This is a genomic window from Methylobacterium sp. 142-1Y (assembly GCF_057747795.1).
On the sequence record NZ_CM173224.1, the window covers coordinates 1,421,471 to 1,475,131 of the forward strand.

Here is a 53,661-nt window from a genome sequence, read left to right on the forward strand (position 1 = left end):
TGCCGGCATGGCTAACGGCGGCCTCGCGACACGTCCGGTCGTCACTCGCCTGTTCGCAACCCGCGCAAGGGTCTTCAATTTTTCTGAGTATCCTGCTCAAGCGATTTGATCTTTTCGACAAGGGCGGCCTCCGCCTAGAATCCCCGCCACGCCAAGCCGCCTCCCTCCGGCTCCCAGAACAACGATCGGGACACAATGCCGACCGACATCGAGATCGCCCGCGCGGCCACCCTCCAGCCGATCACCGCGATTGCGGAGCGCCTCGGCATCCCGGACGACGCCCTGCACCCCTACGGCCGGCACATCGCCAAGATCGACCACGGCCATATCCGGAGCCTGGAAGCGAAGCCCGAGGGCAAGCTGATCCTGGTGACGGCGATCAGCCCGACCCCGGCCGGCGAGGGCAAGACCACCACCACGGTCGGCCTCGGCGACGCACTCAACCGCACCGGCCGCAAGACGGTGATCTGCCTGCGCGAGCCCTCCCTCGGGCCGTGTTTCGGCATGAAGGGCGGGGCGGCCGGCGGCGGCAAGGCCCAGGTGGTGCCGATGGAGGCGATCAACCTCCACTTCACCGGCGACTTCCACGCCATCACCTCGGCCCACAGCCTCGCGGCGGCCCTGATCGACAACCACATCTACTGGGGCAACAAGCTCGACATCGACCTGCGCCGGGTGGCGTTCCGGCGCGTGCTCGACATGAACGACCGGGCCTTGCGCACCATCACCCAGAGCCTCGGGGGCGTGGCCAACGGCTATCCGCGCGAGGACGGCTTCGACATCACGGTGGCCTCGGAGGTGATGGCGGTGTTCTGCCTCGCCCGCGACCTCGCCGACCTGGAGGCGCGCCTCGGCCGGATCGTGGTGGCGGAGACCCGCGACCGCAAGCCCGTGACGCTCGCCGACCTCAAGGCCACCGGTGCCATGACGGTGCTGCTCAAGGACGCGCTGCAGCCCAACCTCGTCCAGACCCTGGAGGGCAGCCCGGCGCTGATCCATGGCGGGCCGTTTGCCAACATCGCGCATGGCTGCAACTCGGTGATCGCGACCCGGGCGGGCCTCCGGCTCGGCGACTACGTGGTGACGGAAGCCGGCTTCGGCGCCGATCTCGGGGCGGAAAAGTTCTTCGACATCAAGTGCCGGCAGGCGGGCCTGAACCCGTCCGCGGTGGTGATCGTCGCCACCGTGCGCGCCCTCAAGATGCATGGCGGCGTCGCCAAGGGCGATCTCGGCCGCGAGGACGTCGCGGCCCTGGAGCGGGGCTTTGCCAACCTCGCCCGCCACGTCGAGAACGTGCGCCGCTTCGGCGCGCCGGTGGTGGTGGCGGTGAACCACTTCCACGCCGACACGGAGGCCGAGCACGCCACCCTCAAGGCGCTCTGCCGCGACCGCCTCGACGTCGAGGCGATCACCTGCCGGCACTGGGCCGAGGGCGGGGCGGGCGCCGAGGGCCTGGCCCACGCGGTCGCGAGCCTCGCCGATGCGGGTCCTGCCGCGACGCCGCATTTCGTCTACCCGGACGCGATGCCGCTCGAGGACAAGATCCGCACCATCGCGAAGACGCTCTACGGCGCCGCCGACATCCAGGTGGAATCGAAGGCGGCGGCGAAGCTCGCGGCCTTCGCGCAGGGCGGCCACGGCCACCTTCCGGTCTGCATGGCCAAGACCCAGTACTCGTTCTCCACCGACCCGGCCCTGATCGGCGCGCCGAGCGGCCACGTGGTGGCGGTGCGCGACGTGCGCCTCTCGGCAGGCGCCGGCTTCGTCGTGGCGATCTGCGGGGAGATCATGACCATGCCGGGCCTGCCCAAGGTGCCGGCGGCGGAAGGGATCTATCTCGACGCCGAGGGTCGGATCGAGGGGCTGTTCTAATACCAACGGTCGCTGGAAACGACCTTTGGTTCCGTTCTCGAATTCTCGCCAAGCCTTTGGCTTGGTGTCGAAAATTCGAGATGGGTCAATGGCCCCGTCGATCTCGGGCTTGCCCGAGATCGAATCGATGCGTCAGCATCTTGGGCCATTGGTATAACGCCCCTCGCGCCGTCCGGCCGGCTCAGACCTCGGCCCGCAGGGGCCGGCTGAGCAGGTCGGCGATCGCCGCGTCGAGGCTGAGCGCGCCGGAGAGCAGACCGGCCACCGCCTCGGCCACCGGCATCTCGACGCCGCGCCGGCGGGCGAGCGCCACCAGCGCCTGGGCGGTCAGCGCCCCCTCGGCAAGCTTGCCGCCGGAGGCCTCCTCGAGGCTCGCGCCCCGCCCGAGACGCTCGCCGAAGGCGAAGTTGCGCGATTGGGACGAGGCGGCGCTGAGCACGAGGTCGCCGAGGCCGGACAGCCCCATCAGCGTCTCGGGGCAGGCGTCCCAGGCGCGGGCAAAACGCATCAGCTCGGCGAAACTGCGGGCGACCAGCGCCGCCCGGGCGCTTTCCCCGAGGCCCCGGCCGATCGCCGCCCCGCAGGCGATGGCGAGCACGTTCTTGGCCGCCCCGCCGATCTCGACCCCGCGCGGGTCGCTGCCGTGATAGACCCGGAAGGTCGGCCCGGACAGGGCGGCGGCGAGCCGCGCCGCCAGCGCGCCGTCGCGGCTCGCCAGCGTCACGGCGGTGGGCAACCCGCGGGCGACATCCGCCGCGAAGCTCGGGCCCGACAGGACCGCGAGGGCCGCGCCCGGCGCGGCCTCGGCGGCGACGTCGGTCAGGAAGGCGTCGGTCCCGCGCTCGATGCCCTTGGCGCACAGGACCAGGGCGGCGTCCGGCCGCAGCTGCGGGCGCAAGGTGATCAGCACGCTCCGCAGCGTCTGGGCCGGCGTCACCACCAGCAAAGCCTCGGCCTCGCCGAGGTCCGCGGCGGACGCGGTGGGGCGCACCCCCGGATGCAGGCTCACGCCGGGGAGGTGACGGGCATTCTCGCGGGTGCGCGCCATGTCGGCGGCGCTTCCCGCATCGCGCATCCACAGCACCACCGGCCGCTCGGCCGCGGCCGCCGCCGCGTTGGCGAGCGCCGTGCCCCAGGCCCCGCCGCCCAGGACCGCGATCGGGCCGATGCCGGTCATGATGCGCAACCGAGGGCGAGAGCGTCGCATCCGGAGGCTGCCGGATCGGCGATCGGCCCCATCCCACCCGCGACCTGATCCTGAGGTGCTGCCGCGCGCGGCAGCCTCGAAGGGGGGCTCCAGATGTCTCTGGCGTCCCTGGAGCCCTCCTTCGAGGCTCCCTGACGGTCGCACCTCAGGACGAGGTCGCGGGTGGGGGCAAGTCCGTGGCGCGCCGGTCGATGCAATCGGTCGAGCCAGCCTCGTGTGATCAACGGTGGGAGCACGGGATTATGTCCATGGAAGCTGTCGTCGCGTCGCGAGGTTCCGGCAGGCGCAGCTGACGCCGACGCAGCGTCATCGTCTCACGAGACCGGTCTCTGTCGTTACCCGCCGCGACGGCATCGATGAAATCCTGGTCGTCCTGCGCCTGGCCACTCGCCGCAACGGCCTCCGCGTGCTGCTGCGCGTCGCGCCGGAAGGTCGGGGCGCGCATGTCGGGCACGAGGACCCCGATGCGGCGCCGACCCGGGCCGGGATTCGCCCGGCGGGGCGGTCTCGACGGTGTCGGCTGGGACATGGTGCGCCTTCCGGATTCCCCGATCCTGCGTCCCGACGGATGGGCAAACGGCGTTTCGCGAGGTGACGAAAACCGGACGTCCGACGGTGGCGCAAGCGGATTCTATTCTAGGCCAGCGCCGCCCGCCCCGCCACCGGCGAGGAAATCCGTCGCCGCCAGCCGATACAGCCGGTGCGGCCGCAACGGATGGCCCTCGGGCAGTCCCGGATGGTCGAACCCGCCGACCTCGCTCATGCCGAGGCGCTGCATCACCCGGAGCGAGGGCACGTTCACCTCGGCCGTATAGGCCACGACCTCGTTCAGCGCGCAGCGCGAGAACACGTCGGCGAGCGCCAGGCGGGCGCCGCGCACGGCGAAGCCCCGGCCCCAGGCCGGCCAGGCGAGGCGCCAGCCGATCTCGACCAGGCCGATTTCCTGCCCGATCAGGGGCCCGAGGGGCAGTGGGCGAGCCGGGCGCCAGCAGCCGACGAAGCCGCAGAACCCCTCCGGCGCCTCGATGACCCAGGGGCCGAACCCGTCCTCGTCGAAGCGCCGGGCCAGCGCCCTCGCCTCGACCTGGCTCTCGCGCACGGTCTTCGGAGCGGGGAAGAACCGCATCACCTCCGGGTCGGCGCAGAGCGCCGCGAAGGGCTCGTCGTCGGAGAGCCGCCAGCGCCGCAGGGAAAAATCCTCGCCTTGCAGGCTCTCGGGCGGCGGCGGCGCCCGCCGCTTGCGCCGCCACAGCAGCGAACGATGATTGAGCGCGGCGAGGTCCTGCCGGCCCTCCAGTACGGCCTCGCCCAGGCTCAGGGCCAGGCCCAGGCGCTCGGGCGGCATGTTGGCCCAGGCGGGCGGGGCCACGCTCTCGCGCCAGGGCCCGCCGCAGGCATTGTCGAGCAGGATGCGGGCGAAGCAGTGATTCTGCGAGACCGGCCAGTCCGGATGCGCGGCGGCGGCGGCGGGCAGGCGCTCGTCGACCAGTTCCCGCCAGCGGCGCTGCTGCGCCTCGGCCTCCGCGGCACTCATCCGGCGGCTTGGGCCGGCGCGACATCCTTGGCTTGCGCGAAGGGCCAGCGCGGCCGGGCCGGCGCGGTGATGTCGTCGGTGAGCCCGAGCCGCAGGCGCTCGATGCCGGCCCAGGCGATCATCGCGCCGTTGTCGCCGCAGAGCGGCAGGGGAGGGGCGACCAGCGGCAGCCCGGCCTCGCCGGCCTGGCGGGCCAGCGCCCGCCGCAGGGCGCCGTTGGCCGCCACGCCCCCGGCGGCCACGAGCGCGGTCGGGTGGCCGGCGACGGGGCCGAAATCGCGCAGGGCCACCCGCACCCGGTCGACCACCACGTCGACGACCGCCGCCTGGAAGCCGGCGCAGAGATCGGCCACGTCCTGGTTGGTGAGAGGGGCGATGCGCTCGGCCTCGATCCGCAAGGCCGTCTTGAGGCCGGACAGGGAAAAATTCGGCTCGCGCCGGCCGAGCATCGGCCGCGGCAGGGCGAAGCGCTCGGGGTTGCCGCCCTCGGCGGCGCGCTCGACCTCCGGCCCGCCCGGATAGGCGAGGCCCAGGAGCTTCGCCACCTTGTCGAAGGCCTCGCCGATCGCGTCGTCGATGGTGCCGCCGAGGCGCACGTATTCCCCGACGCCCTTGACGGCGACGAGCTGGGTGTGGCCGCCGGAGGCGAGCAGCAGCAGGTACGGAAAGGCGAGGCCGTCGGTGAGACGGGCGGTCAGCGCATGGGCCTCGAGGTGGTTGACCGCCACGAGGGGCTTTCGCGCCACCAGCGCCAGGGTCTTGCCGGTGACGAGGCCGACCAGCACACCGCCGATCAGGCCCGGCCCCGCCGCGACCGCGATGCCGTCGAGATCGGAGAGCCGCATCCCGGCATTGTCGAGCGCCCGGGCGACCAGCCGGTCCAGCACCTCGACATGGGCGCGCGCCGCGATCTCCGGCACCACCCCGCCATAGGCGGCGTGCTCGGCGATCTGGCTCAGCACTTCGTTGGAGCGGATCGCGCCGCGCCCGTCCTCCTCCACCGTCACGATCGCGGCCGCGGTCTCGTCGCAGGTGGTTTCGATCCCGAGGACGTTCATGGTGGGGGCATGGTCTCGCGAGGGGGCTGGCACGCCGCGCGGCGGCCGGTATGGTGCCCTTCAGATAACCCGCCGGGCATGGCCGGCAAAGGGGTCGGATGCATGGGGTGGGGCGCTTTGGAGCGGGACTCCCGGGGGCGTGACGCGTGACGCGGGCGACGGAATGCCGGACCGCCCTCAGGGTCTGGGTCGCGCGGCCGCTGCCGGCCGGCGCACGCACGGCCGAGCGCGTCGCGGCTCTGGGCCACCGCCCGCTCCTCGCCCCGGTCCTCGATCTGGCGCTCAGCGGCGCGCCGGCGCCGGACGGTCCGTTCGACGCCCTGGTCCTCACGAGCGCGAGCGCGGTACCGGCGCTCGCCGGCTCCCCGCTCGCCGCGCTGCCGGCCTATTGCGTCGGGGCCCGCACGGCCTGTGCCGCCCGCGCGGCGGGCCTCGGGCCCGTCCACGAGGCCGGGGGCGACGCCCGCGCCCTCGCCGACCTGATCGGCGCCGCCCTGCCGCGCGGCGCGCGCCTCCTCCATGCCGCCGGGCGCGAGCGCAAGGACGAGCCGGGCGACACGCTCGCCGCCCGCGGCTACCGGCTCACGGTCTGGGTCGCCTACGCGGCCCGGCCCCTGCCGGCCCTGCCGGAGCCGGTAGCCGAGGCCCTGGAGGCGGGCGCCCTCGACGCGGCGCTCCACTATTCCCGGCGCAGCGCCGCGACGGCCCTCGGCCTCGCCCGGGCCGCGGGGCGGGAGGACGCCTTTTGCCACCTGGCGCATCATTGCCTGTCGGCCGACGTGGCCGCGCCCCTGGTCGCGGCCGGGATCCTGTCCCATGTCGTCGCGGCACGGCCGGACGAGGAGGCTCTGTTGGCGGGCTTGCTCTCGGCCGGTCCGGCGCCCATTCGACAGGACAATGACGCAGAGGTGTCGCCGGCCCTTCGCCCGGGCCGGGAGCGATGCTAAGGGACGATCAATCGTTGCGCGGCCCGGGCGGGATCCTGCCCCGCGGTCGTGCCCACGCCGAGCCGATCAGGCCGCCTTCCGGCGCGCCCCGGCCCGGAGCCACAGGTGAGGATCTTCGGCCGTGACCCCATCCGACAAGGACCAGAAGGATTCGCGCAACCGTCCGGGCGGGCGCGGCGGCAACCCGGCGGATGGGCCGATCATCGACCTGAAGGCGACCCGCATCGCGGACGCGCCCAAGGAGGCGTCCAAGACGGAGCCGGGCAGGACTGAACCGGGCAAGACTGAACCGGGCAAGTCCGAGCCGGCGAAGCCGTTCGATGCGGCCAAGGATGCGGCCAAGTCCGACGGGGTGAAATCCGACGGGGTGAAGCCCGGCGTGACGGCTCCCGCGACCGCGAAGCCCGGCGAGCCGCCGAAGGCGGCCGAGGCTCCGAAGCCCGGCGCGACCGGCGCGACCGGCGCGGCTTCGATGTCGGGCGCCTCGGCCTCGAAGCCGGGGGCGACCGGCGCAACGTCCGGCCCGGTCTCGACCCCGGGTGCCTCCGGTGCCACGGCATCGAAGCCGGCCGGCGGCGCGACCGGAGGCGCCGCGACGCCAGTCGGCGCGACGGGGGCCGCGTCCGCGAAGCCCGGCGAATCCAAGCCCGGCGCGCCGTCCTCCGCGACGGCCTCGGCCGTCTCCCCGACCGGAGGCGCCCCGAAATCTCCGACCGGCACGGTGGTCACGGGCCCGGGCAGCGGCCCGCTCAAGGTCGGCGATGCCAAGCCGGCTGACGGGAAACCCATTGCACCCGTGACCGGCGCGACCGGCGGCAAGCCTCCGGAGCCGAAATCCCCCACCGCCGGCACCGGCGCGACGACCGGCGCCGCCTCGGCGGGCTCGGGGCCCAACCCGGTCGGCGCCACCGGCGCGAAGCCCTCGACCGTGCCGCCCGCGACGGTGCCCAAGACGGGTCCCCAGGCGACCGGCCCCGGCGTGACCTCTCCGAAGGATGCCCCGAAGCCCGAGGCCGCCAGGACCACGAGTGCCATCCCGGCGAGTGCCGTCCCGGCCGCGGCAGCGCCGCAAGGCCGCTCCGGTGCCGGCTTCGGCTCGGTTCTGGCAGCCTCGCTCCTGGGCGGCGTGGTCGGCGCGGGCCTGCTCTACGGCGTGACCACCTACGGCCCGGCCTACGGCATCAACCTGCGGAAGCCCGGCACGCCGCAGGCCGACGGTGCCGGCACGGTGCCGCTGGAGCAGCGCCTGGCCGATCTCGCGCCGCGCGACAGCGTCCAGGCCCTCGATCGCCGCATCGCCTCGCTCGAGTCCACGGTGCGTCCGTTGCCCGACGCGGTGCGGGCGGCCGATGCCGCCGCCAAGGCGGCGAGCCAGCGGGCCGACGAGGCCCTGCGCAAGGCGGAGGCCGCGCCCGCCCCGGCGGCCGGACAGGCGGCGCCGGTGGCTCAGGGGGCAACCCCGACGCCGAGCGCCGGCATCGATCCGGTGCGTCTCCAGGGCCTTGAGAAGCAGGTCGCCGAGCTCCAGGGCCGCTCGGGCGGGACCGATGCCGGCCTGCGCCAGCGGGTCGACGGCCTCGCCCAGGCGGTGACGGCGCTCCAGGGCCGCGGCGACGGCGCCGACCTGCGCGGCCGCCTCGACGGGCTCGACAAGGGGCTGAAGGCGCTGCAGGCCGATCTCGGCACCCGCGCGGCGGCCGAGGAGCAGGCCGACAAGGCGCTCGGCCAGCGCCTCGACGAGCTGCGACAGGCCCTCGACACCCGGGCCAAGGCGGCGGACCAGCGCTTCGACGCGCTCCAGCAATCCGCCGACGCCCGCACCAAGACCGTCGACCAGCGCCTCGCCGACCTCGCCAAGGCGGTCGAGGGCCGGGCCGAGGCGAGCAGCGTCCAGGCGGCGCTCCGGGTGGTGGCCTCCGACCGGATCGCCAGCGCGCTCAATACCGGCGCGCCCTACGCCGATGCCCTGGCGACCCTGAAGCAGCTCGATCCCGGCCAGGCCGGGGCGCTGGCGCCGCTGGAGCCCTTCGCGCAAAGTGGGGCGCCGACCGCGGCCTCGCTCGCCCAGAGCTTCCAGCCGGTCGCCGCCAAGCTGAACGCGGCGGCGCTCGCCGCCCGGCAGAAGGCGGTGGCCGAGCGCGGCAGCATCGCCGACCGGCTGACCAGCATGGCCGAATCGATCGTCTCGGTGAAGAAGGTCGGATCCGAGGGTGCGGCTCCGGCGCCGAGCAACGCCGCCGACCCGACCGAGGCGGGCGTCGCCAAGATCCAGGATGCGCTGGCCCGCGGCGCGGTGGCGGAGGCGGCGCAGGCCTTCGACGCCCTGCCGGAGGCCGCCCGCAAGGAGGCCGCCGAGTTCGGCCAGCGCCTGAAGGCCCGCGCCGCAGCCGGCGAGGCCGCGCGGGCGCGGCTGGCCGCCTCCTTCGCGGCCATTCAAGGTCCGGCGACCCGCTGACGCTCTCAAAATGCGGCCGCCCGTCCGGGCGGCCGCCGTGATCTCTCGGGGCTCGCTCGACGCCCCCTCGCGCGCCCGCTAGCGGCAGCGCGGCTTTCTGGAGTTGATGGAAAGATGTGGCGCGCACTCGCCTTCCTGGCTCTCCTCGCCCTCGCCGCCTACGGGGCGGTCTGGCTCGCCGACCGGCCCGGCGTGGTCACCGTGACCTGGGGCGGCTACGAACTGGCGACCAGCCTCGCCGCCGCGCTCGTCGGCGTGATGGTGCTGGCGGTGGTGCTGGGCTTCGTCTGGGCCTTCGCCCGGGGCATCCTGAACCTGCCCGAGCGGCTGACCCTGTCGAGCCGGCGCCGGCGCCAGGCCCGGGGCTACAACGCCCTGTCGCGCGGCATGGTGGCGGTGGGGTCCGGTGATCCGATCGCGGCGCGCCGCCATGCCGGCGAGGCCGAGCGCCTGCTCGGCGCCGAACCGCTCGCCCTGCTGCTGACCGCCCAGGCCGCCCAGATCTCCGGCGACCGCGCCGGGGCCGAGCGCGCCTTCCGCCGCATGGTCGACGATCCCGAGACCCGGGTGCTCGGCCTGCGCGGCCTGTTCGTCGAGGCCCGGCGCCAGGACGACGAAGCCTCGGCCCGCGCCTACGCGATCGAGGCCGCCCGCCTCGCCCCGAGCGTGACCTGGGCCAACGAGGCGGTGATGGAGGGCCAGTGCGCCGACCGCGACTGGTCGGGCGCCCTCGACACCGTCTCGCGCCGTGCGGCGCTGGGCCTCTCCGACAAGGCGGCGATGCGCCGCCAGCGCGCCGTGCTGCTGACCGCCAGCGCCCTCGACCTCGAGGCGGGCGATCCCGAGCGCGCCCTGGCGCAAGGACGCGAGGCGGTGAAGCTCGCCCCCGACCTGGTGCCGGCGGCCGCGGTGGCGGGCCGGCTCTTCGCCCGCCGCGGCGACCTCAAGCGCGGCGCGAAGGTGGTCGAGGCCGCCTGGCGCGCCAACCCGCATCCGGACCTCGCCCGGGTCTATCTCGACCTGCGCACCGGTGATTCGAGCCGCGATCGTCTGGCCCGCGCCGAGACCCTGGCCCGCATCTCGTCCTGGCATCCGGAATCGCGCTTCGCCATCGCCCGCGCGGCGCTCGACGCCCGCGAGTTCGGCCGCGCCCGCGACGTGCTGGCGCCGCTGCTCACCGATCAGCCGACCGTGCGCGCCTACGAGCTGATGGCCGAGATCGAGGAGGCCGAGCACGGCGCGGCGTCCGGCAAGGCCCGCGAATGGCAGGCCCGCGCCGCCCGCGCCCCGCGCGATCCGGCCTGGTGCGCCGACGGCCTCGTCACCGACCGCTGGGCGCCGATCTCCCCGGTCAGCGGCCGCCTCGACGCCTTCGTCTGGCAGACCCCGCCGGACCTGCTCGGCCGTGCCCACGGGACCGCGCACGAGCCCGCGCCGGCTGCGGCCGGTGCGCTCAACGGCGCCGAGCCGGCCCCGAAGCCCGGCAACGCCGTCGCCCCTGTGAGCCCGATCCCGGCCGGGGCCGTGACCCCGCCGGTGGTGCCGGTCTCGGCGAAGGTGCCGGAGGTGGTCGGGCCGGGGCGGTAGGCGCGACCATCCTGCCTTGACGGAGCCGATCCGCTGGACGTGCCTGACAGACACCTGATCATCCCGGGGCCGCGCAGCGGAGCCCGGGTTCCATAACCTCAGGTGGGCGACGATCGAGCGGGGCGCATTCGCCTCTGAAGACATACTCTCCAGGTCGATCACCTCCAAGAAACATCCCATTCGCGACCTCATCCTGAGATGCGACCGGAGGGAGCCTCGAAGGAGGGCTCCAAGGATCTCGGAGACTTCTAGATCCCTCCTTCGAGGTCAGTCCATCTTCGATGGACTGACACCTCAGGATGAGGTCGAGGGTAGGAAAGAAGGTTTTTCCGTCCACGGCAGGGTTTAGAAGCGCTGAGCTACCGAATCGCTCACGCCACCGCGACTGCCGCCACAGCCGGTGCCTCCCATTCCGGCCCCCACACCTGCACGACGTGCCCCGGCGAGACCTCCCGGTACGGCCGCTCCGGCGGCACGTAATCGACCGGGCGGATCGGGCTCTTGATCTCGTCGCTGCGCACCGCGTGCAGCTGCCGGCGCCGCCCCGGATCGGGGACGGGCACGGCGGCGATCAGCTTCTTCGTGTACGGATGCTGGGGCGCGCCGAAGATCGCCGCGCGGGGGCCGATCTCGACGATCTCGCCGAGATACATCACGGCGACCCGGTGGCTGACCCGTTCCACCACCGCCATGTCGTGCGAGATGAACAGGTAGGCCAGGCTCAGCGACGCCTGGAGGTCGAGCATCAGGTTCACCACCTGCGCCTTCACCGACACGTCGAGGGCCGAGACCGATTCGTCCGCCACGATCAGCCGGGGTTCGAGCGCCAGCGTGCGGGCGATGCAGATGCGCTGGCGCTGGCCGCCGGAGAATTCGTGCGGGAAGCGGCCGGCCATCTCGGGCTTGAGGCCGACCCGGCGCAGCAGGTCGGCGGCGCGCTCGCGGGCCTCCGATCGTGAGCAGAGACGGTTGATCAGCAGGGGCTCGGCGATGGCCGCGCCGACGCTCATGCGCGGATCGAGGCTGGCGAAGGGATCCTGGAAGATCATCTGCATCCGCCGGCGTGTGGCGCGCAGGGCGGCGGGCGACAGGCCGAGCACGTCCTCGCCGTCGAGGAGCACCGCGCCGGCGACCGGCTCGATCAGCCGCAGCACCGAGCGGCCGGTGGTGGACTTGCCGCAGCCCGACTCGCCGACGAGGGCCAGGGTCTCGCCCGCCCGCACCGCGAAGGAGACGTTCTCGACCGCGTGGACCCGGCCGCGCACCCGCGAGAGCAGGCCGCCGCGGATGTCGAAGCGGGTGGTGAGGCCCTTGACTTCCAGCACCGGGCGCTCGCCCTCCCGCACCGTGTCGGGCAGCGGCGGCGCGGCTTCCGGCTCGCCGGTGGCGCGGTCGACGATCGGGAAGCGGGCCGGGTGCGGCTGGCCCTTCATCGCCCCGAGGGTCGGCACAGCGGCGAGCAGCGCGCGGCTGTAAGGGTGGGCCGGGCGGCGGAAGATCTGTTCGGTCGCCCCCGTCTCGACGGCGCGCCCGTCGACCATCACCACGGTGCGGTCGGCGATCTCGGCCACCACCCCCATGTCGTGGGTGATGAACAGGACCGACATGCCCTCCTCCTCCTGGAGGAGCTTGATGAGGTCGAGGATCTGGGCCTGGATCGTCACGTCCAGCGCCGTGGTCGGCTCGTCGGCGATCAGGAGCTTCGGCCGGCAGGCCAGCGCCATGGCGATCATCACCCGCTGGCGCATGCCGCCGGAGAAGCGGTGCGGGTAATCGTGCACCCGCGAGGCGGCGGCGGGGATCCGCACCTTGTCGAACAGCCGCACGGTCTCGGCCTCGGCCTCGCTGTGCGACATCCCGCGGTGGAGCCGCAGGGCCTCGCCGATCTGGAAGCCGACGGTGAGCACCGGGTTGAGGCTCGTCATCGGCTCCTGGAAGATCATCGCGACGTCGTCGCCGCGGATGCGCCGCATCTCGGCGTCGGGCAGGCGCAGGAGGTCGCGGCCTTCGAGCAGCACCCGGCCGCCGGTCCGGGTCGCGTCGCGCGGGGTGAGCCGCATGATCGACATCGCCGTGACGCTCTTGCCGGAGCCCGATTCGCCGACGAGGGCGACGGTCTCCTTCGGGCCGATGTCGAACGAGACGCCGTGCACCACCGGGCGCCAGGCCTGCTCGGAGCGGAACGCGACGGTGAGGTCCTGGACCGAGAGGATCGGGCGGGAGTGACTTGTAGGCGTCATCGTGGGCTGCCCTGCTCACGCACTCTCCTGCCCGCGACCTCATCCTGAGGTGCGAGCGGAGCGAGCCTCGAAGGAGACATCCAGCGGTCTCCGAGGGATCTGGAGGCCTCCTTCGAGGTCAGCCCATCTCCGATGGGCTGACACCTCAGGATGAGGCCCAGGGTGGGAATCCAGGCGAAGCGTGCCGTCACAACACCCGCCGCGGATCGAGCGCGTCGCGCAGGCCGTCGCCGATGAAGTTGATCGACAGGACGGTCAGGAAGATCGCGGCGCCCGGAAACAGCGCCCAGTGCGGCGCCACGTCGAGGTGGTCCTTGGCGTCGTAGAGGAGCCGGCCCCAGGTCGGGATGTCGGGCGGGAAGCCGAGGCCTAAGAACGACAGGGTCGATTCGGCGATGATCGCCGAAGACACCTCGATCGTCGCCGCGACGATGACCGGGCCGATCGCGTTCGGCAGGATGTGGCGGGTGACGAGGTGCCAGGCGGTCGCGCCCTGCGAGCGCGCGGCTTCCACGAATTCCTTCTCGCGCAAGGACAGGAACTGCGCCCGCACGAGGCGGGCCACCGGCATCCAGCGCAGGCCGCCGATCACCGCGACGATCATCACGAAGACGCCGCCCTCGACGCCGAAGAGCTGCTTCAGCTGATCGCGGAACAGGTAGATGATGAGGAGCAGGAGCGGCAGCTGCGGCAGCGACAGGAACAGGTCGGTCAGCCACATCAGGAACGGGTCGAGGAAGCGCCGCGACATGCCGGCGAGCGCGCCGACCACCACGCCGACGACGGTCGCCACCACCATGGCGGCAAAGCCCACCGCCAGCGAGATCCGGCCGCCATAGATCATCCGGGCGAGCAGGTCCTGGCCGAGATCGTCGGTGCCGAGCGGGTGGGCCCAGGACGGACCCTGGAGGGTGGCGGCGAAGTCGATGTCGTCGATCGCCACCGGCCAGACCCAGCCGCCGACGAGGACCGCGAGCACCAGCAGGCCCAGCACCCCGACGCTGACGACCGCGAGGCGGTGGCGGCGGAAGCGCCGCCAGGTGTCCCGCCCCGAGACCGCCGGCGGCGCGGGCGCCGCCTCAGCGGTAGGAGATGCGAGGGTCGAGCCAGCCATAGAGGAGGTCCGCGACGAGGTTGAACAGGACGACGAGGCAGGCGAACACGAAGGTGACGGCCATCACCACCGGCGTGTCGTTGGCGAGCATCGCGTTGATGAGGAGCGAGCCGATCCCGGGGATGCGAAAAATCTGCTCGGTGACGATGGCGCCGCCGAACACCGCCGGGATCTGGAGCGCCACGAGCGTCACGACCGGGATCAGCGCGTTGCGGGCGATGTGGCGGACCGTGACGGTGCCGTCCGACAGGCCCTTGGCCCGGGCGGTGGTGACGTAGTCGAGGCGCGCCACGTCGAGCACCGAGGCGCGGACGTAGCGGGTGTAGGAGGCGGCCTGGAAGAAGCCGAGGACGCAGACCGGCATGATCGCCTGCCGCACATGCTCCCAGGCCCAGCGCCAGCCCGTCGCCGCAATGTCGGCCTGGTAGACGAAGGGCAGCCAGTCGAGCGTGAGGCTGAACAGCAGGATGAACAGCAGGCCGGTGAAGAAGGTCGGTAGCGAGAAGCCGATGAAGGCGAGGGTGTTCGCCACCTGATCGAAGACCGAGTAGGGCCGGATCGCCGCCAGGATGCCGACCGGCACGGCGATGAGGAGCGCCAGGACCTGCGACGAGCCGACGACGAACAGGGTGGTGGGCAGGCGTTGCAGGATCAGTTCGTCGACGTTCACCCGGCTGGCGAAGGAGAAACCCCAGTCGCCCTGGAGCATCGCCGTCAGCCAGTGCAGGTAGCGCACCAGGATCGGGTCATCGAGGCCGAATTTCAGCCGCAGCGCCTCGCGCACCTCGGGCGGCACGTTGGGGTTGGTGGCGAGTTCCCCGAACGGGTCGCCCGGCGCGAGCGCCAGGACGGTGAACAGGATGAGGCTGATCCCGAGCAGGCTCGGGATCGCGATCAGCAGGCGGCGGAGGAGATAGGCTCCCATCTGTGGTCTTTTAAGCCTGCTTGTACCACTCGGCCAGGAAGGTCAGCGAGTTGTCCCAGCCGGTCGCGGGCGCCTGGAGCTTGCCGTTGATCGCCGAGACCTGGGCGCGGTGGAGCAGCGGCAGGACGTAGTCGGCCACGACCAGGTCGTTCATCTTGACGAACAGGGCGGCGCGCTTGACGAGGTCGAGCTCGCCCTGCGCCGCGCGGTAGCAGGCATCGACCTCCGGGTTCTGCATCCGGCAGATGTTGCGGCCCTGCCACTTGTTGGCCTTGGTGGCGGCCTCCCAGGACACGTATTGCAGGGCGAACACCGCCGGATCGGCCTGCGTCATGTTCCAGGTATACATCTCCATGTCGGCGTAGAAATGCGGATAGGTGTCCGGGTTCGCCACGTCCGAGGAGAAGAATACCGAGCCGGGAACCGATTTCAGCTCCATCTCGATGCCGGCCTTCTGGGCCGCCTGCTTGATGATCGCCTGGGTCTTCTGGCGCGGGGCGTTGATCGAGGTCTGGAAGACGAATTTCAGCTTCTTGCCGTCCTTGGCGCGGATGCCGTCGCCACCTTTCTTCCAGCCGGCGTCTTCGAGGATCTGCGCCGCCTTGTCGGGCTCGAAGGCGAAGGAGGTGTTCTTCGAGACGAAGGGCGCCGGGCCGTTGAACACGTTGGCGGTGGCCCGCCCCGTGCGGCCGTAGATGTATTGCTGGATCGCCGCCCGGTTGACGAGCAGGTTCATCGCCTTGCGCACCGCCGGATCCGAGAAGGCCGGGTGCTTGGTCTTGAGCGAGGCGCGCTCGCCGTCGACCTCGACGTTCGGATCGGTGGCGTTCAGCAGCAGGAATTCGAGGTTGCCGCCGTATTCCATGGTGACCCGGCCCTTGCCCTCGGCCTCGAGCCGCTTGAGGATCTCGTCCTCGACCTGCATGTTCCAGGCGTAATCGTACTCGCCGGTCTGCAGCACGGCGCGGGCGGCCGAGACGGCGTCGCCGCCGCCCTTCATCTCGATCGAGTCGAAGAACGGGCGGTTCGGCACGTGGTAATCGGGGTTGCGTACCCCGCGCAGGGTGTCGCCGGGGCGGAACTCGCTGAACTTGTACGGCCCGGTGCCGACCGGGGCGAGGTTGGCCGGCGCGTCGCGGGACTTGTCGCCGATATAATCCGCGAAGATGTGCTTGGGGATGACCATCCCGGCGCTCGACACGAAGGCATCGGCCCAGAACGGCGTCGGCTCCTTGAAGGAGAGCTTCACCGTCAGGTCGTCGACTTTCTCGACCTTGACGTTGATGTAGCTGCCGCTCGTCACCGCGGCGGTGGCCGGGTTGGCGGCGTATTCGGCGGTGAAGACCACGTCGTCGGCGGTGAAGGGCTTGCCGTCGTGCCACTTCACGTTCGGCTTCAGCTTCCAGGTCACCGAGCGGCCGTCGGCCGCCACACCGCCATTCTCCTTGGAGGGGATCTCGGCCGCCAGGATCGGGAAGAGGTTGCCGTCGGCGTCCCAGGCCGCCAGCGGCTCGTAGAAGATGCGCGAGCCTTCCTGGTCCTTGGTGCCGATGGCGAAATGCGGGTTGATGAGCGTCGCGGCCTGCCAGAACAGCAGCTTCAGCGGCCCGCCGCCGCCGGCCTTGGTCGGCTTGTAGGCATCCCGCAAGGCATTCGCCGCGAAGGCGACGCCGTTCTGGGCCAGCATCATCCCGGCCATCGGGGCGGTGAGTCCGAGCGCCAGCATCCGCCGAACGAAACCGCGCCGCGACAGGCTCCCGTCCTTCACCTCGCCGATCATCGTGCGCAGGTCATGCTCGGTCATGGACGCTCACCCTTCTGGCTGGCTCGAGAAACTGACAGGCACCATCGCGCCCGCGCTCCCGGTCCGCAAGCCACTGAAAATCGTTGCCCCGGGGCATTCGGCCTCCGAGCCGTTAGACCCACAGCCATTCCCACAGCCATTCGCAATTCGCGCGCCACATCCGCTCCCGCCGCGCTTGAGCCGGCAGGCTCCGTGCATGAGGCTCGGGTGCAAGGAGGAACCCCCATGGACAACCGCAACGCCGTCTGGCGCCAGGTCGACACCCACAAGGCCCGGCTGATCGCCCTCTCGGACGAGGTCTGGGGCATGCCGGAGGTCTGCTATACGGAAGCGCGCTCGGCCGCGGCGCATGCCGCCGAGCTGCGCCACCAGGGTTTTCGCGTGACGGAAGGCGCCGCCGGCATCCCGACCGCGGTGATCGGCGAGGCGGGGGAGGGCGGTCCGGTGATCGCGTTCCTCGGCGAGTACGACGCGCTGCCGGGCCTGAGCCAGGAGGCGGGCGTCGCCGCGCACAGTCCCGTCGAGACCGGCGGCCACGGCCATGGCTGCGGGCACAACCTGCTCGGGTCGGCGGCGCTCCTCGCCGCCACCGCCCTGAAGGACTGGCTCGCCGAGCAGGGGCTGCCGGGCCGCGTGCGCTATTACGGCTGCCCGGCCGAGGAAGGCGGGGCCGCCAAGGCCTTCATGGTGCGCGAGGGCCTGTTCTCGGATGCGGACGCCGCCGTCACCTGGCACCCGTCGAGCTTCTGGGAGGTCGCGCCGCCGCTCTCGCTCGCCAACACCCGGGCCGATTTCGTGTTCACCGGCCGCGCCGCGCATGCCGCCGCCGCCCCGCATCTCGGGCGCTCGGCCCTCGATGCGGTCGAACTGATGAATGTCGGCGTCAACTACATGCGCGAGCACATGCCGAGCGACGCGCGGGTGCATTACGCCTATCTCGAGACCGGCGGCATCGCCCCCAACGTCGTCCAGGCCCATGCCCGCGTGCGCTACTCGATCCGCGCCCGCGACCTGCCCGGCATGCGCGACCTCGTCGCCCGGGTGCGCAAGATCGCCGAGGGCGCGGCGCTGATGACCGAGACCACCATGGAGATGCGCGTCGTCAGCGCGGTCTCGAACCTCGTCGGGAACACGGCCCTGGAGGAGGCCCTGCACGGGGTGATGGAGGACCTCGGCACGCCCCATTTCGACGAGGCCGACCGCGCCTTCGCTCGTGAGATCCAGGGCACGCTTTCCCCGCAGGACATCGCGGCGGTCTATCGCACCATCGGGCTGCCGGTGACGGAGGCGCCCCTCGCCGACTTCCTGGTGCCGCTCGATGCCCGCCGCAACCCGGCGATCGGCTCGACCGATGTCGGCGACGTGAGCTGGGTGGTGCCGACCGTCCAGGCCCATGCGCCGACGGTGGCGGTGGGCACCCCGTTCCACACCTGGCAGGTGGTGGCGCAGGGCAAGACGCCGGCCGCCCACAAGGCGATGGTGCAGGTGGCCAAAGCCATGGCGGCATTGGGCGCGCGGCTCGCCACCGATGGGGCACTGCGCGAGGCTGCGAAGGCGGATCTCAGGGCCCGGACGGGGGCGGAGGGCTACGTGTCGCCCTTGCCGGCGGAGGTGCAGCCGCCGCTCACGATGTCGGTGGGGTGAGGCTCCCGACCCCTCACCGCCCCGCCACCCGCCGCAAGCCCAGCCGCTCCAGCACCTGGCGGCCGATCAGCGGCGTGTAGTGCAGGTTGTCGAGCCAGGCCGGGGTCGAGCCTTGCGCCGGATCGAACGGGTAGGGATCGCCGAGGGCGGTGAGGTCGAGGACCGGCCGGCCGCGGGCGGCGCAGAGGTGCATCACCGCCTCGCGCCACCGCGAAAAATCGTCGGTGAGCCCGAGCGCGGCGAGCACCCGCCGCTGCGCGTCGCTCACCGGCGACAGGTAGATCGTCAGATCGAGGCCGGAGAGCCGGTCCAGCGCGAGCGCGAGGCCCGCCAGGGTCTCGGGCCGGAACGGCGCGGTGGTGCGCCGGCGCGTGGCGTCGTTCTCCAGGGTCAGTTCTGCGGGGAGCGGCGGAGTGATGCGAAAACCCATTCGGGTCCAGGCGCCCGGATCGTCGCCGCCCGCGACCGCCGCGAGCCGGCTGTCGGTCAGCGCGTAGCGGCCGAGCACGCTCCCCATCAGGGCGGCGAGCCGGCCGCTCGGTGTCGCCAGCGCCTCGTCGAGATGCACCGGCACGCTGGGGCGGGAGAACATGTAGTAGTCGAGCCCGAGCGTCGCCCGCGCCGGGCCCCGGGAGGCGACGATGGCGGCGATCACCGGCAGCTCCGTGGCGATGATCGCCGAGATGCCGGCATTGAACACCCGGCTCGGTGCGAGAGCCGTGACGTCGGCGGGATCGAGGCCGTGATAGACCGTCGAGGAGCCGATCAGCGCGAGGTCGTAGGGCCGCGTCAGCGCCTGCAGCACCTTGGCCCGGCGGGTCTGGCGGTCGAGGAGGCGGCTGTTGCCCCCGGTCGCCGCCCGCCAGGGCGGGTCCTGGCGAAAGACCCAGTAGGCGTCGAACCAGATCACCCGGCCCGCCACTCCGGCGACGAGGAGCGCCAGGAACAGGGCCGTCAGCGCCAGGAAGCGGCGGGCCAAGCAGACTTGCGGTGGCACGCCAACGCTTCGTCCGCTTGGCTTCTCATCGTGTCGCAGGTTCCTTTCGCAAAACCGGCGGCCACTGTTGCGAAACCTGCTGGGGACCTTAGAAGCGGGCATAGATGAAGGCCTGGTTGGCATCGTTGCCGACCTGGAGCAGGATCGCGGCCATGAGCAGGGCGGTAGCTGCGGCGGCCCATGCCCGAGGGATCAGGCGCTCCACCGCCTCGCGGGCGGTGGGACCGAGGATGGCGAGCGCCGCGGCACCAGTGGCGAGGGGCCAGAACGCGGCGGTGCCGCCACTCTCGGTACCGAGGCCGAGGAGCCCGCGATAGAGGCTGAGCGCGGTGGTGAAATCCGGAGCCCGGAACGGCACCCAGGCGAGGCAGACGAAGGTGAAGGTCGCGAGCCAACCCGCCGCCTCCGGCAGGGCGAGACCGGCGCGGCGCCACAGCACGTGGAGGCCCAGCGCGATCCCGTGCGCCGCGCCCCAGGCCACGAAGGTGAGCCCCGCCCCGTGCCACAGCCCGCCGAGCGCCATGGTGGCGAAGAGCGCCAGGATCTGGCGCGGCACGCCGTGCCGGCTGCCGCCGAACGGGATGTAGAGGTAGTCGCGCAGGAACAGCGACAGGGTGACGTGCCAGCGGCGCCAGAAATCCTGGATCGAGACCGCCCGGTACGGCGCGCGAAAGTTCTCCGGCAGGACGATGCCGAACAGGAGCGCGAGGCCGAGCGCCATGTCGGTATAGCCCGAGAAGTCGAAATAGAGCTGGAGCGCGTAGCCGATCGTCGCTTGCGCGGCGGTGGCGAGATCAGGCTGCCCGCCGGCAGCGGCGGCGGCCCAGAGCGGATCGACGTATGACCCGAGCCCGTCGCCGAGAAACACCTTCTTGGCGAGGCCGGCCGTGAGAAGCATCAGGCCGCTTGCGGCGCGGTCGGCGGAGGACGATTCGGGGACGCGCAACTGGCCGACGAGTTCGGACGGCCGCACCAGGGGACCGGCGATCACGCGGGGGAAGAACGCGACGTAGACCGTGTACTCGGCGAGCCCCATCCGCTCCGCCGTGCCGCGCCGCAGATCGACCAGGTAGGCGATGTGCTGGAAGGTGAAGAACGAGATGCCGAGCGGCAGGGCCAGGGAGACGAGCTTCAGATCCGCGCCGGTGACGGCGTCGACCAAGCCGGCGAAGAAGCCGAGATACTTGTAGAGGCCGAGCAGCCCGAGATCGAGGACGATGGCGACGGTGAGGATCGCGCCGCGTCCGCTCCTGAGATAGGCCTCGCCGGCGAGCCAGTTGAGCGCGACGGACACCGCCAGCAGCGGCACGAAAAGCCGGTCCCACCAGCCGTAGAAGGCGAAGGACAGCAAGGCCAGCCAGGCGACGCGCCAGCCCGGCCGCCGGGCGATGCAGAGCGCGTGCAGCCCGAGCGCCACCGGCAGGAACAGCAGCAGGAACGGCAGGGAGTTGAAGGGCATGCGGCGCTCGCCGGTCGTGCGTCGGCGTTAGTGCAAGTCCGACGCCATGGAAAGGGCGGTATGCGAGATTTCACGCCGGTGACTCGACGCTCCTGAGCTATTTGTGCTCATTCTTCCGCCCGCGATCCGCCGGTCCGAGCTTCGTTGCAGAGTAGGGGGGCGTCTAGGCTCCGGACGGCGCAAGGCTTGGGTGCATCTCCGAATTCCCCATGAAGCCGTTGCGCGATGGCAGGCGTGCCCGATTATCAAAAGCATCTGTGGGAAATTCATGGGTGCATGCGCGAGGATGGGTTGAAACCGTGGTGCAATGCCCGATATCGCACATAAGCCCGTCGAACGGGCGCGTAAGTTAGGATGATTCTCCGTGTCGCAAGAAGATCTGGTCCAGGAGGTCGATTTCGTCGCCCTCGCCGCTGACGTCGTATCGGCCTACGTCGCCAACAACTCCGTTCCGGCTGCCGACCTCGCCAGCCTGATCGGCACCGTGCACAGCGCCTTCGTCTCCCTCGGCCAGCCGGCCGCCAAGGAGGCCGAGAAGCCCGTGCCGCTGATGCCGATCAAGAAGACGGTGACCCCGGACTACCTGATCAGCCTCGAGGACGGGAAGCAGTACAAGTCGCTCAAGCGCCACCTGTCGACCCGCGGGCTCACCCCCGAGGAGTACCGCCGCAAGTGGGGCCTGCCGCACGACTACCCGATGGTCGCCGCCAACTACGCCGCCCAGCGCTCGGAGCTCGCCAAGAGCATCGGGCTGGGCCGGGGCCGCAACGTCGCCGCCGCCGCCAAGCGCGCCGCGTCGGATGCCGTCGTGAAGGAGCCGGCCGACACCAAGACCGCCAAGCGCGGCCGTCCGCGCAAGGCGTGATCGTCCGGCGCGGCCGGCGGGGGCCGGCCGCGCCGTTCACGGGACCGCATCACAGGAGCTCGCCGTGCCAGGCCGCGAGGCCGATCGGCGGGCCCGCCGCGAGCCTCCGCTGCGGCGCGCCGACCGGGACGATCGAGGCCGGGGAGGACCCGGTGCGCAAGGAGCGCCGGTATTCCCCGGGCGGGATGCCGAACGCGTCACGGAACAGCCGACCGGCATGGCTCGGCGAGGTGAAGCCGGCGGCGCTCGCGAGTTCGTCGATGCTGCGCTCCTCGTCGGCCCGGGACAGCGCGCGGCGCAGGCGCGCAATGCGCTGCTGCTGCACGAACCGGGCGACGCCGCCCACCGGCTCGAACAATCGGTAGAGCACGCTGCGCGACACGCCGGCCCCGGCCGCGATCGCCGCCGTGGTGAGGTCGCGATCCGCGAGATGCCGCTCGATATAGGCGAGGGCGCGGGCGCGGGCGCGGCTGCCCGCGACCGGCGGTGCCAGCGGCGCATGCCTGTCGCGCAAGGTGGCCAGGGTGGCGCCGAGCATCAGGCACAGCGACTCGGTCGCGGCGGCGGCGATCTCCGGTGTCAGGGCGACCGCATGCGCGGCGAGCGAGCGCGCGAAGTCGATGACCAGCCCGGCCTCGCGCGGGCCGAGGACCAGGCCGTGCAGGTCGAGGCCGTCCAGCGCCGCGGCGTCGAACCGGTCGCGGGCGATTGCCGCGGTGACGATGCGCGCGCCTTCGGTCCAGGTGCGCTGCGGCCGGGTGAGGTCGAACAGGGCCAAGCTCCCGGCCTCGACCCGACGGATCGCGCCGGGCACCTCCAGCATCATGCTGCCCGACAGGACGAGGTGGAGGGTGACGTGGTCGAAGCCGTCGCGGGCGACCCGTCGCGGCGCCCGGGCATGCGAGACGCCGGCCAGCCGGCGGTCGAAGAGCAGCATCCGCGGCAGCCGGTGGGCCACGACCTCGATCCGCAATCGGCCGGTGAAGGAACCGCCGGAGGGGTCGGCCAGCCGCTCGACGTCGGCCCCGCCGCTATAGAGCGCGCGATAGGCCTCGAAGGCGTCGTCGTGGGCCCGGTCGTCTTGGACCCGGTCGTCCTGGGCCTGATCGTCATGGGTCCGGCCCGATGGGCTCGGCTCGAGGGTGATCGTATCCATCGCGCTCGCGGACCCGCTCAGCGGGCGGCCCGCGCCTGTCCGGTCCCGGGTCTCGCCCCAGTGCCCTTAAGGTAGGGCGCTCCCAGCAGAAGGGCAATGATTCCTAACGCATAGGCCAGAGAGCAGGTCGCCAGGAGCGCGCGGCCGAGCCCGGCCTCGCCGAAGACGCGGTCGGCCAGGAAGCCGACGAGCGGCGGGCCGAGCCCGAAGCCCGCCAGCGTGACGCCGGCCATGAACGGGGCCGTGACGCGGCCGCGCAGGGACCGCGGCGTCATGATCTGCAGGCCTGCGAGCGCCGCCACCGAGCCGATGCCGAGGCAGAAGACCAGGGCCGCGAGGGAAGCCGCCGCGAGGGGAAGGCTGTCCGCGAGGCAGACGACGCTCAAGAGCGGCGGCGTCCCGACGAGGACGCCGAGCAGCGGCCGTCCGCCGGACAGGCGGCGCCTCGGCGGACTTGCGTCGGCAGGCCGACGCTTCATCCGCCGAGGTTCTTGTCGTGTCGCAGGTTCTCGTCGCGAAACCAGCGGCCACGTTTGCGAGATCCGCTTGGCTCCGCGGTCGAGGAGGCGCCCGCCGGCGATCTGGCCGAGCGGCGCGGCAACCGCCACCACGAACCCGAACAGCATCCCGGCCGAGGAGAGCGGCAGGCCGAAGCGCCGCACCAGCAGCGTGACCGCCCAGGCATTGGTGGTCTGCACCACCAGGGTCACGGCGGCCCCCGCGACCATGAGGGCGGCGTAGGCCCCGGCATGGCGGGCGAGCCACGGCCCGACCCGCGCCCGCGAGGGACGCCGCTTGCCGCCGCGGCCGGGATCGTCGAGCCGCAGCAGCACGGTCATGAGGATCAGGTTCGGCACGGTGCTGAGGACGAACAGCACCCGCCAGGCCGCGACCGGCGCGGCGAGGCCGAGCACCGGCACCATCGCCGGCAGGAGGGCGAGGAGCCCGCCGCCGAGCACCAGGGCCGTGCCGCGCCCCAGGACCGCGCCGGCGGTGTAGAGCGCGACGCCGTGCCCGATCCGGCCCCGCCTCTGGTGCGTGGCGATGAGCGCGAGGGCGGCCGGGGTGAGGGCGGCCTGGCCGAGGCCGAGCATCAGCCGGGCGAGGACGAACTCGGCGAGGTCGGTCGCCAGCCCGCAAGCCAGGGAGGCGAGGCTCCAGACCAGGATTCCGGCCGCGATCAGGCGCGGGCGGTGGACGCGGTCGACCAGGGGGCCGGCACCGAGCGAGGCGACCGCGTAAGCCGCCACGAAGGCGGTGCCCTGGGCGAGGCCGAGTTCGAAATCGCTCAAGCCTAGATCCGCCTTGATCGCCGGGGCGACCAGGGCGGCGATGAACCGGTCCGCGAAGGCCAGGAGATGGGCGCCCGCGAGCAGCCAGACGCCGGGCCAGGTGGGGGCCAGGAAAGCAAGGACGGGAGCAAGGATGGGCGCAAGGATCGGGCCGGCCCGTCGGCGGCGGGGACGGGGGCCCGGAGGGGCGTCGGGGAGGATGTCGCCCATCGATGGCGGCCTTCACGATCTCGGCGGCGGATAAGCGGATGACGGTGTCCTGATGCCCGTGTCCTGGCCCGCCGGTACCCGCAGGGACAACGGGCTTGCCAGCATGGCCGGCCTGCGCTCTTGTCGCGGCCGGGTGGCGCGGGCCGAGGGCACGCCGGGCGCGCCGGGGCCCTCGTAGGCCGACCCCCCGAGTGCCGTGCCCGCGCGCCCTGGCGGGCCCCACGACCGGAGCACCTATGGATCAGGCCAAGCTCGCGGCCCTTCGCGCCCGCTATCTCGACGCGACCGGCGGCGACATCGACGACCCGGATTTCGCCAAGGCGGCGCGTCAGCAATTCAGCGAGAGCGACCGGCGCAAATGGCCGTTCGCCGATGTCGCGACCTTCCTCGGCCTGCCCTACCGCCCCGAGGCCGCGGCGCTCCCCGATTTCGGCGGCCTCGACGTGGCGCTGATCGGCGTGCCGATGGATCTCGGCGTCACCAACCGGGCCGGCGCCCGCCACGGGCCGCGGGCGGTGCGGGCGGTGGAGCGCATCGGCCCCTACGAGCACGTGCTGCGGATGACGCCGGCGGCGGAGCTGAAGGCGGCCGATATCGGCGACGTGCCGTTCCGCAGCCGCTTCTCCCTCGAGAGCTGCCACGAGGACATCGAGGCGTTCTTCGCCACCGTGGTGAAGGCCGGCGTGGTGCCGCTGGCGGTGGGCGGCGACCACTCGATCAGCCGCGCCACCTTGCGGGCGGTCGGTGCCGACCGGCCAGTGGGCATGATCCACATCGACGCCCATTGCGACACCGGCGGCGTCTACGAGGGCTCGAAGTTCCACCATGGCGGGCCCTTCCGCCAAGCGGTGCTCGACGGCGTGCTCGATCCGGCGCGCACGATCCAGATCGGCATCCGCGGCGGCGCCGAGTACCTGTGGGAGTTCTCGTACGTCTCCGGCATGACCGTGATCCACGCCGAGGAGGTGCCGCAGCTCGGGCTTCCCGCCGTGATCGCCCGGGCCCGCGAGGTCGCGGGCGACGGCCCGACCTATCTCTCCTTCGACGTCGACAGCCTCGATCCCGGCTTCGCCCCGGGCACCGGCACGCCGGAGATGGGCGGGCTCACGCCCCGCGAGGTGCTGGAACTGCTGCGCGGGCTCGCTGGGCTGAACTTCGTCGGCGGCGACGTGGTCGAGGTGGCGCCGCAATACGATCCGACCAGCAACACGGCGCAATGCGCCGCGCAGGTGCTGTTCGAGCTCATGTGCCTGGTGGCTGCGGGGCGGCGGGTTTAGCGACCCCGCCTCGGTGTGGCCGGGCTCACCCCCCGGCCACGCCCTGCGCATCGACGTAGACCGCGTAGAGCGACTGGCTCGCCGCCATGAACAGCCGGTTGCGGTGGCGGCCGCCGAAGCAGAGGTTGGCGCAGCGCTCGGGCAGGCGGATGCGGCCGATCAGGGTGCCTTCCGGGTTGAACACCATCACCCCGTCGAGGGCGTCGTCGCCCATGCCCCAGCCGCACCAGAGGTTGCCGTCGGTGTCGCAGCGGAAGCCGTCCGGCGTGCCGGGGCCGGCATCGATGTGGACGCGCTGGTTGCTGAGCCGTCCCCCTGAGACGTCGAAGGCGAGGATGCGGCGGTTCGGCTGCGCCCGCGACTCGACGAGGTAGAGGATCGATTCGTCGGGGGAGAAGCACAAGCCGTTCGGTCCGGCGAGGTCGGTCGCCGCGGCGGTGAGCAGGCCCGTGACCGGGTCGAGGCGGTAGACGTTCTGCGGCAGTTCCGGCTCGGCCCGCTCGCCCTCGTAGTTGCCGAGGATGCCGAAGGGCGGATCGGTGAACCAGACCGCGCCGTCGGAGGCCACGACCACGTCGTTCGGCGAGTTGAGGCGCTTGCCCTCGTAAGCATCGGCGAGCACCGTGATGCTGCCGTCGTACTCCGTGCGCGTCACCCGCCGCCCGCCATGCTCGCAGGTGACGAGGCGGCCCTGGCGGTCGCGGGTGTTGCCGTTGGCGAAGTTCGACGGCTTGCGGAAGGCCGAGACCGCGCCGGTCTCCTCGTCGAAGCGCAGGATGCGGTTGTTGGGGATGTCGCTCCACAGGAGGGTGCGCCCGTCGCCGAACCAGACCGGGCCCTCGCTCCAGCGGCAACCGGTGGCGAGGCGCTCGATTCCGGCGCTGAACACCCGGTAGCGGGCAAAGGACGGGTCGATGACCTCGATGGCGGGGTCGGGATACCGGATCGTCGGCGTCCACATGCGGCGTTCCTCCTTGCGTCTCGGGTTCTTGGCGGCGGAGCTATGCGGGAGGAGCCGTCCGATGCAAGCGGGAGCGCCTCGACGGCGGGCCGCCGCTCGCCGATGATGAGCGTCGAGCTCGCGCCGCTTCGAGCGCGCACCAACGATGATACGGGAGGAATCATGAGCGAGGCAGCGGGGATCCGGGTCGCCCTGTCGGGGGCGGGCGGGCAGATCGGGGCGGTGCTGCGGCCGCGGCTGCTGGCGGCCGGCCACGTCCTGCGCTCCGGCGGCGGGCCGACGGCGCTGACGCCGCTCTCCGACGCCGAGACCGTCACCACCGGCGACCTGCGCGACGCCGAGGCCGTCGACCGGCTGCTTGCAGATACCGACGTGCTGGTCCACATGGCCGGCACCAGCGTCGAGAAACCCCTGCCGGAGGTGATCGACAACAACCTCGTGGCTCTGCAGGCCGTCTACGAGGGCGCGCGCCGCCACGGCGTGCGCCGAATCGTCTTCGCCAGTTCCAACCACGCCTTCGGCATGCATTCGGTGGACGAGCGGCTCGCGATCGATGCGCCGTTCCGGCCCGACGGCGCCTATGGCCTGAGCAAGGCCTGGGGCGAGCTGATGGGCCGGATGTACTGGGACCGGCACGGCATCGAGGGGGTGGCGCTGCGCATCGGCAGCGCCCTGCCGCGCCCGACGGAGTTCCGCCATCTCTCGACCTGGCTCGGTCACGACGACCTCGGCCAACTGGTCCTGCGCAGCATCGCGGCGCCGATCCCCGGCTACGTCGCGGTCTGGGGTGCCTCGAACAACCCGCGCAGCTACTGGGACAACAGTCAGGCCGCGGCCGCGATCGGCTACCGCCCGACGCAGTCGGCGGAGGATTGGGCCGAGGAGATCTTAGGCCAGGAGAACCCCCTCGATCCGGTCGCCCGTACCCTCCAGGGCGGCAGCTTCACGACGATCGACTACACGCCGCAGGACCGGCGGCCGGTGCGACGCGGGTGACGGCGGCGCGAGCCATGGCCGGGAGCAATGTCCGACGAACCGGCGCGGCGGGAGACGATCTGCGCCGAGATGCCGGAGCGGCCGACTTGGTACGTCCACGGGGCGCTGAACGGACGGGTCCATGCCATGGCCGTGCAGGCCCGGCAGTTCGCCGCAAAACACCCGGCGATCCGCCTGCGCATGGTCTACGAGGCGCCGGAGGCCGCCGACCGTCTCGGCGTCGATCACGACGGGATCGGCCGGATCGCCCCCGACTGACTCGTCGCCCATACCCCGGCGGACGAACCGGAAGAGGCGGCGTGAGAGAGGATCGGTCGGGTCGCCCCCGCTCGCCGTGATCCCGAGCCCCGGCCGCCACGCGAGCGGCCGCCGGGGCTCGGTCGTCTCCCCAGTGTGATCTTCACGGATCGCCCCCGGCAGGTGGCGCGCGGGGCGAGGGCGGCTAGGGTGGTTCGCTCCGTCGGCGCCGGCCACGCCGACGACGATCTGAATGGGGGGAGACGACCATGACCGAGCGCAACGCGGTCGAAGCGGCGATCGTGAGCCGGCGCAGCGTCCGGGCGTTCCGGCCCGATCCGGTGCCGGAGGCGACGCTCCGCGACCTGATCGCGCTCGCCGGCCGGGCGCCGAGCGGCAGCAACATCCAGCCCTGGAAGGTCCATGTCGTCACGGGCAACGCCCTGCGGCGCCTCACCAATGCCCTCTCGGCCGCTCATCAGAGCGACGAACCGGAGGCCCGCGAGTACGAGTATTATCCGGTGACCTGGCGCGAGCCCTATCTCGGCCGGCGCCGGGCGCTCGGCTGGCAACTCTACGGGCTCGCCGGGATCGAGAAGGGCGACCGGGAGGGCGCCAAGCGCCAGATGGGGCGCAACTTCACGTTCTTCGGCGCCCCCGTCGGCCTCGTCTTCACCATCGACCGCGACCTGGAGCAGGGCAGCTGGCTTGATACCGGCATGTTCCTCCAGACCCTGATGCTCGCCGCCCGCGGCCGCGGCCTCGATACCTGCCCTCAGGCGGCGATCGCGAGCTATCCCGGGGTGGTGCGAGAGGAACTCGGGATTCCGGGGAGCGAGATGGTGGTGTGCGGGATGGCTTTGGGGGTTGCCGATCCGGAGGAGCCGGTGAATGCATTGCGGGCGGAGCGGGAGGCGGTGGAGATGTATACGGTGTTCCATGCAAATTGAATTCACGCATATTTAAATGATTGGAATACTGGAGTGTAAAATATATTTTGTGAATAAAAACTTATATTTCACCTCATATTTTTTGAGCGCTTGTTGTTGTATTTTTTCGAGATACGCGGTATTCTAGGGCAGAAATAATTTCAAAGGAGAATATTATGTCATTCGAAGGATTGGTATCGAACATCGATCCTATTGAAATTCGCTCCATAGGCGAAATGCTCGATCATTCTATAAATCTGGGCGCCACTCGCGGATCAATTCCTTGGTACAGAGGGCATAGAAAACTTTCGTGGAACGTAGATCCTTCTGTTTTCCGAGATTACGACCCTGTAGACGAAAGGAATTTTAGTCACAGGTTCCGCTCGCGAGCCGTTATACGAACTTCGAAGGCTCCGGAATTCGATAATATTGCTCAGTGGTTGGTGTTGATGAGGCATTATGGGCTGCCAACGAGGCTGATGGACTGGAGTAGATCCCCCTTGGTGGGTTTATATTTTGCTTTGGAATATTTGCTTGAGAATATGGATGCCGAGCCGGAAGATTCCGTTTTATGGGTTTTAGATCCCCATGGCCTGAATGAAACGCAAAAAGTGAATGATGTTGGCGGCTTGACTCCATCGATTGCCTCAGAAACTTGTAGATTTATACTAGAAGGCGCGTTCTACGATGTAGAAAGACAAGAAAAGGTGCTTGCCGTTATGGCGGACGACATCGATATGAGAGTTTTTATTCAGCAAGGTTGTTTTACGATTCATTCGGACCGCACACCCCTAAATCTTCATCAGAATCATTCGGCGTTTTTGATACCTTTCGTAATCCCTGCGGAGTGCGCAGTAAAAATGGCTACGCAACTTTTTGCGGCTGGGTTACGCAAGGGCGACATATATCCGGATTTGGCAAATTTGGCGAGAGAGATTGTCGAAACTCATAAGATGTTCAAGAATTTAAGGAAATAAATTTATGGGCGCATCAAGATTTTGACGGGCCAACCTCGATCTCTGCAAGGCCCTTGGCCGAACGGATTTTTGAGGCATACCGTTTATCCGATAACAATTCGGAATTTCAGAGCGCCGATATTGTCAAAATATCCATTTTATAATAAAAATTTCCCTATAATTGCTGATGTCAATAGAGTAAGGCAAGAAAAATATCCTACTTCTCTTAGGATGCCGGTGATGAGGACACGGCGGGTCATGACCTAATCCACCCACACCACTGGCTCGAACCGCCCCTTCACCTTGACCGGCACGGTGAAGGTCCGCCCGGCGAAAAGGTCGTCTGTCCGGCCCGGGTCGAGGCCTTCCGTCGCCGAGGTGACCACCAGGGTGTCGGCCTCCGGCCCGATGAAGGCCGGGCAGGTCACCTGGCGGGCCGGCATGGCGATGCTGCGCACCCGTTTCCCATCGGGGGCATAGGCGTCGAGACTGGCCCCACCCCAGCGGGCGTTCCAGACCAGGCCCTCTTCGTCGATCACTGCGCCGTCCGGCGCGCCCTCGGAGGCCGGGATGTTGACGAAGACCCGGCGATCGCCGACCGGCAGGCCGGTCGCCGGATCGGTGGCGACGCGCCAGATCGTCCCGGCCTCCGAATCGGCGAAGATCGCGCTCGTGCCGTCGGCCGAGAACGCGATGGCGTTCGGGATGGTGAGGCCGGAGAACAGCGTCCGGACCTCGCCGCGGAAGAACCAGTAGATCGCGCCGAGGCCCTTTTCGGCCTCCTTGCCCATCGTGCCGAGCCAGAGGGCGCCGCTCGGATGGACCCTTCCGTCGTTGGAGCGGGTCTCGGACCGATCAGCTTCCAGCGGCGTGAGGAGCCGCATCCGCCCGCTGGCGATATCGCGCAGGTACAGGCCGTCCTCGGCGCCGAGCAGCAGGGTGTGATCGTCGACCCGCGCCACCATCGAGGCCATCACCGGCAGGTCGTGCAGGATGGTGCTCCCGCCCTCGAACGGCCGCTCGCACAGGTGCTGGCCGAGGATATCGAGCCAGTAGAGCCGGCCGAGGCCGGGATGCGCCGCCGGCCCCTCGCCGAGGATGCAGGCGCGGTCGCAGAAGATCCCGGCCCAGCCGCTCATCGGGGCGTCTCCCGGGTGAAGCGGTACTCGATGATCTGGCGGTAGGTCTCGCCGGGGCGCAACACGGCGCTCGGGAAGTCCGGATGGTTCGGCGCGTCGGGATAGGCCTCGGGTTCGAGGCAGAAGGCCGTGCGGGCGGCATAGCCCAGGCCCGCCTTGGGGAGCTGGGTGCCGTCGTAGAACTGCACGGCAGGCGCCGTCGCCAGCACTGTCAGCGCCACGTCGCTGCCTGCCGCCGTCACCCGGGCGACCGGCCGCGGCTCGGCGACGGTCTCGCGCCCGAGCACGAAGGCGTGATCGAAGGCTCGGGCGCCGATGCGCGTCGGCTGGCGCAGGTCGAAGGGCGTGCCGGCGACCGGGGCGATCGTGCCCGTGGGAATCTGCGCCTCGTCGACCGGCAGGTAGGCATCGGCCGGGATTGCGATCACGTGGTCGTCGATCGACGGGGCCGGAAAGCCAGTGGGCGGCAGCTTCAGGTTGAAGTAGCTGTGGTTCGTCAGGTTGACGAGGGTCGGCTTGTCCGTCCGCGCCGTCAGGGTGGCGCGCAAGGTGCCCGAGCCGGTGATGGCGTAGGTGCAGGTGACGTCGAGCGCGCCAGGATAGCCCTCCTCGCCGTCCCCGGCGCGGTAGGTGAGCGTCAGGCTGCGCGCCCCCACCTCCGCGAAGGTCCAGTTGCGGCGCGAGAACCCGGCCGCGCCGCCATGCAGGTGGGTGCGGCCGGCCTCGTTGCGGGGCAGGTCGTAGGCCACGCCGTCGAGGGTGAAGCGCCCGCCGGCGATGCGGTTGGCGAAGCGCCCGACGGTCGCGCCGAATTGCGGGGTCTTTTCCACGTAGTCGTGAGGATCGTCGCGACCGAGCACCATCGGGTGTCCGTGGAAGTCGAGCCGGCGGAGCACCGCCCCCAGGCTCAGGATCGCCACCCCCAGCCCGTCGCCCTCCAGCCGCGCTTCGAGGATCGGGCTGCCGTCCGGCATCGTGCCGACGGGGACGGGATCTCGGGTGCTCATGAACGATTCCTCACGGGACCGGATTCCTCACGGGATTTGGCCGGCGGCATCGGGCCGGCACTAGGGTAGGGCGCGGGGCCGGCAGTCTCCACCGCCGCGGCGCCGTTCCGGAGCCCGTCGCGCACCACCACCTTGGTCGCCCGGGCGGCGGCAGCGGGGTCGCCGGCGCGGATCGCCGCCGCGATCGCCGCATGGGCGCGCCAGGATGTCTCGTGCGCGTGCGGGTCGGTCGGCCGGCTCATCCGGAAGACCACGTCGAGGGCGGCCTCGGTCACGGCGCCGACGGAATGCATGAAGAGGTTGCCGGACGCGTCCGCCAGCGCGAGGTGGAAGGCGAGGTCGGCGCTCGCGAAGGCCGGATCGAGGCCGGGTGCCGCGCGCATCGCGGCGACGCAGGCCTCGAGGGCCTCGACGTCGCCGTCGGTCCGGCGCTCGGCCGCGAGCGCCGCCGCCGCCGGTTCGATCGCCAGGCGGATCTCGGCGAGGTCGCGCAGGAAGCGCCGGTCGATCCCGGCATCGAGGGTCCAGGCCAGCACGTCGCGGTCGAACAGGTTCCAGGCCGCCCGCTCGCGCACCCGCGTCCCGACCCGGGTGCGGGTCTCCAGCAACCCCTTGCCCGACAGGGTCTTGATCGCCTCGCGCAGGACGGTGCGCGACACGCCGAAGCGCGCGAGCAGCACCGGCTCGGCCGGGAGCACGGCGCCTTCGGGAAACTGCCCGGCGACGATGCCGGTGCCGAGCGCCCGGGCCACCCGGGCGTGACCCGGACCCTGCGATGACACGATCCTGGCGCCGGTCTCATCCAAGGTTGCATCCTCCCCGTGATTTTCGCCTCTTGCCCGGGCGTCAGGATTCCGCGATAAGGGCCGGGTCGCTGAAATAGTCATATTAAATGATTTTCAGTGCGTCGAGCGATCCGACGGGCTTCGAGGGAGGAAGCGTTGGCGGCAATCTATCCGGACCTGGCAGGCAAGGTCGTGGTGGTGACGGGCGGCGGCTCCGGGATCGGGGCGGAGCTGGTCCGGCATTTCGCCCGGCAGAAGGCGCGGGTCGGCTTCCTGGACATCGCGGACGAGCCCTCGCGGGCGCTCGCCTCCGAGCTGGGGAGCCAAGGCCTCGCCGTCGCCTTCGAGCATGCCGACGTCACCGACATTCCGGCTCTCAAGGCCGCGATCGGCCGCATCCGCGACCGCTTCGGCCCGGTCGACGTGCTGATGAACAACGCCGCCCATGACGAGCGCCACGCCACCGAGGAGGTGACGGAGGCCTATTGGGACGGCCGCATCGCCGTGAACCTCAAGCACCAGTTCTTCGCCGCCCAAGCGGTCCTGCCCGACATGAAGGCGAAGGGCGGCGGCGCGATCGTGAATTTCGGCTCGGTGTCGTGGATGATCGGCCAGGGCGGCATGGCGGCCTACACCGCCTGCAAGTCCGGGGTGATCGGGCTCACCCGCTCCCTCGCCCGCGATTTCGGCCCCTTCAACATCCGAGTCAACGCGCTCGCGCCGGGCTGGATCATGACCGAGCGCCAGCTCGCCCTCTGGGTGACGCCGGAATCCGATGCCGAGATCAACGCCCGCCAGTGCCTCAAGCGCAAGCTGGTGCCGGCGGACGTCGCGCGCTTTGCCGTGTTCCTCGCCTCGGAGGAGGCGGGGGCGTGTACCAACCAGCATTACGTCGTGGATGGTGGGTGGGTGTGAGGAGGGGGCTCCCATGAGCGCGTCCGGAGCCGGTCATGACGCGGGTTTCCCCTCCCCCCTCTGCGGGGGAGGGTGCCCCACGGAGTGGGGCGGGAGAGGGGCAGCGCGACGCTGATCCAGGTGGTGCCCTTCACAAAGGTCGCGACCTCTCCGGATGCGGCGTCCCCTCTCCCGGCTCGCTCCGCTCGCCACCCTCCCCCGCAGAGGGGGGAGGGGATGACCCGAGCCATTCCCTGATCTGAACGGTTCCGAGACTCCCCCGGCGGAAGTCTCAAGCTGTCCTCACCCACCAGCCACACGACAGAAACACCGATCCCGGCAGATGAGCAGGCCACAATCCTGCCGGGCCCCACTCACCGGCAGCTCCGCACGACCAAGATGCGGGGATTTGGGAGGACACATGAAGTCGTTCGTCGCCCTCATCGGCGGAGCCCTGATGGCTGCCGCGATGCTCGCAACCCCGGCGGCCGCCCAGCAGAAGGGCAAGATCGGCGTCTCGATGCCGACCAAGTCCTCGGCGCGCTGGATCGCCGACGGCCAGGGCCTGGTCCAGGCGCTCAAGGCCAAGGGCTACACGCCCGACCTGCAATACGCCGAGGACGACATCCCCAACCAGCTGTCGCAGATCGAGAACATGATCACCACCGGCGCCAAGGTGCTGGTGATCGCGGCGATCGACGGCACCACCCTGTCGGACGTGCTGCAGCAGGCGAGCGACCGCGGCATCAAGGTGATCGCCTACGATCGCCTGATCCGCGGCTCGAAGAACGTCGATTACTACGCCACCTTCGACAATTTCCAGGTCGGCGTTCTGCAGGGCAGCTACATCGTCGACAAGCTCGGCCTCAAGGACGGCAAGGGACCGTTCAACATCGAATTGTTCGGCGGCTCGCCCGACGACAACAACGCCTACTTCTTCTACGACGGCGCGATGTCGGCGCTCAAACCCTACATCGATTCCGGCAAGTTGGTCGTGCCGAGCAAACAGCTCGGGATGGACAAGGTCTCGACCCTGCGCTGGGACGGCGCGGCGGCCCAGGCCCGGATGGACAACCTGCTCTCGGCCTTCTACGGCAACAAGCGCCTCGACGCGGTGTTGTCGCCCTATGACGGCATCTCGATCGGCATCATCTCGTCGCTCAAAGGCGTCGGCTACGGCTCGTCCGACCAGCCGATGCCGGTGATCACCGGCCAGGATGCCGAGATCCCCTCCGTCAAGGCGATCATCCGCGGCGACCAGAGCATGACGGTGTTCAAGGACACCCGCGAGCTCGCCAAGGTCACGAGCGACATGGTCGACGCGATCTCGACCGGGGCCCAGGTCCCCGTCAACGACACCAAGACCTACAACAACGGCGTCAAGGTGGTGCCGTCCTACCTCCTGAAGCCCGTGACGGTCGACAAGTCGAACTGGGAGAAGGTCCTGGTCGACAGCGGCTACTACAAGGCCCAGCAGGTCAAGTGATGGCGGCGTCCCCGGCCTTGGCGGTGGTGCCCGAAACCTCTCCGATCCTGGAGATGCGCGGCATCACCAAGGCGTTCCCGGGCGTGAAGGCGCTCGACGACGTCAACCTCGCCGTCCGCGCCGGCGAGATCCACGCCGTCTGCGGCGAGAACGGGGCCGGGAAGTCGACCCTGATGAAGGTGCTGAGCGGGGTCTACCCCGCCGGCTCCTATGACGGCCAGATCCTGTTCGACGGCGAGGAGCGCCGCTTCACCGGCATTCCCGACAGCGAGGCGCTCGGCATCATCATCATCCACCAGGAACTCGCCCTGGTGCCGCTCCTGTCGATCGCGGAAAACATCTTCCTCGGCAACGAGGCGGCGTCGCGCTTCGGGGTGATCGACTGGCCGCTCGCCATGGCGCGCACCCGCGACCTCCTGGCGCGGGTCGGCCTGAACGAGGCGCCCGAGACGCTGGTCACCGATCTCGGCGTCGGTAAGCAACAGCTCGTCGAGATCGCCAAGGCGCTGTCGAAGCGCGTGCGGCTCCTGATCCTCGACGAGCCGACCGCCTCGCTCAACGAGAGCGACAGCGCGGCGCTCCTCACCCTGCTGGAGGCATTCCGCGCGCAGGGCATCACCTCGATCCTGATCTCGCACAAGCTCAACGAGATCGCCCGGGTCGCCGACAGCGTCACGATCCTGCGCGACGGCGCCAGCGTCGAGACGCTGCCCCGCGAGGCGATGCTGGGGCCGGACGGGACACTGAACGAGGACCGGATCATCAAGGGTATGGTCGGGCGCGACCTCGCCCACCGCTACCCGCCGCGGGAGGGTGTGGCGATCGGCGAACCCCTCCTGGAGGTGACGGGCTGGAGCGTGCGCCACCCGCTCCATCCCGATCGCCTCGCGGTGGAGGATGTGAGCCTGACGGTGCGCCGCGGCGAGGTCGTCGGCATGGCGGGCCTCCTCGGCGCCGGGCGGACCGAGTTCGCCATGAGCCTGTTCGGCGGCGCCTACGGCCAGCGCGTCGCCGGCGAGGCGCGCCTCAAGGGGCAGCCCGTCGATCTCGGCAGCGTCGAGAAGGCGATCCGGGCCGGCCTCGCCTACGCCACCGAGGACCGCAAGGGGTACGGCCTCGTCCTGCACGAGGATATCCGCACCAACGTGTCGCTGGCCAATCTCGCGGGCGTCGCGGCACGCGGCGTCATCGACGAGGACCGCGAACGGGCGGTGGCGGAGCGCTACCGCGAGCGCCTGCGCATCCGCTCGTCGGGCATCGACCAGGCGACGGTGAACCTGTCGGGCGGCAACCAGCAGAAGGTCGTCCTGAGCAAGTGGCTCTTCGCCGATCCCGACGTGCTGATCCTCGACGAGCCGACCCGCGGCATCGATGTCGGCGCCAAGTACGAGATCTACGCGATCATCAACGACCTCGCGGCCCAGGGAAAGGGCGTGCTGATCATCTCGTCGGAGATGCCGGAGCTTCTGGGGATGTGCGACCGCATCCTGGTCATGAACCGCGGCCGCATCGTCGGCGAACTCTCCGCCGCTGAGGCCTCGCAGGAGGCGATCATGCGGGCCATCGTCACCTCGGGAGGATGAGACAGCCATGAGCGACACCGCGACTCCCGTCGAGGCCCCGCGGCCGCCGGCGATTCCCGGCTTCAACGCCAAGGCCTTGTCCGGCTCGCTGCGCGACTACGGCATGATCCTGTGCCTCGTCGGCATCGTGATCTTCTTCCAGTTCTTCACCGACGGGGCACTCCTGCGCCCGCTCAACCTCACCAACCTGGTGCTGCAGAACAGCTACATCGTGGTGATGGCGCTCGGCATGCTGCTGGTCATCGTGGCCGGCCACATCGACCTGTCGGTCGGCTCCACCGCCGGCTTCATCGGGGCGCTCGCCGCGGTGCTGATGGTACAGATGGGCCTGCACCCGCTGCCGGCCACCCTTCTCTGCCTCGTCGCGGGCGGGATCATCGGCGCGGCGCAAGGCTGGTGGGTCGCTTACCTGCGCATCCCGTCCTTCATCGTGACGCTCGCCGGCATGCTGGTGTTCAAGGGCCTGACCCTGGCGCTGCTCGCCGGCCAGTCGGTCGGGCCGTTCCCGTCCGAGTTCCAGAAGCTCAGCTCCGGCTTCATCCCGGACATCGTCACCGGCGGCGCGCTGCGCATCACCTCGGTGCTGGTCGGCGTCGCGCTCGCCCTCATCCTCGTCGGCTCGAACCTGCGCCGGCGGATGGGCCAGCAGCGCCAGGGTTTTTCCCCTGAGCCGATCGGCGCCTTCGCGCTCAAGAACGCGCTGGTCGCGGCGGTGATCGTCGCCTTCAGCACCTGGCTCGCTACCTATCGCGGCCTGCCGAACGTCCTGATCGTGATGTTCGCGCTGATCCTGCTCTACCGCTTCGTCACTAGCCGCACGGTGATCGGCCGGCGGATCTACGCGCTCGGCGGCAACGAGAAGGCGGCCAAGCTCTCAGGGGTCAACACCGAGCGGCTGACCTTCCTCACCTTCGTCAACATGGGGGTGCTGGCGGCTTTGGCCGGCCTGATCTTCGCCGCCCGCCTCAACACCGCGACCCCGAAGGCGGGTTTGGGTTTCGAGCTCGACGTGATCGCCGCCTGCTTCATCGGCGGCGCCTCGGCCTCGGGCGGCGTCGGCAAGGTGACGGGTGCGGTGGTCGGCGCGCTGATCATGGGGGTGATGAACAACGGCATGTCGATCCTCGGCATCGGCATCGACTACCAGCAGGTCATCAAGGGGCTGGTGCTGCTGGGAGCGGTGAGCATCGACCAGTATTACCGGAAGCGGTAGTCCAGGGACATCGCATCTCGCCGACGCGGCTGGTCGATTGAAAATCGACTGACCTCGAAGGAGGGCTCCAGGGACCGCAACGGTATCTGGAGCCCTCCTTCGAGGCTCCTTTCAGTCGCACCTCAGGATGAGGTCGTGTGTGGGATAATAAATCCCTCGCTATGCTGATCTCTCGACTCAAACAGGCTCTGAGTCTGTCAAGACCGCTGCGCGAACGCCCGGGCGTGTCTCATGCCCAGGCAGCCGGCCTCAACCCTCGCCGCCCCGCGCCCGCTCGCGCTCGGTCGCCAGCGCCGGCGCACCGAACCATTCCGCCCGCATCGCCTCGCGCAGCAGCGCCCCGACCGCCGGGGCGTGCGGCCGGCCGCGGACGGTGACGAGGTTGACCTCGCGCCAGAATTCCGGCTCCACCAGCGGGCGCGCGACCACCCCGGGATGGGTCACGCAGGAGCGCGGCATGAAGCCGAAGCCGAGCCCCGAGGCGATCATCGCCAGGATCCAGTCGTCGCGCTCGCTCCGGTAGACCGTCTCGCAATCGGTGCAGCCCTGCGCTTCCCAGATCGGGCCGGCGACGCCGCGGAACTCGCAGTTGAGGCGATGCACGTAGTGCTGACCGCTGAGATCCTGCGGCCGGATCGCCTCGAGCGCCGCGAGCGGGTGCCCCGCCGCCACCGCGATCGCCATCGGCTCGCGGAACAGGGCGAGGTGGTGCAGCCGCGGATCGGGCTCGCGGCCCGGCAGGCAGTAGAGCGCGACCTCCAGCGACCCCGCCAGCAGGCGCTCCTCAAGGGCCCCGGCGCTGGCATCGACGATGTCGAGTTCGAGGTCGGGATGCCGCGACCTCAGGCCCCCGATCAACCCGACCAGGGCGTCGGGCTGGATCGTGCACATCACGCCCAGGGTCAGGCGGGTGCGGCGCTGCCGGCCGAAGGCGCGGGCCTCGGCTTGCGCGGCCTGCGCCTTGGCATAGACCTCTTCCAGGTAGGGCCGCACGGTGCGGCCGAGCTCGGAGAGCCGCGTGCCGGTGCGCTCGCGGTGGAACAGGGGCCCGCCCAGCTCCTCTTCCAGGAAATGGATCGCCCGGGTGAGGGAGGGCTGGGTGACGTGGCAGGCCTGGGCCGCGCGGGTGAAGTTGTGTTCCTCGCACAGCGCCAGGAAGTACCGGATCTGGTGCATCTCCATCGTCGCCCTCCGCAGCATCGGCCTCGCACCGAAGGGCCCCGATGCCGGGGACTGCGTCGAGGCTAACACCACGGAGGCCGGTCGGGAACGACGCTTGTCAGCACCACGGGCAGGAGGGCCAGGCCGGCGGGTCGGAGGGCCGCACCGGCGCGACCGTGGAGCGGACCATCGGGGGCACCCGGCGCGCCGCCCGGATGCCGGACTCGCCGTAGCCGGTATAATGCGGGGGCGCCGGCATCGCGGTCACGATCGCGGCGTCCCGGCTCTCGGGATGCAGAAGCGACTGGGTCCAGGCCTGGGCGGAGCCGGTGGAGAAGGCGGCGAGCACGACGCCGGCAAGGAGAAGGCTGCGCATCGGAAGGGATCCTTTCGGGGAACGGGACCGGATGTCCCGCTTCGTCGAGGGAGATCATCGCCGCCGCAGGCCTCCGCGGGCCAATGCCGTTCGCCTATCGTGGCGATGCCGTCCGGCTCTGGCGCGATGGTTGACGCGAGGCGGCGGACGGGCGCCTAACGCGCTGTCCCCGTGCCCCGAGAAGGAGCCCCGTCATGAGCCGCCTCGTCTATGTGCTGAACGGCCCGAACCTGAATCTGCTCGGCAAGCGCCAGCCGCACATCTACGGCAGCGAGACGCTCGCCGACGTCGAGGCCTCGTGCCGGGCGCTCGCCGGCGAGCTCGACCTGGAGATCCGCTTCCACCAGTCGAACCGCGAATACGAGATCATCGACTGGATCCACGAGGCGCGCGAGACCGCCGGCGGGATCGTCATCAACCCGGCGGCCTTCACCCATACCTCGGTGGCGATCCTCGACGCGCTCAACACCGTCGAGGCGCCGGTGATCGAGGTGCACATCTCGAACGTGCACAAGCGCGAGGCCTTCCGCCATCACTCCTACGTCTCGCTGCGCGCCGACGGGGTGATCGCGGGGCTCGGCACGCAAGGATATCTGCTCGCGTTGCGCCGGGTCGCGCAGCTGATCGACACGAAGGCGTGACGCGACCGCTCGGCCCGCGACGGGAATCCGGCCATGGACCGGCTGGCGACGGACCGGCCGGTCCTCTACCGGTATCCGGCAGCCCGATCTGGTGCAGCCGCACCATTGCCCGGGCGGTTGCGGCCGGTATGACCGCGCTCCCCTGAAACTGTCGGGATTTCCCGCATGAGCAGCATCCGCATCTCGGCGCTCCGTGGCGCCTTCCTGGGGCTCGCCCTCGCTTCCGTGGGGCCTGCCCTCGCCGACGACACGCCGACGACGGCGGGTGCGGTCGACCGGCTCAAGGGCCTCGCCAACGAGGCGGTCGGCAGCGCCAAGCGCGGCGTCGGCAACCTGACCGAGGACGAGTCGCTGAAGGCCGAGGGGCGCGAGCAGAAGCTCCGGGGACAGGCGCAGCAGGAGCGCGGCAAGGCCAAGGACGTCATCGAGAACGCCCTCGACAAGTAGTCCGCCAGGCCGCGCGGGGCGGCCCGGCGAAGTAGACCGGGGACGATGCTCCCGCATCGCCCCCGGCTCCTTCTCGACGCGGCCTGCTGGGGTCAGTCCGTCGAGAACCGGTAATTCAGGCCGGCGCGCACCACGCCGAACTCCGACTTGGGCTTGCCGAGGCCGTAGTAGGCGTTGGTCCCGGTGTCGTAGACGAGGCCGCCGCTGCCGCCGTTGCGGTCGAGGCTGACGTAGAGCGCCTCGATCCGGGCGCTCAGGCGCTCGGTGATGGCGTATTCGACGCCGCCGCCGGCGGTCCAGCCGGTGCGGAAGGTCCCCGGCAGGGTGCCGGTATAATACGAGGCGTTCGCCGGGGTGCTGCCGCCGCCATAGGCGAAGCCGCCGGTGCCGTAGACCAGGAAGCGGTCGAAGGCGTAGCCGATCCGGCCGCGCACCGTGCCGAACCAGTCGAGGCTCGGGCCGACGTCGTAGAAGGTCGTGGACCCGACGAGCCCGCTGCGGGCCCGCCCGAAGGTGGTGCCCTGGATGTCGGACTCGGCGCCGATCACGAAGCCGGAGCCCGGCGTGAACTGGTAATTATAGCCGATCTGGCCGCCGCCCACGAAGGCGGCGTCGCGGTGGCCCGGGGTCACGGTGCCGTAGGTGGCATCCGTGATGGTGCCGCCCCCGCCGCCGAATCCGGCGCCCGCGTTCACGCCGGCATAGAAGCCGGTCCAGGTGAAGACCGGGACGGGGGTGAAGGCCGGCGGCGGGGCGGCCCGGCGCGGCAGGTCGGCGGCGGCGGCCGGCGACAGGGACGTGAGGACAGCCGTGAGGGCGAGCGCGCCGGCCAAGCAGACTTGCGTTGGCAAGCCGACGCTTCCTCCGCTCAGGTCCTTTTCGTGACGCAGGTTTTTATCGCAAAACCGGTGGCCAGTTTTGCGAAACCTGCTTTGGCCGAGCGCTGCGGTGGGTCTGGTCATCGAGGATGCCGTTTCGTGGGGTGCATGGGGGCCGGGGCGGCGGACCGTCCGGGCCGTCAGGTGTCGGGTCCGAACCGGGTCAGAGGTTCTGGACGATGCAGATCGCCTGGAGGGCGACCAGCAGGATCGCGCCGCCGATGACGAGGCAGAGGGCGGCGACGATGATGGTTTCGCCGCCATCCGCCGGCTCGTGCCGGGAGCGGAGGGCCGAGCGAGGCGCCTCGATCTCCGGCGCCGGAAAGGCCCGGCCGAGGGGGGCGGGGTGGGGCCGGTCGCTGCGCAGGGCTTCGAGCATGGGGGCGGATTCCTCTGTCAGCGGGCCGGGGCCGAGGGCACGGGATGGGCGAGGTCGGCGAGCGTCGCCGCCGCCACCGGCAGCCCCAATCCGGCGATGACCGCCAGGGCGCGCACCAGCATCGCCACGGGCAGCCGCGACACCGGCCGGGGCCGACGGACTTTCGCGATCCGGAGCGGCTCGGCAGCGCGGCAGACGAGGGGAGGGGAGCTGGCCATCGGGGGATCCTGTGGCGTCGGACGGCGTGGGAAATCTGACCACGCCCAACTTTCTATGTGGGCAAAATTCCCACGTCAACGGGAAATCGCTCCGCGCCGTGCTTTCGTGGGATTGTGTCCCACGGCTCCTGGGCTACAAAGGCGGTGATGTCAGAGCCGATCCCACGATTGCCGCCGGATGCCGGTGCGCTGCAGGCCCCGCTCGCCCGGCTGCTGCGCCCGCTGGTGCGCCTGTTCGTGCGCAGCGGGATCACCTTCCCGGCGCTGACCGACCTGCTGCGCGAGCTCTACGTGAACGTCGCCGAGTACGACTTCGCCCTGCCCGGCAAGGACCAGACCGACAGCCGGGTGAGCCTGCTCACCGGCATCCACCGCAAGGAGGTGCGGCGCCTGCGCGGGGCAGGCGCGCCGGTGAGCGCGGTGCCGGCCGCGGTCTCGCGCACCAGCCGCATCATCGCCCGCTGGGTCGCCGCACCCGACTTCACCGAGGCCGACGGCCGGCCGAAGCCCCTGCCGCGCGCGGCCGAGAGCGGCCCGTCCTTCGAGAGCCTGGTCGCCTCCGTGACCAAGGACCTGCGCCCGCGGGCGGTGCTGGACGAATGGCTCGACCGCGGCCTCGTCACCCTGGACGACGAGGAGCGCATCGTGCTGGCCGAGGCGGCCTTCGTGCCGAGCGGCGGCGGCAGCCAGCAGCTCTACTATTTCGGCCGCAACCTCCACGACCACATTGCCGCCGCGGTCGCCAACATCCTGGAGGAGAAGCCGCGCTTCCTGGAGCGCGCCGTGCATTACGACGGGCTGTCGCCCGCCTTGGCGCGGCGGCTGGAGGGGCGGGCGCGGGAGATCGCCATGGAGGCGCTGCAGCAGGCCAACCGCGAGGCGCATGCGGCCTGCGAGACCGATCCGGGCGGCGACGCGCGCTGGAACTTCGGCATCTACATCTATGCCGAAGAGGCCCCTCGGCCCGAGCCGAAGGCGTGAGGGAGCGGCCCGTGCGACGCGCTTCCTCCGTCACCCGGCGCGGCTTCTTGCGCCTCCTCTCCGGCGCGAGCTGGCTCGCGGCCGCGGGGCCTGCCGGGGCTGCCGGCGACAAGATCCTCGACCAGGGGATCGGCGGCACCGGCATCCGGCCCGGGCCCGACGAGGAGGGCGACCGCGGCATCGGCGGCACCGGCGTCGTCGGCACCATCCGGGGCTTCGGCAGCATCATCGTCAACGACCTGCGCATCGCCTACCCGGCCGACGTGCCGGTGACGATCGACGGGCGCCCGGCCCGGGTCGAGGACCTGCGCGTCGGCCAGGTGGTGCGCACCCTGGCGCAGCCGGGGGAGGGCGGTCTCTCCACCGCCGGCATCGCGGTGATCCACGAGGTGGTCGGCCCGGTGCAGGGCCTCGGCGCGGACCGCCTGACGGTGCTCGGCCAGACGGTCGCGACCGCCGGGCTGCCGCCCGGGATGCCGCGGCCGGTGCTCGGCGAGCGGGTCGCGGTGAGCGGGCTGCGCCGGCCGGACGGCAGCATTGCGGCGAGCCGGATCGACCCGGCCGGCGACGCGCCGGACCTCGTCGCCGGCCCGGTGCGGCGCGGGCCCGCGGGCGCCCTGCGCATCGGCAACCTGCCGCTCTCGGGTCTCGATCCGGCGCTCGCCGGCGGCCGGGCGGTGGTCCAGGGCAGCCTCGCGGGCGGGCGGCTCGCGGTGATGCGGGGGCTGCCGGCGAGCGAGCCGTTCGGCGCCGAGGTGCGGCGCCTCTCGATCGAGGCCTACGTGACCCGCGAGGGCGGCGCTCTGCGCACCGGCGCCGGCTACGCGGTGACCGGCCGCGGCGGCCTCGTCCCGGCCGGCGGCGGGCTCGCGATCCTCGACGGCCGCGCCGGCCGCGGCGGCCGGCTCGACCTCGAGGGCGTGCGCCTGCGGCCCGACCCGGCCGGGCGGGAGGGCGGCCGCGGGCAGGGCGGCCCGGGCCGTCCGGGTCAGGGCGGATCCCGGGGCGGTCCGGGCGGCGGACAGGGCGGTCCTCACGGGGGCTCCCATGGTGGCGCCTCTGGCGGCTCCCGCGGTGGTTCCCCCGGCGGCCCGCGCGGCGAGCCCGGCGGGCGATCCGGCGGGTTCGGCCGGTCGCCCGATCTCGGCGGGGACCGGCCGTTCGGCGGCTCCGAAGGCGGACGCTTCGGCGGCCCGGGCCGCGGCGAGATCGACCCGCGCCTGCCGGGCGGGGACGGGATGGGCCGCTTCGGCGGGCCCGGCGGCCAAGGTGGCATCGGAGGCCAGGGCGGCATGGGAGGCGGCTTCGGCGGGCCGGGCGGCCTGGCTCCGCAGGGGGGGCCCGGCGGGTTCGGCCGGCCGGGCGGCGGCGAGGGCTTCGGCGGCGGCGGCGGGTTCGGGGGCGGGGGCCGCCGCTGAGACGAATCAGCCGAATCACGGGACATCGCGACTCCACCGTCAGAGGCGAAAAAAGCTTGGCCGTTGTGTCCGTGCGGCCACACCGCACTGCGAAACCTGGGTATCCGACGGCTCAGTTAACGGCCAAGTCGGGGGGTGGAACGGCCAAGTCTCTTTCCCGCCGCATTTGAACCGGAGCAGGATGGGCCTTCCCGTCGGTGCGGCAGCGCACCGGCTTCCTCCAGCAGGTTGTTGCATGCGCAAGCGCCTCCTCATCGCCGTCGCCGTCGCGGCGCCGCTCCCGGCCACGGCCCAGGTGAGCCCCGCCCGCGACAACATCGACGCGCTGATCGAGGCGCATGCCAAGGCCAACGGCGTCCCGGCGAGCTTCATCCACCGGGTGGTGAAGCGGGAGAGCGGCTACAATCCCCGCGCGGTCGGCCGCGGCGGGGCGCTCGGCCTGATGCAGATCAAGCACGGCACCGCCCGGGCTCTGGGCTATAACGGCCCGGCCTCCGGCCTGCTCGATGCCCGGGTCAACCTGACCTACGGCGTCGCCTATCTCGCCGGCGCCTACAAGACCGCACACGGCAACGAGGCCCAGGCCTACAGCTACTACGCCCGCGGCTATTACTACGCCGCCAAGCGGGCGGGGGTGCGCACCGACGTGGCCGAGCTCGAGGCGCCGCCGGTGCGGGAGCTTCCCACCAACCCGCTCAACAAGTTCCTCGGCAGCGTGTTCGGCGCCCGCCAGCCGAATGCGGTTGCCACCGCCTCCGCCGACCCGTCGGTCGCCGCCCTGTCGAGCGCCGTCGCCCAGCCCGGCGCGGCGCCGCAATACACGCTGCCGCCGCCGGCGGCCCCGCAGGCCCTCGCCGCCTACCAGCCGGCCGCCGCGCAGGTCCAGGCACCCGAGGCCGTGGCGCCGGCGACGGCGCAAGCCGCCGCCGCCGATCCGGTCGTCACCGTGCCGCTGCCGCCGGTTCGCCCGGCCTCCCTGGCCTTCCACGCCGCCCCGGCCCCCGGCGCCGTCCTCGCCTATGCGGGCAACGCCGCCGTCCTGCCGTTCCCGACCTCCGGCCAGACGGTCAGCCTCGCGGCGGCTCCGGCGGCCGCCGCTCCCGCACCGGCCGCCCCGCCCGCCGCCGCCACGGTCGCCTCCCTCGATCCGGCCGCCGCGCTGCCCGAGCCCGAGGCCGGCCCCAAGATGCCGCTGCCGCCGCGGCGCCCGGTGGAGTTCCGCCACTTCGTCCTGCGCAAGCCCACGCCGCCGGTTCCCCAGACCGCCGCGGCGATGCCCGAGCCGGCCGCCGCCGCGATCGGCCAGTAGGCGCCGGGGCCTCGCGATCACGCCAATCGCCTTTGAAGCTCTGCCGGACGGGCCGCCGTCACACCGCGTCCGACGCCCTGCGGCGGTTGAGCGGGCCGACGCCGACATCCATCTCGTCGAGGTCGTCCTCGTCGAGGTCGTCGGGACTGCCGGTGCCGGCCCGTCGCGTCGGCGGGTCGACGGCGCGCAGGAGCCGGACGATCTGCATCGCCCGATCGGCGCAGTCGGGCGAGAGGCGGGCGATGTCCTCGGCGAGTTCGAGGACCGCATCGAGGGTGCGCTGCCACTGGGCCGAGGTGGTCACGGCGGATCTCCCTGGCTCGATCCCGGAACTCGATCGCGCGGCGCATCCGCCGCGGATTTGCCGGGCCGGGGCGGTTCGGCTACCGATGCGGCGCCGGGGCGCCCCATGCGCGGCGTCACGTACGGTAACTCCCCGCCAGAGAGGAACGCAATGATGCGAGGGTTCGTTCGCGCCGGCCTGTCGTCGGCCGTCCTGTTGGTCGCGGTCATGACCGGCGCGGCCCAGGCGCAGTACTACCGGGAGGACACGCCCCCCGGCTACGGCTACGACCGGTACGAGCGCCCGCCGCCGCGGCGCGCGGTCGGCTACAATTGCGACGCGGTGCAGCGCGGCTTCACCGGCCCGCAGCCCTATTCCTGCCCGCTGCCCGGCCCGCGGCCGCTCGGCGCCCGCTGCTTCTGCGACGTGCCGCTGGCGAGCTTCAGCGCGCCGCAGCCGCCGGCTCCGGGCCGCGTGTCGCCCTGACAGGGCAAGGGGCGGCTCTCGGAAAGACCCGCCCGACGCGAAAAAGGGCCGCCCTTCGGCGGCCCTTGTCCGGAGAGAAACCGGCGATCCGGGCGGCGTTCCCGCCCGGGCGGCGTCAGTTCAGCACCACCACCTTGGCGCCGACCTTGACCCGCGAATACAGGTCGGTGACGTCGTCGTTGGTCATGCGGATGCAGCCGGAGGACACGGCCTGGCCGATCGTGTCGGGCTCGTTCGAGCCGTGGATGCGGTAGAGCGTGCCGCCGATATACATCGCGCGGGCGCCGAGCGGGTTGTCGATGCCGCCGGCCATGTAGCGCGGCAGGTCGGGGCGGCGGGCCAGCATCTCCTTCGGGGGCGTCCAGGACGGCCATTCGCGCTTGGCGGTGATCGTCTTCGTGCCCGACCAGGTGAAGCCCGGACGGCCGACGCCGACGCCGTAGCGCAGGGCCATGCCGTCGCCGAGGACGAGGTAGAGCCGGCGCTCGGCGGTTGAAACCACGATCGTGCCCGGGGCGTAGGCGCCGTTGAAGGGCACCAGCTCGCGCGGGATCGGGGCGACCTGCGCCTGGTCGGTGCTGCCGGCGGCTTGCCCTTGGCCGTACTGGCCCTGGCCGTAATAGCCCTGCGTCCGGGCGCCCGGCGCACCGTAGGGCTGGCTGGCGTAGTAATCCTCGCCGGGATTGGCGTCGAAGGGATCGTAGGGGGCGGCCTTGGCCGGCGCGGAGGCAAGAACGCACACGCTCAGGGCGCCCGCCAGGGCAGTAGCGAAGATCTTCATGGCCGGAGCCTTACCTCAGCAGTTACCTTTGCTGTACAATGCTGTCCCGGCTCAGTGGTTCCCGGTTAAAGCGACGCTTATCGCGAAGGTGGAGTACCGAGTCCGGTGGAGCGGTTCACGAGTGGTTGACCGATCGCGTTGCATCCGACGGACAGGGCCGGGCGCTCACGCGACCTCGTCGGTATGAACCTGGAAGCCGGCGAGCAGCGAGGGGCCGAAATTGGTCGAGATGGCGACGTCGGTGGCATCGCGCCCCCGCGCCATGAGGATGCGGCCGATCCGCGGCTTGTTGTGGCGCGCGTCGAACGTGTACCAGCGCCCACCCAGATAGACCTCGAACCAGGCCGAGAAATCCATCGGGTCGGGCACGGCCGGCACGCCGATATCGCCGAGATAGCCGGTGCAGTAGCGCGCCGGGATGTTCATGCAGCGGCAGAAGGTGACGGCGAGGTGCGCGAAGTCGCGGCACACGCCCTCGCGCTGGTTGAAGCCGTCGAGGGCCGAGCGGGTGGCGTCGGCGCGCTGGTAGTCGAAGCGGATGTGGTTGTGGACGTAAGTCACGATGGCCTGGACCCGGGCCCAGCCCTCCGGCGTATGGCCGAAGAGCTGCCAGGCGGTGTTCGACAGCTTGTCGGTGTCGCAGTAGCGGCTGCCGAGCAGGTAGACCATCACCTCGTCGGGCAGGTCCTGCACCGGGTGCTGCACGGCGTCCGGCGCATAATCGTCCGGCCGGCCGCTATCCTGGATCAGGAAATCGGCGGAGACGGTCAGCCGTCCCGGCGGTGCGACGATGCGGGTGCAGGTATTGCCGTAGCGGTCGGCATAGTCGCGCGCCGGGATCGGCGGGTCGAAGCGCATCGTCGGCGGCGTTATGCAGTCGCCGAGCCGCGAGGGATGCACGCTGAGCATCAGCAGCATCGGCGTCGGTGCCGGGGAATCGAAGGCGATCGCGTACCCGGTCCGAATCCTCATGACGCTGCTGGCTCCCTGATGCCGTCGATGGGCCGATGCCCTCGACCACAACACAGGGTAAGGCTCCGCGCCGCCGGCGGTTGCCCAAATAATCGGCAGGCGCTGAGCGAAGTTTTGCCGCGCCGGCCAATCCGCGGCCAAGCCGGGCCCTTGGCTACCCATCCTCGGCCCATTGCATCGACGGCCGAGCATGGGACATCGCGTGCGCGAACGCGGCCGGTCGCAGGAGCGTCGGCGCGGGCTGCGCCCTCGCGTCAGCTGCGGCGGGCGCGGGCCTCGAAGGCGTCCGCCATCGTGTCGTCGTGGCGCCCCAGGGTTTCGAGCCGCTCGGCCCGCCGGCTCTGTTCCAGGCTCTCCTCGCCCGGGCTCAACTCGGCGAAGACCCGCGCCTGCTCGGCCTGTTGGCGGTGGCGCTCGGCCTGCTCGCGGAAGAAGGCCGCCTGCTGGCCCGCCGTCGCGGCGTATTCGGCCCGGTAGCTGTCGCGCTCGTTCGTCTTCATGCCAGATCCCCCGATCCGTTCGACCTCCCGGTGGCCGCGCGGCTCTCGAGCGACGCGACCGACCTGCCTGACACTAAGGCACGATCGCCGTGCCGATCAAATCCGCCGGAAGGGGAAACCTCCCGGCGGAGACCAAGCCGCATGACGGATTTCGTGTCCCTTACGAAACTCCCGGTCGCCGATGCCGACCGCTGCGGCGGCGGTGCAGCGGGAGATTTGTGAGGTGCACTCACGCCACCGGCGGGCGCGGGCTGCGCGCCGCCTGCTCGGCGAGGCCCAGGAGGTCGGGCGCTCGGTCGAGCGGCACCGCCTGCGGCGGCAGCAGCGCGTCCGGCACCCGGGCCCCGGGCGGGGGCGGCTGCGCCACGACGAGGTGGACGGTCGGCCAGAGCGTCGCGACGGCCCGGGCGAGGCCGGCCCCGTCGAGGGCGCCGGCGCGCTCGGTCGGCAGGCCGATCAGCACCAGGGCGACGTCTCCGCCATGGAGGCGCAAGGCCTCAAGGCCCGCATCCGGGTCGATGCAGCGGCGGGTCTCGAGGCCCGCGCGTGCCAGGAGCGACGTCGCATCCCCGGCGGCCGGCACGTCGCCGACCAGCAGGGCGAGCCGCCCGGCGGCGATCCCGGGCGGACTCCCCACGGATGCCCCGGCGCCGTCCGGGCGCCGTGCATCGCCGCCGGCTGCCAGGCCCGTCTCCGCCTCGTGCCACTCGAGCTGGCGCAGGAGTGCGCCCAGCCGCTCGGGCACCGCCTCGGCCATCAGGCCGTCATAGGCCGCGGCGAGGCCCGCCCCGAGGGCGTCGAGGGAGAGGGTGGGTTTGAGTTGCGTGCCGCCCATCCGGCACCCGGCGCCTGCCGCGCCCATCGCCACCTCCTGATCCAGTGAACTCGGTCAGGAGAATAAATCTCGACGCGCGGCGAGGTTTCCCCAGCAGGAGGCGCGACGGCATTGCTTTTTCGTAGGCTCTCAGGGGGTATCGGCGGCGTAGGCCATCACGCCCATCAGGGCGCCGACGTCGCGATAGCGGGCGCCGCGGGTGCTCATCATCGCCTCGAACTTGTCGTGGACCTGCGCCACCGTGAGGCTGCGGGCCTTCCGGCGGCCGACGCGCTCGTAAAAGATCGGCCGGTTCGCCTTGGCGGGCTTCGGCAGCAGGGCGGCGGCCTCGGCCTTCGGCTCCTCGACCACCTTGGCCATGAAGCGCTCGGCGTCGTCCGGCCCGAGGAAGTGGGCGAGGTAGGTCTCGCCGAGGGTGAGGTCGCGGCCGATCCGGGCGGCGATGCGGGCGGAATCGCGCTTCAGCATCTCGCCCGCCATCACGGCGGCCAGCGAGGGATCGCGGCGCAGGTCGAGGATGCGGGCGCGCTCGGCCGGATCGGCGACGCCGTTATCCTCGCCGATCAGCGCCGCCTCGCGGGCATAGCCGTGCTGGGCGCCGAATTCCCGCATCACCTGCAGCCAGGTGCGCTCGATGAACTGGTAGAGGCCGGTGGCCGAGGAGGTCCGGGCCTGGACCTCGGTGAGGAAGCTCGATTCCTTGTCGGCCACCGCCATCAGCAGCACCGGATCGGTCCGTACGGTCGCCGCGGCGCGCACGATGGTCTGCACGAGGTGGCGGCGGATCCGCATCGGCCCGAAGCTCAGCACCTCGTTGGGGTCGCCCCCGGTGCTGGCGGCGAGCAGGTCGTCGTAGGAGACCCGGTCGACGCCGGCCGAGCCCAGCGCGGTGTCGAGGTCGTGGACCGGCTCGCGCAGGGGCGCCATCGAGGAGGCGGTCGCGGCGGTGTCGCGGGCGGCGGCCGGCGGGACCTTGACGGTCTGGATCTTGGGAGTCGGCATCACCAGGAGGTCGGCCATCATGGTGACCGAGGGGCGGGACGTCATCAGGTCGCCGCCGTACTGGTGCAGCAGGGCGGAGAGACCCGCCGCCAGGCACCCCGCCGCGAGCAGCGTCCGCGCCATGCAGGGCATGCCGCCATGCGCGGCACGGGTGCCGAGCGCCAGGGTGTCCCCCGAGACGGCATGCCCCGAGAGGACATTCCCGTGGGCTCCCGCCATCCGCAAGCCGCTCCGCCGTGCCGCTCCGTCCGCTCGACGCCGCATGTGATGTGTCGCCCCGGTTTCCACGCCTCTGGGGCGCAAGAAGCCGGTGAGATGTGGCGATATGACGGCAGCGCTCGCACAGCTCAGCCGTACCTCACACAAGCTTCGCAGTCAGGGCCTGCGAGCATTCGGGGCCCGTTACGGCCAAGCTCGACCTGCGGGGCCGGATCGGTGACTGCGCAGGTCGATGCTGCGATGCGGCGAAGCGGTGGCGGAGTCAGCGGGCGGGGGCGGGCTGAACGGCGGTGTCGCGGTCGCGTTGGCGCTTGTTGGCCTGATGGCGCCCAAGCGCGCAGCCCGCGGCGGCGCCCGCGAAGGTATGGCCGACGGCGTGGCCGGCGATGCCGCCGACGACCGCTCCCTTGATGCAGCCCTTCGCCTCGGCGGCGCCGGCGAACCCGGCCAGACCCACGGCCAGAACGGCACCGGCGATCATCTTGCGCATGGTCATCTCCCGTACGTCATGTCACGGACGTCACTGAACAGCGCAATGAACAGCGCAAGTCGTCGTCCGGTTCCCAGGCTATGTGACCTATACCGAAGGGCACGGCGCTCAGGCGGCGGTGAGGACGTAGATCTGCAGCGCGACCTCGACGGCGAGCAGGAACGCGATCACCGCGAGGAGCAGCGCCAGCACGGCCTGGCCGCGGGTGTCGAACAGCGCCAGGGCCTGGGCCCCGATGCGCCGCGCCGGCCGCGCGACAGCCGGGGGCGACATCGGGACCAGGACGGCGACGGGCCGTGTCGTGTCCTCCGGCGGCGCCTCCTCGCCGGCCTGAGGCACGAAGGTCGGGCGGTAGGCGCCGACGGGCACCAGGATCCGGATCGGCCATTGCCGGCCTTCGTCGGCATAGACCTCGTCGAGGACGCGGCGCAGGCGGCCGGCCTCGACCCGCACGCTCGGATCGTTGCTCGGATCGAAGCTGTCGGCCCGGCCGAGGGCCTGGGTGGCGATGGTGTAGGCCTTGATGCCCTCACCCCGCCCGGCCAGTTCCTCCTCGACGACGTAGCTCAGGAAGGCCGCCAGCTTCTGCGACCGCCGGAATGCGGGCGCACGCAAGCAACCGTCGAGGCTACGGCGCACGGCTTCGGCCGAGACGGCCTCCGCACTGGTCTGCTCACTCATCACGTCTCAGTCCGGTCGACCAATTGCCGGTCCGCGAATCGGCGCGGGATTTCCACTACAATCATTCGCGCGAAAGGTTGCTCCATACGTTATGCGTATGATCCGGCCACGCGCGATCTCGGCGAATTGACCCATGACGTGGTAACGAAGCTCGAACCGCCGGTCTGATCGTTGCGGCCCGGTGCCGCGCCGGCCGGTCCGATCGATGTGACGGGCGCGGTACCACCGCGGAAGCCGGTGCGTTCCTCTCCGACACTGGCCGTGAGCGGCACCGCCGGCGCCTTAACTGTTCGCTAACCATGCGCGTCGGAGGATCGGGCGAACCTGAACCGCACCGAGGTGATCCATGCCGCAAGCTCAGACCCGCCCGCTGCCCACGGCGTTCGCGCGCTACCCGATTCCCCTCGAACTCCTGGCCGTCTTGCACCGGGCCAGCGAGGACGACGTGGATGCGCTGGTCTCGCGCATGCCCGTGACCGGACGGGCGCGGCTGGCGGCCTACTGCACCGACAAGGACCATCTGCACCGGCTCGGCCTGCGCATCGCCGGCACCTGCGACCAGGCCGCCCTGGTGCGGGTCGTCGGGGCCGATGCCGGGGCGAGCCTCTACGCCCAGTCGCGCCCGGGGGAGATGCTGCCGAGCTGACCCCACGGCCCCGCACTGATCCGATCGTTCGTCGAGGGGCTACGCCGTGCGCGGCCCTTCTTCGCGTTCACCCCATGGGTCGAGGAGATGACTCTGCCCCAAGAAAAAAGGCCGCTCTTGCGAGCGGCCCGAAGTCTAGGGAGGAAACGCCCAAAGAGGGCTGCACCGCCGCGACGCCATCGCGACCGTGCGATGCACACATTAGCGTGCAGCGCACAAAACGCAAGCGGCATTTTCGGTTTTGCCGGCGATCGAAATCTGTGGCAGCGCTGCTACTGCGATTGGGCTTTCGGAATCCGGTTTCGGATTCGCGCGCTCGCGAAGATCGGCCGGGCTTGCCGCAGCCCAATGGGCGAGGAACCGGATATCCGTGTGGTTGTTGAGCGGAGACAACAACCCTCGGAGGAAATTCGATGACACGCTTTATCGCGCTCGGTGCCGGCCTCTTCCTGCTCGCCGGGACGCTCGGTGCGGCCGCCGGCCCCTGCGCGCCCGGGCAGACCGCCGGGAATACGGCGCAGAAGATGGACAAGAGCTCGAACGTCGATCCGTCCTCCACCGCCTCGGTCACGCCCGGCGCGAAGGCCGAATCGCCCGGTACGGTGGGGGCGATGCAGAATCTCGGCTCGCAGACCGCGACCTCGCCGGCCGATGTCAGCCGGCAGTCAAAAGGCGAGAAGACCGCCGCGCAGCAGGCCAACGACTGCTGACGCAGGATCCCGCCGATCGATCGTCCCGACGGTCGATCGGTTGGCGACGGAGCATGATCTCAACGCAGGTTCCTCGCGCGAGGGACCTGCTTTTCGCGTCGCGCGTCCGAATCGTCGCATCCACCGCATCCGGACCGCACCCGGCGCGTTGGCTCGATGGTCTCTTCGCATCACCGGTATCGGAGGAGGACAGACATGGCCGACAGGACACCCGAGATGGCCAGGGCCCAGATCGCCTTCGCGCTCCAGGCCAAGCGCGAATCGCTCGCGGCGGCGTCCGACGCCCTGCGGGCCGCGCCCGGGGACGGCGAGGCGCGGCGCATCGTCGAGCGGCTGACGGAGGATGTCGGCCGCCTGGAGATCCAGCTGCGCGGCGCGGCCTGACGACCGCGGAGGGCCTAAGGCGAGGGAGCGCCCTT

Annotated in this window: 55 protein-coding genes (1 of these 55 running past the window's edge); 25 read left to right on the forward strand and 30 right to left on the reverse strand. The window is 71.1% G+C overall.

Going from position 1 to position 53,661, the window contains the following annotated elements; all coding sequences use genetic code 11:
• Positions 1-195: 195 nt before the first annotated feature.
• Positions 196-1,872: a formate--tetrahydrofolate ligase gene (locus AC3AOF_RS06625; RefSeq protein ID WP_488348016.1), complete on the forward strand. Its 1,677-nt coding sequence runs from the start codon at positions 196-198 to the stop codon at positions 1,870-1,872.
• 181 nt (positions 1,873-2,053) lie between these two features.
• Here AC3AOF_RS06625 and AC3AOF_RS06630 read toward each other — a convergent pair whose 3' ends face one another.
• From AC3AOF_RS06630 to tsaD, 4 genes are all read right to left on the reverse strand, one after another.
• Positions 2,054-3,049 carry an NAD(P)H-dependent glycerol-3-phosphate dehydrogenase gene (locus AC3AOF_RS06630; RefSeq protein WP_236991517.1) on the reverse strand — a complete coding sequence of 332 codons (996 nt, stop codon included), beginning with the start codon at positions 3,047-3,049 and terminating at the stop codon, positions 2,054-2,056.
• A 250-nt stretch (positions 3,050-3,299) separates the two neighbouring features.
• Positions 3,300-3,608, reverse strand: a complete 309-nt coding sequence (locus AC3AOF_RS06635) for an antitoxin MazE-like protein (protein ID WP_488348017.1) — start codon at positions 3,606-3,608, stop codon at positions 3,300-3,302.
• Positions 3,609-3,710: 102 nt separating this feature from the next.
• Positions 3,711-4,613 (reverse strand): GNAT family N-acetyltransferase, encoded by a 903-nt coding sequence (locus AC3AOF_RS06640; protein ID WP_488348018.1) that lies wholly within the window; start codon positions 4,611-4,613, stop codon positions 3,711-3,713.
• Complete coding sequence (gene tsaD / locus AC3AOF_RS06645) at positions 4,610-5,671, reverse strand: tRNA (adenosine(37)-N6)-threonylcarbamoyltransferase complex transferase subunit TsaD (protein ID WP_236991514.1); 1,062 nt, start codon at positions 5,669-5,671, stop codon at positions 4,610-4,612. Before tsaD ends, AC3AOF_RS06640 begins: the two co-directional genes overlap by 4 nt.
• A gap of 146 nt (positions 5,672-5,817) precedes the next feature.
• Between tsaD and AC3AOF_RS06650 the strand changes: the two genes are divergently transcribed.
• From AC3AOF_RS06650 to AC3AOF_RS06660, 3 genes are all read left to right on the forward strand, one after another.
• Positions 5,818-6,618: a uroporphyrinogen-III synthase gene (locus AC3AOF_RS06650; RefSeq protein WP_488348019.1), complete on the forward strand. Its 801-nt coding sequence runs from the start codon at positions 5,818-5,820 to the stop codon at positions 6,616-6,618.
• 121 nt (positions 6,619-6,739) lie between these two features.
• Positions 6,740-9,073 (forward strand): COG4223 family protein, encoded by a 2,334-nt coding sequence (locus AC3AOF_RS06655; RefSeq protein ID WP_488348020.1) that lies wholly within the window; start codon positions 6,740-6,742, stop codon positions 9,071-9,073.
• A gap of 114 nt (positions 9,074-9,187) precedes the next feature.
• On the forward strand, positions 9,188-10,660 hold the full coding sequence (locus tag AC3AOF_RS06660; protein WP_236991511.1) for a heme biosynthesis protein HemY: 1,473 nt from the start codon (positions 9,188-9,190) through the stop codon (positions 10,658-10,660).
• Positions 10,661-11,031: 371 nt separating this feature from the next.
• Here the strand turns inward: AC3AOF_RS06660 and AC3AOF_RS06665 are convergent, their stop codons facing one another.
• From AC3AOF_RS06665 to AC3AOF_RS06680, 4 genes are all read right to left on the reverse strand, one after another.
• Positions 11,032-12,900, reverse strand: a complete 1,869-nt coding sequence (locus AC3AOF_RS06665) for an ABC transporter ATP-binding protein (RefSeq protein ID WP_488348021.1) — start codon at positions 12,898-12,900, stop codon at positions 11,032-11,034.
• A 187-nt stretch (positions 12,901-13,087) separates the two neighbouring features.
• Entirely contained in the window at positions 13,088-14,014 is a 927-nt protein-coding gene (locus AC3AOF_RS06670; RefSeq protein WP_488348022.1) for an ABC transporter permease, read from the reverse strand.
• Positions 13,980-14,939 (reverse strand): ABC transporter permease, encoded by a 960-nt coding sequence (locus AC3AOF_RS06675; protein ID WP_488348023.1) that lies wholly within the window; start codon positions 14,937-14,939, stop codon positions 13,980-13,982. Before AC3AOF_RS06675 ends, AC3AOF_RS06670 begins: the two co-directional genes overlap by 35 nt.
• Before the next feature lie 10 nt (positions 14,940-14,949).
• Positions 14,950-16,743, reverse strand: coding sequence for a peptide ABC transporter substrate-binding protein (locus AC3AOF_RS06680; RefSeq protein WP_236991507.1), 1,794 nt, complete (start codon positions 16,741-16,743; stop codon positions 14,950-14,952).
• Between the two features lie 225 nt (positions 16,744-16,968).
• Here AC3AOF_RS06680 and AC3AOF_RS06685 point away from each other — a divergent pair, with 225 nt between their 5' ends.
• Positions 16,969-18,387: an amidohydrolase gene (locus tag AC3AOF_RS06685; RefSeq protein WP_488348024.1), complete on the forward strand. Its 1,419-nt coding sequence runs from the start codon at positions 16,969-16,971 to the stop codon at positions 18,385-18,387.
• A 13-nt stretch (positions 18,388-18,400) separates the two neighbouring features.
• Here the strand turns inward: AC3AOF_RS06685 and AC3AOF_RS06690 are convergent, their stop codons facing one another.
• Both AC3AOF_RS06690 and AC3AOF_RS06695 read right to left on the reverse strand, forming a co-directional pair.
• Positions 18,401-19,384 carry a hypothetical protein gene (locus AC3AOF_RS06690; protein WP_488348025.1) on the reverse strand — a complete coding sequence of 328 codons (984 nt, stop codon included), beginning with the start codon at positions 19,382-19,384 and terminating at the stop codon, positions 18,401-18,403.
• Positions 19,385-19,472: 88 nt separating this feature from the next.
• Positions 19,473-20,843, reverse strand: a complete 1,371-nt coding sequence (locus AC3AOF_RS06695; RefSeq protein ID WP_488348026.1) for an MBOAT family O-acyltransferase — start codon at positions 20,841-20,843, stop codon at positions 19,473-19,475.
• 364 nt (positions 20,844-21,207) lie between these two features.
• Between AC3AOF_RS06695 and AC3AOF_RS06700 the strand changes: the two genes are divergently transcribed.
• On the forward strand, positions 21,208-21,708 hold the full coding sequence (locus AC3AOF_RS06700; protein WP_236991503.1) for a Ros/MucR family transcriptional regulator: 501 nt from the start codon (positions 21,208-21,210) through the stop codon (positions 21,706-21,708).
• A 49-nt stretch (positions 21,709-21,757) separates the two neighbouring features.
• Here AC3AOF_RS06700 and AC3AOF_RS06705 read toward each other — a convergent pair whose 3' ends face one another.
• Positions 21,758-22,864: a helix-turn-helix domain-containing protein gene (locus AC3AOF_RS06705; protein WP_488348027.1), complete on the reverse strand. Its 1,107-nt coding sequence runs from the start codon at positions 22,862-22,864 to the stop codon at positions 21,758-21,760.
• 17 nt (positions 22,865-22,881) lie between these two features.
• A complete protein-coding gene (locus AC3AOF_RS06710; RefSeq protein WP_236991501.1) occupies positions 22,882-24,366 on the reverse strand; it encodes an MFS transporter in 1,485 nt (494 codons plus the stop codon).
• Between the two features lie 52 nt (positions 24,367-24,418).
• Here AC3AOF_RS06710 and AC3AOF_RS06715 point away from each other — a divergent pair, with 52 nt between their 5' ends.
• Together AC3AOF_RS06715 and speB are read left to right on the forward strand one after the other, a co-directional pair.
• On the forward strand, positions 24,419-24,544 hold the full coding sequence (locus tag AC3AOF_RS06715; protein ID WP_272913295.1) for a hypothetical protein: 126 nt from the start codon (positions 24,419-24,421) through the stop codon (positions 24,542-24,544).
• A gap of 58 nt (positions 24,545-24,602) precedes the next feature.
• Positions 24,603-25,643 carry an agmatinase gene (gene speB / locus AC3AOF_RS06720; RefSeq protein ID WP_236991500.1) on the forward strand — a complete coding sequence of 347 codons (1,041 nt, stop codon included), beginning with the start codon at positions 24,603-24,605 and terminating at the stop codon, positions 25,641-25,643.
• A 25-nt stretch (positions 25,644-25,668) separates the two neighbouring features.
• Here the strand turns inward: speB and AC3AOF_RS06725 are convergent, their stop codons facing one another.
• Positions 25,669-26,604: an SMP-30/gluconolactonase/LRE family protein gene (locus AC3AOF_RS06725; RefSeq protein WP_488348028.1), complete on the reverse strand. Its 936-nt coding sequence runs from the start codon at positions 26,602-26,604 to the stop codon at positions 25,669-25,671.
• Positions 26,605-26,766: 162 nt separating this feature from the next.
• Between AC3AOF_RS06725 and AC3AOF_RS06730 the strand changes: the two genes are divergently transcribed.
• The 4 genes from AC3AOF_RS06730 (at position 26,767) to AC3AOF_RS06745 (ending at position 29,743) form a co-directional block, all read left to right on the forward strand.
• Positions 26,767-27,600, forward strand: a complete 834-nt coding sequence (locus AC3AOF_RS06730) for an NAD-dependent epimerase/dehydratase family protein (protein ID WP_488348029.1) — start codon at positions 26,767-26,769, stop codon at positions 27,598-27,600.
• 27 nt (positions 27,601-27,627) lie between these two features.
• A complete protein-coding gene (locus tag AC3AOF_RS06735; protein ID WP_488348030.1) occupies positions 27,628-27,858 on the forward strand; it encodes a hypothetical protein in 231 nt (76 codons plus the stop codon).
• A 248-nt stretch (positions 27,859-28,106) separates the two neighbouring features.
• Positions 28,107-28,787, forward strand: a complete 681-nt coding sequence (locus AC3AOF_RS06740; protein WP_488348031.1) for a nitroreductase — start codon at positions 28,107-28,109, stop codon at positions 28,785-28,787.
• Between the two features lie 155 nt (positions 28,788-28,942).
• A complete protein-coding gene (locus tag AC3AOF_RS06745) occupies positions 28,943-29,743 on the forward strand; it encodes an FRG domain-containing protein (protein WP_488348032.1) in 801 nt (266 codons plus the stop codon).
• 242 nt (positions 29,744-29,985) lie between these two features.
• Here the strand turns inward: AC3AOF_RS06745 and AC3AOF_RS06750 are convergent, their stop codons facing one another.
• Genes AC3AOF_RS06750 through AC3AOF_RS06760 form a run of 3 tightly spaced genes read right to left on the reverse strand, consistent with a single transcriptional unit; the run spans position 29,986 to position 32,674 of the window.
• Positions 29,986-30,861 (reverse strand): SMP-30/gluconolactonase/LRE family protein, encoded by an 876-nt coding sequence (locus tag AC3AOF_RS06750; RefSeq protein WP_488348033.1) that lies wholly within the window; start codon positions 30,859-30,861, stop codon positions 29,986-29,988.
• A complete protein-coding gene (locus AC3AOF_RS06755; protein WP_488348034.1) occupies positions 30,858-31,868 on the reverse strand; it encodes an aldose epimerase family protein in 1,011 nt (336 codons plus the stop codon). The genes AC3AOF_RS06750 and AC3AOF_RS06755 overlap by 4 nt, the downstream gene beginning before the upstream one ends.
• On the reverse strand, positions 31,865-32,674 hold the full coding sequence (locus tag AC3AOF_RS06760) for a FadR/GntR family transcriptional regulator (protein WP_488348035.1): 810 nt from the start codon (positions 32,672-32,674) through the stop codon (positions 31,865-31,867). The genes AC3AOF_RS06755 and AC3AOF_RS06760 overlap by 4 nt, the downstream gene beginning before the upstream one ends.
• A gap of 135 nt (positions 32,675-32,809) precedes the next feature.
• Here AC3AOF_RS06760 and AC3AOF_RS06765 point away from each other — a divergent pair, with 135 nt between their 5' ends.
• The 4 genes from AC3AOF_RS06765 to mmsB all read left to right on the forward strand — a co-directional run bounded on the left by AC3AOF_RS06765 (position 32,810) and on the right by mmsB (position 37,829).
• Positions 32,810-33,568: an SDR family NAD(P)-dependent oxidoreductase gene (locus AC3AOF_RS06765; RefSeq protein ID WP_236991492.1), complete on the forward strand. Its 759-nt coding sequence runs from the start codon at positions 32,810-32,812 to the stop codon at positions 33,566-33,568.
• Between the two features lie 400 nt (positions 33,569-33,968).
• A complete protein-coding gene (chvE, locus tag AC3AOF_RS06770; protein WP_488348036.1) occupies positions 33,969-35,033 on the forward strand; it encodes a multiple monosaccharide ABC transporter substrate-binding protein in 1,065 nt (354 codons plus the stop codon).
• Positions 35,033-36,616, forward strand: a complete 1,584-nt coding sequence (mmsA, locus tag AC3AOF_RS06775; RefSeq protein WP_236991490.1) for a multiple monosaccharide ABC transporter ATP-binding protein — start codon at positions 35,033-35,035, stop codon at positions 36,614-36,616. Before chvE ends, mmsA begins: the two co-directional genes overlap by 1 nt.
• Before the next feature lie 7 nt (positions 36,617-36,623).
• Positions 36,624-37,829: a multiple monosaccharide ABC transporter permease gene (mmsB, locus tag AC3AOF_RS06780; RefSeq protein ID WP_488348037.1), complete on the forward strand. Its 1,206-nt coding sequence runs from the start codon at positions 36,624-36,626 to the stop codon at positions 37,827-37,829.
• Between the two features lie 249 nt (positions 37,830-38,078).
• Here mmsB and AC3AOF_RS06785 read toward each other — a convergent pair whose 3' ends face one another.
• Both AC3AOF_RS06785 and AC3AOF_RS06790 read right to left on the reverse strand, forming a co-directional pair.
• Complete coding sequence (locus AC3AOF_RS06785) at positions 38,079-39,011, reverse strand: LysR family transcriptional regulator (RefSeq protein WP_488348038.1); 933 nt, start codon at positions 39,009-39,011, stop codon at positions 38,079-38,081.
• Between the two features lie 97 nt (positions 39,012-39,108).
• Entirely contained in the window at positions 39,109-39,366 is a 258-nt protein-coding gene (locus tag AC3AOF_RS06790) for a hypothetical protein (protein ID WP_488348039.1), read from the reverse strand.
• Positions 39,367-39,560: 194 nt separating this feature from the next.
• Here AC3AOF_RS06790 and aroQ point away from each other — a divergent pair, with 194 nt between their 5' ends.
• Positions 39,561-40,007 (forward strand): type II 3-dehydroquinate dehydratase, encoded by a 447-nt coding sequence (gene aroQ / locus AC3AOF_RS06795; protein ID WP_488348040.1) that lies wholly within the window; start codon positions 39,561-39,563, stop codon positions 40,005-40,007.
• Positions 40,008-40,172: 165 nt separating this feature from the next.
• Positions 40,173-40,454 carry a CsbD family protein gene (locus tag AC3AOF_RS06800; RefSeq protein WP_336886948.1) on the forward strand — a complete coding sequence of 94 codons (282 nt, stop codon included), beginning with the start codon at positions 40,173-40,175 and terminating at the stop codon, positions 40,452-40,454.
• Between the two features lie 92 nt (positions 40,455-40,546).
• Here AC3AOF_RS06800 and AC3AOF_RS06805 read toward each other — a convergent pair whose 3' ends face one another.
• The 3 genes from AC3AOF_RS06805 to AC3AOF_RS06815 form a co-directional block, all read right to left on the reverse strand.
• On the reverse strand, positions 40,547-41,305 hold the full coding sequence (locus tag AC3AOF_RS06805) for an outer membrane protein (RefSeq protein WP_488348041.1): 759 nt from the start codon (positions 41,303-41,305) through the stop codon (positions 40,547-40,549).
• A gap of 190 nt (positions 41,306-41,495) precedes the next feature.
• Positions 41,496-41,711, reverse strand: coding sequence for a hypothetical protein (locus AC3AOF_RS06810; protein WP_488348042.1), 216 nt, complete (start codon positions 41,709-41,711; stop codon positions 41,496-41,498).
• Positions 41,712-41,728: 17 nt separating this feature from the next.
• Positions 41,729-41,929 (reverse strand): hypothetical protein, encoded by a 201-nt coding sequence (locus AC3AOF_RS06815; protein ID WP_236991484.1) that lies wholly within the window; start codon positions 41,927-41,929, stop codon positions 41,729-41,731.
• Between the two features lie 147 nt (positions 41,930-42,076).
• Between AC3AOF_RS06815 and AC3AOF_RS06820 the strand changes: the two genes are divergently transcribed.
• From AC3AOF_RS06820 to AC3AOF_RS06830, 3 genes are all read left to right on the forward strand, one after another.
• Positions 42,077-42,910 (forward strand): DUF6502 family protein, encoded by an 834-nt coding sequence (locus tag AC3AOF_RS06820; RefSeq protein WP_236991483.1) that lies wholly within the window; start codon positions 42,077-42,079, stop codon positions 42,908-42,910.
• Positions 42,911-42,921: 11 nt separating this feature from the next.
• Positions 42,922-44,328: a DUF5666 domain-containing protein gene (locus tag AC3AOF_RS06825; RefSeq protein WP_488348043.1), complete on the forward strand. Its 1,407-nt coding sequence runs from the start codon at positions 42,922-42,924 to the stop codon at positions 44,326-44,328.
• 235 nt (positions 44,329-44,563) lie between these two features.
• The gene (locus AC3AOF_RS06830) at positions 44,564-45,637 is read left to right on the forward strand and encodes a transglycosylase SLT domain-containing protein (RefSeq protein ID WP_236991481.1); all 1,074 of its coding nucleotides are present in this window, start codon (positions 44,564-44,566) and stop codon (positions 45,635-45,637) included.
• 58 nt (positions 45,638-45,695) lie between these two features.
• On the opposite strand, the gene AC3AOF_RS06835 is transcribed toward AC3AOF_RS06830, so the two are convergent.
• Entirely contained in the window at positions 45,696-45,941 is a 246-nt protein-coding gene (locus tag AC3AOF_RS06835; protein ID WP_236991480.1) for a hypothetical protein, read from the reverse strand.
• Between the two features lie 153 nt (positions 45,942-46,094).
• Here AC3AOF_RS06835 and AC3AOF_RS06840 point away from each other — a divergent pair, with 153 nt between their 5' ends.
• On the forward strand, positions 46,095-46,406 hold the full coding sequence (locus tag AC3AOF_RS06840) for a hypothetical protein (protein ID WP_236991479.1): 312 nt from the start codon (positions 46,095-46,097) through the stop codon (positions 46,404-46,406).
• A gap of 115 nt (positions 46,407-46,521) precedes the next feature.
• Here the strand turns inward: AC3AOF_RS06840 and AC3AOF_RS06845 are convergent, their stop codons facing one another.
• The 7 genes from AC3AOF_RS06845 to AC3AOF_RS06875 all read right to left on the reverse strand — a co-directional run bounded on the left by AC3AOF_RS06845 (position 46,522) and on the right by AC3AOF_RS06875 (position 51,886).
• On the reverse strand, positions 46,522-47,187 hold the full coding sequence (locus AC3AOF_RS06845; RefSeq protein ID WP_488348044.1) for a L,D-transpeptidase: 666 nt from the start codon (positions 47,185-47,187) through the stop codon (positions 46,522-46,524).
• 165 nt (positions 47,188-47,352) lie between these two features.
• Positions 47,353-48,159, reverse strand: coding sequence for a transglutaminase-like domain-containing protein (locus AC3AOF_RS06850; protein ID WP_236991477.1), 807 nt, complete (start codon positions 48,157-48,159; stop codon positions 47,353-47,355).
• Between the two features lie 254 nt (positions 48,160-48,413).
• Positions 48,414-48,659: a hypothetical protein gene (locus AC3AOF_RS06855; protein WP_236991476.1), complete on the reverse strand. Its 246-nt coding sequence runs from the start codon at positions 48,657-48,659 to the stop codon at positions 48,414-48,416.
• A 229-nt stretch (positions 48,660-48,888) separates the two neighbouring features.
• A complete protein-coding gene (locus AC3AOF_RS06860) occupies positions 48,889-49,521 on the reverse strand; it encodes a response regulator (protein WP_488348045.1) in 633 nt (210 codons plus the stop codon).
• 102 nt (positions 49,522-49,623) lie between these two features.
• Positions 49,624-50,715 carry a transglycosylase SLT domain-containing protein gene (locus tag AC3AOF_RS06865; RefSeq protein ID WP_488348046.1) on the reverse strand — a complete coding sequence of 364 codons (1,092 nt, stop codon included), beginning with the start codon at positions 50,713-50,715 and terminating at the stop codon, positions 49,624-49,626.
• 262 nt (positions 50,716-50,977) lie between these two features.
• A complete protein-coding gene (locus AC3AOF_RS06870) occupies positions 50,978-51,205 on the reverse strand; it encodes a hypothetical protein (RefSeq protein WP_236991473.1) in 228 nt (75 codons plus the stop codon).
• A gap of 108 nt (positions 51,206-51,313) precedes the next feature.
• Positions 51,314-51,886, reverse strand: coding sequence for a hypothetical protein (locus AC3AOF_RS06875; RefSeq protein ID WP_488348047.1), 573 nt, complete (start codon positions 51,884-51,886; stop codon positions 51,314-51,316).
• Between the two features lie 346 nt (positions 51,887-52,232).
• Here AC3AOF_RS06875 and AC3AOF_RS06880 point away from each other — a divergent pair, with 346 nt between their 5' ends.
• The 3 genes from AC3AOF_RS06880 to AC3AOF_RS06890 all read left to right on the forward strand — a co-directional run bounded on the left by AC3AOF_RS06880 (position 52,233) and on the right by AC3AOF_RS06890 (position 53,626).
• A complete protein-coding gene (locus AC3AOF_RS06880; RefSeq protein ID WP_236991471.1) occupies positions 52,233-52,532 on the forward strand; it encodes a hypothetical protein in 300 nt (99 codons plus the stop codon).
• A 413-nt stretch (positions 52,533-52,945) separates the two neighbouring features.
• Entirely contained in the window at positions 52,946-53,242 is a 297-nt protein-coding gene (locus AC3AOF_RS06885) for a hypothetical protein (RefSeq protein WP_488348048.1), read from the forward strand.
• A 195-nt stretch (positions 53,243-53,437) separates the two neighbouring features.
• Positions 53,438-53,626, forward strand: coding sequence for a hypothetical protein (locus AC3AOF_RS06890; RefSeq protein ID WP_236991469.1), 189 nt, complete (start codon positions 53,438-53,440; stop codon positions 53,624-53,626).
• 34 nt (positions 53,627-53,660) lie between these two features.
• Here the strand turns inward: AC3AOF_RS06890 and AC3AOF_RS06895 are convergent, their stop codons facing one another.
• Position 53,661 carries a 1-nt sliver of a hypothetical protein gene (locus AC3AOF_RS06895; RefSeq protein ID WP_488348049.1) on the reverse strand. The gene runs 206 nt beyond the window's last position, so a 1-nt sliver of its 207-nt coding sequence is all that appears in the window; its start codon lies beyond the right edge, outside the window; the stop codon is cut by the window's right edge — 1 of its three bases falls inside, at position 53,661.

Excerpts from the sequence above, each read along its gene's own strand:
- AC3AOF_RS06625 (WP_488348016.1), top strand. The coding sequence starts at position 196 with ATGCCGACCGACATCGAGATCGCCCGCGCGGCCACCCTCCAGCCGATC.
- AC3AOF_RS06630 (WP_236991517.1), bottom strand. The coding sequence starts at position 3,049 with ATGACCGGCATCGGCCCGATCGCGGTCCTGGGCGGCGGGGCCTGGGGC.
- AC3AOF_RS06635 (WP_488348017.1), bottom strand. The coding sequence starts at position 3,608 with ATGTCCCAGCCGACACCGTCGAGACCGCCCCGCCGGGCGAATCCCGGC.
- AC3AOF_RS06640 (WP_488348018.1), bottom strand. The coding sequence starts at position 4,613 with ATGAGTGCCGCGGAGGCCGAGGCGCAGCAGCGCCGCTGGCGGGAACTG.
- tsaD (WP_236991514.1), bottom strand. The coding sequence starts at position 5,671 with ATGAACGTCCTCGGGATCGAAACCACCTGCGACGAGACCGCGGCCGCG.
- AC3AOF_RS06660 (WP_236991511.1), top strand. The coding sequence starts at position 9,188 with ATGTGGCGCGCACTCGCCTTCCTGGCTCTCCTCGCCCTCGCCGCCTAC.
- AC3AOF_RS06665 (WP_488348021.1), bottom strand. The coding sequence starts at position 12,900 with ATGACGCCTACAAGTCACTCCCGCCCGATCCTCTCGGTCCAGGACCTC.
- AC3AOF_RS06670 (WP_488348022.1), bottom strand. The coding sequence starts at position 14,014 with ATGGCTGGCTCGACCCTCGCATCTCCTACCGCTGAGGCGGCGCCCGCG.
- AC3AOF_RS06675 (WP_488348023.1), bottom strand. The coding sequence starts at position 14,939 with ATGGGAGCCTATCTCCTCCGCCGCCTGCTGATCGCGATCCCGAGCCTG.
- AC3AOF_RS06680 (WP_236991507.1), bottom strand. The coding sequence starts at position 16,743 with ATGACCGAGCATGACCTGCGCACGATGATCGGCGAGGTGAAGGACGGG.
- AC3AOF_RS06685 (WP_488348024.1), top strand. The coding sequence starts at position 16,969 with ATGGACAACCGCAACGCCGTCTGGCGCCAGGTCGACACCCACAAGGCC.
- AC3AOF_RS06695 (WP_488348026.1), bottom strand. The coding sequence starts at position 20,843 with ATGCCCTTCAACTCCCTGCCGTTCCTGCTGCTGTTCCTGCCGGTGGCG.
- AC3AOF_RS06705 (WP_488348027.1), bottom strand. The coding sequence starts at position 22,864 with ATGGATACGATCACCCTCGAGCCGAGCCCATCGGGCCGGACCCATGAC.
- AC3AOF_RS06710 (WP_236991501.1), bottom strand. The coding sequence starts at position 24,366 with ATGGGCGACATCCTCCCCGACGCCCCTCCGGGCCCCCGTCCCCGCCGC.
- AC3AOF_RS06715 (WP_272913295.1), top strand. The coding sequence starts at position 24,419 with ATGCCCGTGTCCTGGCCCGCCGGTACCCGCAGGGACAACGGGCTTGCC.
- speB (WP_236991500.1), top strand. The coding sequence starts at position 24,603 with ATGGATCAGGCCAAGCTCGCGGCCCTTCGCGCCCGCTATCTCGACGCG.
- AC3AOF_RS06725 (WP_488348028.1), bottom strand. The coding sequence starts at position 26,604 with ATGTGGACGCCGACGATCCGGTATCCCGACCCCGCCATCGAGGTCATC.
- AC3AOF_RS06730 (WP_488348029.1), top strand. The coding sequence starts at position 26,767 with ATGAGCGAGGCAGCGGGGATCCGGGTCGCCCTGTCGGGGGCGGGCGGG.
- AC3AOF_RS06735 (WP_488348030.1), top strand. The coding sequence starts at position 27,628 with ATGTCCGACGAACCGGCGCGGCGGGAGACGATCTGCGCCGAGATGCCG.
- AC3AOF_RS06740 (WP_488348031.1), top strand. The coding sequence starts at position 28,107 with ATGACCGAGCGCAACGCGGTCGAAGCGGCGATCGTGAGCCGGCGCAGC.
- AC3AOF_RS06745 (WP_488348032.1), top strand. The coding sequence starts at position 28,943 with ATGTCATTCGAAGGATTGGTATCGAACATCGATCCTATTGAAATTCGC.
- AC3AOF_RS06750 (WP_488348033.1), bottom strand. The coding sequence starts at position 30,861 with ATGAGCGGCTGGGCCGGGATCTTCTGCGACCGCGCCTGCATCCTCGGC.
- AC3AOF_RS06755 (WP_488348034.1), bottom strand. The coding sequence starts at position 31,868 with ATGAGCACCCGAGATCCCGTCCCCGTCGGCACGATGCCGGACGGCAGC.
- chvE (WP_488348036.1), top strand. The coding sequence starts at position 33,969 with ATGAAGTCGTTCGTCGCCCTCATCGGCGGAGCCCTGATGGCTGCCGCG.
- mmsA (WP_236991490.1), top strand. The coding sequence starts at position 35,033 with ATGGCGGCGTCCCCGGCCTTGGCGGTGGTGCCCGAAACCTCTCCGATC.
- mmsB (WP_488348037.1), top strand. The coding sequence starts at position 36,624 with ATGAGCGACACCGCGACTCCCGTCGAGGCCCCGCGGCCGCCGGCGATT.
- AC3AOF_RS06785 (WP_488348038.1), bottom strand. The coding sequence starts at position 39,011 with ATGGAGATGCACCAGATCCGGTACTTCCTGGCGCTGTGCGAGGAACAC.
- AC3AOF_RS06790 (WP_488348039.1), bottom strand. The coding sequence starts at position 39,366 with ATGCGCAGCCTTCTCCTTGCCGGCGTCGTGCTCGCCGCCTTCTCCACC.
- aroQ (WP_488348040.1), top strand. The coding sequence starts at position 39,561 with ATGAGCCGCCTCGTCTATGTGCTGAACGGCCCGAACCTGAATCTGCTC.
- AC3AOF_RS06800 (WP_336886948.1), top strand. The coding sequence starts at position 40,173 with ATGAGCAGCATCCGCATCTCGGCGCTCCGTGGCGCCTTCCTGGGGCTC.
- AC3AOF_RS06810 (WP_488348042.1), bottom strand. The coding sequence starts at position 41,711 with ATGCTCGAAGCCCTGCGCAGCGACCGGCCCCACCCCGCCCCCCTCGGC.
- AC3AOF_RS06815 (WP_236991484.1), bottom strand. The coding sequence starts at position 41,929 with ATGGCCAGCTCCCCTCCCCTCGTCTGCCGCGCTGCCGAGCCGCTCCGG.
- AC3AOF_RS06820 (WP_236991483.1), top strand. The coding sequence starts at position 42,077 with ATGTCAGAGCCGATCCCACGATTGCCGCCGGATGCCGGTGCGCTGCAG.
- AC3AOF_RS06830 (WP_236991481.1), top strand. The coding sequence starts at position 44,564 with ATGCGCAAGCGCCTCCTCATCGCCGTCGCCGTCGCGGCGCCGCTCCCG.
- AC3AOF_RS06840 (WP_236991479.1), top strand. The coding sequence starts at position 46,095 with ATGCGAGGGTTCGTTCGCGCCGGCCTGTCGTCGGCCGTCCTGTTGGTC.
- AC3AOF_RS06845 (WP_488348044.1), bottom strand. The coding sequence starts at position 47,187 with ATGAAGATCTTCGCTACTGCCCTGGCGGGCGCCCTGAGCGTGTGCGTT.
- AC3AOF_RS06850 (WP_236991477.1), bottom strand. The coding sequence starts at position 48,159 with ATGAGGATTCGGACCGGGTACGCGATCGCCTTCGATTCCCCGGCACCG.
- AC3AOF_RS06855 (WP_236991476.1), bottom strand. The coding sequence starts at position 48,659 with ATGAAGACGAACGAGCGCGACAGCTACCGGGCCGAATACGCCGCGACG.
- AC3AOF_RS06860 (WP_488348045.1), bottom strand. The coding sequence starts at position 49,521 with ATGGGCGCGGCAGGCGCCGGGTGCCGGATGGGCGGCACGCAACTCAAA.
- AC3AOF_RS06865 (WP_488348046.1), bottom strand. The coding sequence starts at position 50,715 with ATGGCGGGAGCCCACGGGAATGTCCTCTCGGGGCATGCCGTCTCGGGG.
- AC3AOF_RS06870 (WP_236991473.1), bottom strand. The coding sequence starts at position 51,205 with ATGCGCAAGATGATCGCCGGTGCCGTTCTGGCCGTGGGTCTGGCCGGG.
- AC3AOF_RS06875 (WP_488348047.1), bottom strand. The coding sequence starts at position 51,886 with ATGAGTGAGCAGACCAGTGCGGAGGCCGTCTCGGCCGAAGCCGTGCGC.
- AC3AOF_RS06880 (WP_236991471.1), top strand. The coding sequence starts at position 52,233 with ATGCCGCAAGCTCAGACCCGCCCGCTGCCCACGGCGTTCGCGCGCTAC.
- AC3AOF_RS06885 (WP_488348048.1), top strand. The coding sequence starts at position 52,946 with ATGACACGCTTTATCGCGCTCGGTGCCGGCCTCTTCCTGCTCGCCGGG.
- AC3AOF_RS06890 (WP_236991469.1), top strand. The coding sequence starts at position 53,438 with ATGGCCGACAGGACACCCGAGATGGCCAGGGCCCAGATCGCCTTCGCG.